Below are 49,116 nucleotides of genomic sequence, written 5' to 3'. Positions count from 1 at the left end.
AGCCGGGGACCACAGGGGTGGAAACGATGATGAACTCCTGAATGCGGGCAGCGCCCGTCACCGTGACAGTCATCAATGTCCTCACCTCCTGCTTCCTCAACGAACCAACGCCGTTCCCCGGCAACGGAACACGAACCGTGCCCGGGAACGAGGAGAACCGTAGCCCCACCCCAGGGCACGGCGCCACCGGTTAACCGTCGGGGCTCCCGGCCGCGGCCCGCCGTCACGGATCCGGCAAACGGCGATGATGTGCAGAGCCGAGTTGCCGCCGGGACCGCGGGGCCGCAACTGGGGTCCGGTCAGGCGGTGCTCACCGCGCACTTGCCTCGGTCGGCCTTCATCGGTCCGGCGGCGCTGGGACGGACCTCGAAGTCGAACATGGCGGTGGGTACGTACAACGAGCAGCAGGCGTTGGGGATGTCGACGATGCCGCTGATACGTCCCTCTATGGGGGAGGAGCCGAGCAGCAGGTAGGCCTGCTCTCCGCTGTAGCCGAACTTCTTGAAGTACTCGACGGCGTTGAGGCAGGCCCGGCGGTAGGCCAGCGTGGCGTCGAGGTAGTAGTTCGTGTCCGTGTCGTGGTCGACGGAGATCCCGATGAAGGTCATGAACTCCGTGTACCTCGGCTCGACGTTGCCCGGAATGAACACGGGGTTGGTGGAGATGCCGTACGTCTCCATGCCGCCCTTGATCAGGTCGACGTGGAAGTCGATGAAGCCGCCCATCTCGATGGCGCCGCAGAAGGTGATCTCTCCGTCGCCCTGGCTGAAGTGCAGGTCGCCCCCGGAGAGCTTGGCGTCCTTGACGTGTACGGGGTAGAAGACCCTCGAACCGCGCGTGAAGTTCTTGATGTCGTGGTTGCCTCCGTTCTCGCGGGCCGGCACCGTGCGTGCGCCTTCCGCGGCGATGCGCTTCGCGACGTCTCCGGTGGCCGTGCCGGCGAGGGCGTTGGTGGCGTCCGGCGGTACGGCGAGCGGGGGGACCCTGTTCGGGTCGGTGTCGATCAATGCCTTCTCGCGGGCGTTCCAGCGGCCGAGCATCTCGGCGGACGGGGCCGTTCCGAACAGACCGGGGTGGGTGATTCCGGTGAAACGCACCCCGGGAAGGTGGCGGGAGACGGCCTGCTGTCCGTGGAATTCCCATATCGCCTTGTAGGCGTCCGGGAAGTAGTCGGTCAGGAATCCGCCGCCGTTGGCCTTGGCGAAGATGCCGGTGTAGCCCCAGCCCTGGCCGGCGAAGTCGCCGGTCTGCTGCGGCACGGGACCGAGGTCGAGGATGTCGACGACGAGCAGGTCACCGGGCTCGGCGCCCTCCACGCCTATCGGGCCGCTGAGCATGTGGGGGATGGTCAGGTCGATGTCGCGTACGTCGTTGGCGGAGTCGTTGTTGCCGACCTGGCAGTCGGTCCAGTCGCGGCACTCCATGCGGAACTCCGCTCCCGGCTTCACCATGGCGACGGTGGGGACGTCCGGGTGCCACCTGTTGTGTCCGGGAACGTCCTGGTCACGCATCGACTTGCTGTGGTCCACATTGAAGATGATTTCGGGCATGACAGCTCCTCGTTTCTGATCCCGTCACGTTTGTGCGCCCACGCTTCCGGCCGCCGGGGCGGCTGGTGCCGGCTGCCGCGAATTCCGGGTGAACGGCCAGAGCGCCCCGAAGACCACCACACCGAACACCGCCAGCGCGATGGCGGTTTCGGTGGGACTCACCCAGTAACCGGAGAGCAGCAGCGCCGCGGGAATCGCGCCGGTGACCCAGCCCTGGATCGCCGTGACCCAGCCCGTATAGGTTCTGAGGCTGTCCATCTTGAGACCGAGCAGCAGGAAGAACAGGAACCACAGGAATGCCCAGTAGAGCCAGATGACCCCGAACGGGTAGTCCCTGAAGAGCCGGAAATTGACGAACGAGTACCCCAGGGCCGCAACCGCCACGAACAGCGAGTAGTAGCCGACGCCGGTGCTGTCGAGACCGGCGAGGAGGCCCACGCCTACATACAGGTAGGTGAAGCCGAACAGATAGATGCCGGATGCCGCCAGGATCCCTCTGGGGTCGCCGACGGCGACGAAGATGAGATAAGTCGGCGTCAGCACCTGGAGTGCGCCCACGAAAAGGTTGAACACCGCTGCCGCCTTGGCGTCGACCTTCCCGAGCAACAGCATTCCGTTGATGAAGAGCACCGCACCGACAAAGAGCAGTCCTACGTTTCCCACGGGGACACCTCCTAGGTCCGCGTGGACGCCCTCAGGGACGCGGCAACCGCGAGAGCGCGGGGTGCGGGTGCCGTGGCACCCTTCTGCGTGGCGGCACTTCGGAGACCACTGCCGGGGCCTCACGGGCCTGCTCCTCCTGGTCATGAAGGGCGGCGACCGCGTGCGAGGTCAGCGTGAGGCCGGGCGAGTTGTACACACGTCTCGCAGCGCCTGCGCAAACAGGGCAGCCATATGTCCGGGGCGCCGTCCCGATCGTCAACTTCACGTCGAAAGGCCCACATCGGCTGCATAGATATTCATAGGTTGCCATCAGCAGCCTCCGGATGCCGGTGGAAGCTGGCCACCGAAGCGCCTGCGGTGCGCCCCGAACGGCGCACGCACAGCGCATTTCCTACCTTCAAGGAGACGTCTCGTAAATCTGCGTGTCAAGTACCGGACGGCCGGGCCCGGACCTTCTCAGAACGACCCGACGGCGAGCGCCGCCGCTGCTGCCGCAAGACCCACCGCGAGACTCGAAGCCGCGTACAGCAGGGATTTGCCCACCTGCCCTTTCTCACAGAGGTGGACCAGCTCGTAACTGAATGTGGAGAACGTCGTATAGGCACCGCAGAAACCGACACCGGCAATGGTCACGACCTGCTCCGGCAGTGCGTGCCGTGCGCCGAGGCCCACCAGAAGCCCCAGCACGAACGAGCCGGTCACGTTGATCAGCCAGGTGCCGCGCGGGAACACGCCCGGGCTCCGGTACTGCACGTACTGGTCGAGTACGTAACGGGCAACTGCCCCGACCGCGGCCGCCGCGCCGACGGCGAGCAGGATGTTCACCGTACCCACCAGCCGTGTCGGCGGGCGCGCCCGCGCCGCGCGTCGAGCCGTATGCGCCGGGCCTGCGTCAGCCTGCCGATGGCCAGACCCAGAACGGTGGCGGCCAGGCCGGCGAAGAGGCTCCCGAAGATGTTCAACGCCGCTGTTGCGTAGTGGCCGTGGCCCAGCAGGTGATCGGTGTCGACCATCCAGGTCGAGAAGGTGGTGAAGGCGCCGAGGAAGCCGACGGCGGCGAACGGCCGCACGTACCGGGTCGGCGGCCAGACCTCGAGCACATGCACGAGCAGCAGCGCCAGCACGAAAGATCCGGACACGTTGACGGCGAAGGTCGTCCACGGGAACGTCGCCCCCGGCGTGGGGAAGGCCAGCCCCAGTGCGTAACGTGCCGTCCCGCCCAGCAGGCCGCCGAGCGCGACCGCCGCCAGGACGCCCCCGCGCAGACGCGCGCGGAACGGCTCCCGAACTCCCGTCACAGGCCTCATCGGAATAGCCGCATCCCTATCCACCGGAACACCTCCCCATTATCCCTGGGGATTGCCGCGCCGATGCACACTCGACTAAAATTCAAGATCATCGGTGTTCGACCGGTTTACCGGTGCCCTACCCGTTCACCGGAGCAGTGGCCCCACCGATGGAGGACGGCCATGGCAAAAATCCTTGCGGTGCTCTATCCGGACCCCGTGGGCGGATTTCCCCCCGACTACGCCCGCGACGAGATTCCCACCATCACCGGCTATCCGGGCGGCCAGACCGCGCCGACCCCGCAGGCCATCGATTTCACCCCGGGGCACCTCCTCGGCTGCGTCTCCGGAGAACTGGGACTGCGCCGGTTCCTGGAGGACCGGGGTCACACGTTCGTCGTCACGAGCGACAAGGAAGGGGCTGACTCCACCCTGGACCGCGAGCTTCCCGACACCGACGTGGTCATCTCGCAGCCGTTCTGGCCCGCCTATCTGACCTCCGAGCGCATCGCCGCGGCCCCCCGGCTCAGACTCGCGATCACCGCGGGAATCGGGTCGGACCACGTCGATCTGCCGAGCGCCATCTCCCATGGCATGACCGTGGCCGAGGTGACGTTCAGCAACAGCATCAGTGTGTCGGAGCACGCCGTGATGCAGATCCTCACCCTGGTGCACAACTACATGCCGGCTCACGAGTGGGTGACCACCAAGAAGGGCTGGAACATCGCCGACAGCGTGTCGCGCGCCTACGACCTCGAAGGCATGGACGTCGGCGTCCTCGGCTCCGGCCGTATCGGCCAGGCGGTACTGCGCCGCCTCAAGCCGTTCGACGTCACACTGCACTACTGCGACATGCACCGGCTGTCCACGGAGATCGAGGAGGAGCTGGACCTGACCTCGCATCCCGACGCCCGTTCGCTGGCCTCCTCCGTCGATGTGCTGTCGATCCACACTCCGCTGCATCCACAGACGATGAACCTCTTCGACGACGAGCTGATCGGGGCCATGAAGCGCGGTTCGTACATCGTCAACACCGCACGCGCGCTCATCGTCGACCGGGACGCCGTGGTGCGGGCCCTCAACAGCGGCCAACTGGCCGGTTACGCCGGTGACGTCTGGTACCCGCAGCCGCCACCGCCCGACCATCCGTGGCGCACCATGCCGTACGAGGCGATGACGCCGCATGTTTCCGGGTCGACCCTCTCGGCGCAGGCACGCTACGCGGCCGGTACGCGGGAGATCCTGGAGTGCTGGCTCGACGGGCGCCCCGTCCGCCCCGAGTACCTGATCGTCGACGGCGGTGGGCTGGCCGGGACGGGAGCGAGCTCCTACACGGTCGCCGGATGACCGACACGGGCGGGCGGGGGGACGTCCGGCGGACAGGAAATCAGCTGAAGATTCAATAGAAGATCCATCACCCGACTGTGAGCCGATTCACGCACAATTTACTGGACGGGCACGGTAGGGGCCTTTAGCGTCCGTAAACAGATTGTTTTTCATTATGCGGAGACACCGGCGCCGCGCGTAATCTCTCGTAAGAAAACCAGGCGAACGCCGGGAAGGTGGATCAGTGAGCATGGACGCAGTGTGGGTCCGGGGCGTGACCGGCATTCAGATGCACCACGTGACCGACCTGCAGGATGCCGGCCGGTTTCTGGGCAACGCAGCGATGGCACTGCGGGCCGCGCACGTAAGGACCGGCGCCGACCGGTACTCCGGCATCGCCGCCGAACTCAAGGCCCTGGTGGAGCGAGTGCGGGAGTTGGAGGACGAGGCGCGGTCGAACATGCACGACCTGCACTCCACCGACCCCGAGCGGTTCGTCCGCTGCCGGGACGGCCACGAGCCGTGGCCCGGCGAGATCCCGGCAGGATTCATCCCGCGCCACACGTGCAAGGACGAGTGTCTCTACCACGACCACGAGGTCCTCGACGCCATCATGCAGTGCACCTGCGGACGGCCGCCGTGCCAGGCCTGTGAGATCGGCGGGAAGCTCTGACGAGCGCCGGACCCGTGGCCGAGCCGGATCCGAACACCACCTGATCATCGACGGTCATGGCGCCCCACCTGCGGTGACCCGAACCGACTGTGACCACACCGACGCCTCTCGCCCCGAATCGCGTACGCCGAGGCGTGGGGCGTCATCCGCTGGTGGGGCCGCTCCAGTAGGCGTCCTTCCATCGCATCGCATCGCATCGCATCGCATCGCATCGCATCGCATCGCATCGGGACTGAACTCCACCTCGATCCCGCCGGCCGCGTCGGGCGGGAGGAATCGCCGCGCCCCGCACCGCTCCGGCACGAAGCCGGTCAGAGCCGGCCGTTCACCCGTTGGGCGCCCGCGGCGCGCAGCGGGGCGACAGGCGAACTATGTTGTCCGGGGAGCCGTTCGAGGGTTCTGTGGCCCGTTGCTCAGGACCGTCACGTGGCCCTCGGCACGGGCCGTCGGTCCACTCGGCCGAGCTCGGTCCAGCCCGATCGCCCTGATTCCCCACCGGAGGCCCGCCATGGGTGAAGTTCTCGGTGACGTGCTGGGTCTTGCGGCGGCTGTCGCGATCAGCCCGCTTCCGATCATCGCGATGATTCTCGTACTCGCCACACCTCGGGGACGGCTGAACGGGTCGTTGTTCGCCGGTGGCTGGATTCTGGGGCTCTCGGCCCTGGGCGCGGTGACGCTGGCGCTCGCCGGACCGGGTGGCGCTTCCTCCGGCGGTCATCCGGCCACCTGGGTAGGCGGCCTCAAACTTGCCCTGGGAGTGCTGCTCGTCCTCTTCGGTGCCCGGCTGTGGCACCGGCGTCCTGCGGATGCCTCCGAGGCGCAGCTGCCGAAGTGGATGGCCACGATCGACCGCCTCACGCCGGTGAAGGTCTTCGGACTCGCACTGGCGCTCGCCGCACTCAATGCGAAGAACGCACCGCTGACCATCGCCGCAGCCGCCTCGATCGCGTCCGCCGGGCTTCCTGTCGCGGAGCAGATCGCGTCGCTGGCGATCTTCGTACTGATCGGCTCTCTCGGACTCCTTGCCCCCCTGGGGGTCTTCCTCGTCGGGGGAGACCGGGCGAAGACCACGCTCGGCGGCTGGAAGGACTGGGCCGCGCAGCACAACGTCGCTGTGATGGCGGTCCTTTTCCTCGTCCTCGGGTTGAAGCTGCTCGGTGACGGCATCGCCATCCTCACCTCCTGACGGCGGCTGCGTCGATCATGCACAGCAGACGGCGGTACGCCCCCGCTCCCGGTGCCCCTCGGGCGACCGGCGACCTGTGGCGCGACAGGCCGTGTCCCCCGCCACGTACAGCCACCTGCTCCGGCGCGGTGACCGCGCCGCACCGGAAGTGGAAGATGTGTTGAACGAAGTGCGTGACAAGGGAAACCCTTCAAAGGGCGGCCCCGGCGACGCGCCGAGCGCGCATGAGCTGAATGAGCGTCAGCCGGAAACCACAGGGGTGGGAAAGATGACGAACTCCTGAATACGGGCAGCGCCCGTCGCCGTGACGGGTCACCAATGCGCACCTCCTGCTTCCTCAACGGCCCAACTCGGTTCCTTCGGGAGCGGCACACGGCCGCGTCACGGAACGGGGAACCGGAACCCGCTCCGTGACGCGACGTCACCTATTTATTCCGAGCCCGCCGCGACTCCGACAAGTCCCGCTAAAGCGCCGGACCGACGGTCCCGGACGCCCCCGGCACCCCTCGGACCGCACCGCAACCGGCAGTACGTTCCGTGAGATGCATGTCACACACAGGCCGCGCTGTTGATCATCCGTAACGCTGGGGAACCTGGCAATGTGGATGGGGACATGTGCCGATCGCCGCTCGTCCGCACCCTGGAGAGTCCGCCATGACTTGTCATTCCCCCCACAGCCTCAGCAACTCGGCTCAGCGATATCAGCCCAAGGTTTCGAGGTATCGATGACGGAGCACATCGACAGTCTTCGGCCGTTAGGCCGAAAGCGAGAGTGGGCACGTATAGCAGAATTTCTCGCCGTGGGTTCGAGCGGCTGCATCAACACCCTGATCCTCGAGGGCCCTGCCGGGACGGGCAAGACCCATCTCATGCAGGAGACGCAGCGCCTCGCGGCGGAACTGAGGTTCGCCACTTCGTCGTTCTCGATCTCCCCCCACGACGGTGCGCCGGGGAACCGCCGCATCGAATCGTTCCTGGCCGGGCCGGAGTCCGGGCCCCACGGGGGCCCGAGACCACGGCTTGTCCTCGTGGACAACTTCCACCACGCGACTTCCCAAGTGATGAATTCCGTGCTGTCGCCGTCCCTGACGGGCAGTCAAACTCCGTTGATCTGGATGCTCGGGTTACGAGCGCAGCATGACAGCCGATTAGCGAGGCGGTTGTCGGGCGAGAGCGTCCGGGTGGCCCGGGTCGAGCTGGGCCGGCTGTCCGACGACGAATCCATGGAACTGGCAGCCGAGTTACTGGGCGCGCAGCCGGATACGGACCTTGTTTCCATGGTCCAGGGCGCGGGCGGGAACCCGTTGCTCATTGTGGAGCTCATCAGGGGACTGCGCGAAGAGGGAAACGTTGCCGTCCTCGGCGAAGTCGCCCGCCTCAGTGGCATGCGGATTCCTCAGCGGATCCGTGAAATCGCCTCACGCTGGCTGAACGAGCTGTCGGAGAAAGCACAACAGCTGATCCAGGTGGCCGCAGCGATAGGCGGCTCCTTTATGATCGGCGAACTGGCCGCGATGCAGCGCGAGACCACTGCATCGTTACTGCCCGCCCTGAACGAGGCCATGGCCGCGGGGCTGCTCATCTGCCCCGGTGAGCAAGCGGTGCTCCAGCATGAATTGATCCGGCGGGCGATAGCGGAGGAATTACCTCCGGCAGTGCGGGTCGCCCTGACCAATGACATCGACACGCTGCGGAATCAGCGGCGCGCGAATGTGCCGCTCACACCCGAACTCCTTCTTTCGCAAGGGGTGACCATCGTCAAGGCACCGGCCGTCCCGGTTTCCGTGCCCGCTGTTGTGCAGGGCTCCGCCTCACAGGGGCTGGCCGGCCGTCTCGTACCGGCCCTGATGCTGGCCAGGAGTGTGCGTACGGAACCACTGACACTGGGGTCGGCAGAGGAACTGCGGACCGAACTGACGGCCGTCCTGGCCGACGCACACGCCGCCGCACCCGGGAAGGCCGACGCAGCGGCACGCAACATCGTCTCCCTGTTCGCCGACGACGAGCGCCGGGTGTGGGGCAACGCGCGGTCGGTCCTGGAGTCCCGCACAGGGGCGGGCGTGGGTGACGCGGACGCCGTGACGGCCACGGTGGTCATGTCCAATCTGGAGTGGTCCGCGGGCAACCTGACCGAAGGGTTGCGGTGGGGGCGACGCGCCGTGAGTCGCATCGGCGAGTCCACACCACGGATGTGGCGTCCGTACGTACGACTGGCGCTGGCCTCCAAACTGTCCGACCTGGGCCAGTTCGACGAAGCCGAACTGCTGGTAGGGGCGGCCCGGGAGGAGACCGGGCGGACCGGGCTCGAGGACCACACGGCCGCGGTCCTGATCACCCGTGCCCGGCTGCTCCTCCAGGCGAGCCGGCTCCAGGAAGCCCAGGACACTGCGCAGGCCGGGCTGGCCGCCGCCGTGGAGGCGGGCAGCGGCTGGGTCGTCCCCGTCGGGCAGGCGGTCCTCATCCTGGTGGCCCTGCGCCGGGGCGACCTGTCCTCGGCCGCGGACTATGTGTGGCGCACCCGGGCCGTGGTGGGCGCGGACAGCACGGTGTTCCCGTCGATCCACTTCTCCTGGGGCGAGTGCCTGGTGGCCACGGCGCAGCTCGGCCCGCGGCGGACCGCCGAGTTGCTCACCACTCAGTACGCGGATCTGCTGACTCAGCGGCAGCTGTTCGTCGAGGAACCGGGGGCCGCCCCCTGGTTCGTGCGACTGGCTCTCGCCGCCGACGACGCGCCGCTCGCGGCGACCGTGGTCGCGGCGGTGGAAGCGCTCGCGGCCGCCAATCCCGAGCACCACTCGGTGCGTGTCTCGGCGGCGCATGCCCGGGGGCTCCTGGAGAGGGACGCCGCCGCGTTGCGCCGGGCCTCGAGGGAGCATGTCAGCCCCTGCTCCGCAGCGTTGGCGGAAGAGGATCTCGGTGTGCTGTTCTCGGCGGACGAGAGCAGGAACGGAGCGCTGGCATCGGGGTGCCTGCAGAAGGCCCTGCACAGGTTCGAGCAGATCGGGGCGAAGGCGGACGCGGACCGGGTGCGGGCCCTGCTGAGCGAGAACAGTGCTCCGGCGGCTCCGGCTCCGGCCTCCGCACCGGTCCGTCAGCCCGCGGACGCGTCTCCCGGGTGGGATGCCCTCACCGAGGCCGAGCGGGGTATCGCCCAACTGGTCGGCGAAGGACTGACGAACCGTCAGATCGCCAGACGGGTGAGCCTCTCACCGCACACCGTGAACTATCACCTGCGGGTGATATTCCGGAAGCTCGGCATCAACTCACGGGTGGAAGTGGCCCGTTATCTCGCATAAGGCGCTGAAGGGCGCACTGATCGAAAGGATTGACATGGCAGACCTGTTCACCGTGCGGGTTACCGTCCGCGGCTACGAGACCGACGCGCAGGGACACCTCAACGGGAACGTGTATCTGCAGCATGCGGAGCACGCGCGCTGGGAGCTCCTGCGGGCGGCCGGGATCGAGCAGAACGCGCTGCTGGCGAAGGGCGTGGGCCCGATCAATCTGGAGAGCACGATCCGCTACCACCGCGAGGTGGTAGCGGGCGATGACGTCGACATCACCTGCGCGTTCATCTTCGGGGAGGGCAAGTCGTTCCGGGTGGAGCAGACGTTCCACCGTACGGACGACAACACTCTCGTGGCCGAGGTCTTCAACGTCGGAGGACTGCTCGACCTCAAGGCACGCAAGCTGGTCGCCGACCCGCGCGAGTACTTCCGCGCGGTGGCCTCCGACCCTGGCGTGTTCGGCCTCTGACACGGCTCCACCGGGCCGCTGTCGCGGCCCGGTGGATATCCGGGGGAAAGCGCGCGGTCAGGCCCGCGTCCGTGCTCGCCACTCCGGTGGAATCAGCTCACTGGACGGGCACACTCCGGAAACGGTGGAGAAGAAGCGCTCGACCATCACCGGATCGTCCGCGATGGCGCGCATCAGCGCCAGGCGGCGATTCGGCCGGAGTTCGGCCACGGACAGGGTGTCCCGGTAGCCGTCCATGACCAGGTCGTCCCGCTCGAGGGCGTACCGGCGCAGCGCGGCGTCCAGCAGGGGCCGGTCCTGCAGGCCGTCCGCGACACGGTCCGTCAGGAGCGTCGCCTGCCGGAAGGCGTCGGTGATGCCCTTGCCCGTGATCGAGTCCTTGTGGTGGCCCGCGTCGCCCACGAGCGCCCAGCCGGGGCCCGACGCCTGCCGGAAGAAGTTCCGCTGGTCACCGGTTCCGTAGAACCGGTCCTCCTGGGTGGCGGCTGCCAGCCGTTCGTCCAGGCCGGGCGCGGCGGCGGACACATTGCCGAGGAACGCGCGGCGGACGTCCGCACGTACGGTGTCGAACTCGGACTGCGGGAAGTACGTCCCCACGAGCGTCAGCCCGTCGTTGGTGGGCACGAAACCGGCCCACCGTCCGGTCGACTGGTACACCTCGAAGCCGGTGGGCAGGCCCGACCAGAAGCTGTAGTAGGCACATGTCATCAGGGGGTCCTCGGAGACCACGGGCGCCCCCGCCAGAGCCGCCACCCTGGACCTCATGCCGTCCGCACCGATCACCAGCCGGGCGCGCTCCTCCGACCGGCCGGCCGCGGTCCGCATGCCGACGCCGATCACCCGGTCCTCCTCGAAGAGGAGGTCGTCCACCGTGCACTGCTCCCGGAACTCGGCGCCGGCCGCGACAGCCGCGTCCGCGAGTATCCGGTCCAGCAGATAGCGGCGGGGCGCGTAGGCGGCCCTGATCCCCTCGACGGGCCACGAGCACCCTTCCAGCCGGACGTCCGCGACCTGGTGGCGGGCCTTGTCCATCGGCGGACAGCCGGTGGCCACGACCGCGTCGAGCACACCCCACCGCTGGAGCAGGGCCACACCCGGCTGGTGGATGTAGAGAGTGGACATGGTGTCGCGGGGCTGGCGGGCCTTGTCCACCATCAGGACCCGGTAGCCGGCCCTGGCGAAAAGCATGGCCGTCGGGGCCCCGGCGCACCGTGCGCCCACCACTATGACGTCGTACACGAGGGGAGTCCTTTCCCGGACGGTGCGTGGTGCGGAAGGCCGGGCGTCACTCGCCGGCCCCCGACTTCTCGAATGCCTCGGTGATCGCCCGAAGACTGCGCACCCCGTCGCTCGTGTTCTCGGGGAAGATCATGGCGGACAGCGTCGTCACGCCCGCTTCGGCATAGGCCCGCAGTCCGTCGGCGATCCGGTCGACGGGGCCCAGCAGGCAGGTGCGTTCGAGGAACTCCTGAGGCACGGCCGCCGCCGCCTCGCGCGGTCTGCCGGCCAGGTACAGCTCCTGTACCCGTCGTGCGGCATCCTCGTAACCGAGGCGGGCGGCAAGGCTGTTGTAGAAGTTCTGGGCGCGGGACCCCATGCCGCCGAGATAGTGCGTGGTGTACATCCGGACCCGGTCGGCGCACTCCGCGACGTCGTCGCCCACCACGACGGGCACCGCCGCGACGACGTCGAACCCGGTGAGGTCCTTGCCGCGCTTCTCGCGCCCGGCGCGCAGGTTCGCCAGGTGCAGACCGCCGGAGTCGGGCTGGAAGAACACCGAGAGCCAGCCGTCCGCGATCTCCCCGGCAAGGGTGATGTTCCGTGGCCCCACGGCCGCCAGATACACGGGGACGTCCTTGCGCAGGGGGCGGGTCCCGAGGCGCAGCGCCTTGCCGGGCCCGTCCGGCAGGGGTAGCCGGTGGTACTCACCGTCGTAGGCGACGTCCTCCCGGCGCAGTGCGAGGCGCACCACGTCGATGTACTCGCGCGTGCGCGCCAGCGGCCGGTCGAACCGGGCCCCGTGCCACCCTTCTGAGACCTGTGGCCCGGACACGCCGAGACCGAGCCGGAAGCGGCCTCCGGAGATGAGGTCCAGGGTCGCGGCGGTCATCGCCGTCATCGTGGGGGTGCGGGCCGGGATCTGCATCACCGCGGTGCCGAGGTCGATCCTGCTGGTGTGGGCCGCGAGCCAGCCGAGCAGGGACACCGCGTCGGAGCTGAACACCTCGGCCGTCCACACCACGGAGAACCCCAGGCGCTCGGCCTCCCGGACGTAGAGCGCAGAGGCCTCGGGGTCGGGCCCGGCGCCCAGGTTTCCCAGGTAGCGCAGGTTCAGGCCCAGTCGCATCAGTGCACCGCTTTCGTCGGGTCGAGGCAACGCTCGAGGAAGTCGAGGACGGTCGACGTGTACTGCTCCTTGTCGGTCCACATCGCACGCAGGTGCTTCGCGCCGGGAACGACCAGGGTCTGCGCCCGCGGATAGACCCGCGCCAGCCGCAGGATCTCCTCGGCGGGCACGACGGAGTCCGCGCCGCCGGCGATGAACAGCATCGGGGTGGTGGCGTAGACCGGCCGATCGGGCTTCGGCGGCCAGTCGCCGGAGGAGCCCATCGTGATGCGGTTGAACAGGCGGAACAGATGCTCCGTCACGGCCCGGGCCGGGGCCTCCCGCATGGCGGCGGGGACGGGCACCAGCCCCGAGCGCAGCAGGTTCGGGGCGATCGCGGGCGGATCGGAGGCCGGGCCGCTGTCGCACACCACGGCGTCGACCACGCCGTGCAGCGCGTCGAGCGAGCGCATCATCGCGAACGACGACAGCGAGAATCCGTACAGAGCCAGGCGGGCTTCGGCGAACTCCGGCATGGCCCTCAGGTGGGTGGCGGCCGCGACGGCGTCCTGGGCGAAGCGCCGGTCGTATCCGGCGAATCCGTGGTCCTGGGAGCTGTCACCGTGATTGCGGAAGTCGAAGAGCAGCACGGTGAACCCGTGCCGGTGAAGAAAGCGGGCGTACGGAAGACTGCGGGACTTCTCCAGCCCGAGGCCATGGCCGAGGAGCACCACCCGGCCCGGGTCGCCCCGGCACAGCCAGGCACTGAGCCGGGTGGGGCCGGGCGTGACGGCGATCGTGAACTCCTCGGCCTCGAGACCGAATTGATCCGGCCGGCGCCGCCCGGCAGGACGGGGCGGATGGAAGGCGGTGTACGCCGCACGGGCCGCTACCACGGGCGCGGCGCACACCGCCATCAGCTGCTTGCTCACGGTTTCTCCTAGACACGGTCCTGCGGGGCTCAGACGACCAGCCCGCCGTCCACGCCGAGCACTTGGCCGCTGATGTAGCCCGCACGCCGGGAGACCAGGAAGGACACCAGGTCGGCGACGTCGTCGGGGGAACCGAAGCGGGCCAGCGGGATCTGTCCCAGGATGCGTTCCCTGGCCTCGCCGGACAGTGCCGCGGTCATGTCCGTCTCGATGAGTCCGGGTGCGACCGAGTTGACGCGGATCCCGTACTTTCCGCACTCCTTCGCGAGCGCCCGGGTGAAGCCGATGATGCCCGCCTTGGACGCCGAGTAGTTGGACTGGGTGGCGTTGCCGTGGACCCCGGCGACCGAGGACAGGGTGGTGATCGACCCGGTGCGCCGCTTCATCAAGGAGAAGACCGCTGCCCGGCAGATGTTGTACGTACCGTCGAGGTTGGTGGCGATGACGTCCCGCCACTGGTCGTCCTGCATGAGGACCAGCGGGTTGTCGCGGGTGACGCCCGCCGAGGTGACGACGGCGTCCAGGGGCCCGAAGTCGGATTCCGTGAGCTCCACGAAGGCGCGTGCCGCCGCGGTGTCCGAGACGTCGACCCGGTGGGCGGCCACGCGTGCTCCGAGCGCGGTGGCCTCCTTCACGACCTGGTCGGCGGCCTCCTCGTCGGAGCGGTAGCAGAACGCCACGTCGTAGCCGTCCCGGGCGAGCCGGACCACCACGGCCCGCCCGATGCCCCGGGAGCCGCCGGAGACGAGGGCGACGGGACGGTGACTGTCTGACATGTCGGTGCCTTTCGGTTGGCTGAGGGAGGGCGGGGGCCGGGGCGGCGCCGGGACGGGTGGGCCCGGTCCGGTGAGGTGCCTGGCCCACCGCCCGGGACGAGGAACCGTCGATCAGGCGGCGCCGGCCCGCTCCTCGAGCTTGGACTCGACGAGTTCGGAGACCTGGAGCAGGTTGGAGAGCTCCTTGAAGTCGGACTCGGCGACCTTGATGCCGTAGCGCTTCTCCAGGTTCACGACGATCTCGAGGGCCATCAGGGAGTCCACCTGGAGGTCGTCCACGAAGTGCGCCTTGTCCGTGACTTCCTCCGTGGGGAGTTCAAGGGCGTCGGCGACGATCGTGCGCAGCTCGTCGAGGTCGGGGGACGTGGCGGACACGGTGTTCTCGGACATGGATGTGGTTCCCTTCGCGGAGGTGTGCGGGTGGATTGCCGCCCCGGCCGGGACGGGGGTCGTGGGGTGAGGGTTCGTGGGGTGGGTGGTCACGCCGTGAGAGGTCATGCGGTGAGCAGTTCGCCGCCGTCGACACCGATCACGTTGCCCGTGAGCCAGGAAGAATCGCTCATCGACAGCAGGACGATCGCCTCCGCGACGTCCTCCGGCTCCGTGAGCCGCCGGTGGGGGTTGCGGGCGCGGCACAGTTCGGCGTACTCGACGCTGTTGGGGATCTTCTCGAGGGCGGGCGTCAGGGTGGTGCCGGCCCGCAGCGCGTTGACGGCCACTCCGCGGGGGGCCAGTTCGGCGGAGAGCTGGCGCACGTGGGCCTCCAGCGTGGCCTTGGCGGCGGAGACCGCGCCGTAGCTGTCCAGGACCTTGGTGCTGCCCGCGCTGGTCAAACCGTAGATCTTCGCCCCGCGGGGCAGAAGCCCTGCCGCGACGAGGTCCTGGACCCAGTACACGAGGCTGTGGGCCATCACGTCGACGGTCATCGCCATCTGCCTGGACGTGGTCACCTCCGGCTTCTCCGAGGTGGGCACGAAGGGCAGCAGTGAGCCGAACGCGAGCGAGTGCAGGACGATCCGCACGCCTTGGGCGCCGGTCAGCCCGGCGGTTTCCGCGATCACTTCGGAACGGGTGGAGGCGCTGGCCGCGTTGAGGTTGAAGAAGCGGGCCGACACACCGAGGTCGCGCAGTTCGTCGGCGAACTTGGCCGCGGCCTCCGCTCCGTCGGAGGTGTCGAAGTGGACTCCGATGATGTTTCCGCCACGGGCGGCCAGCGCCCGTGCGGTCGCCCGTCCGAAGCCACTGGACACGCCGAGGACGAGGGACCAGGACCCTTGGATTTCAGTAATCATGACCGACTCCCGTGCGGCTGAAGGTGGTTGTCAGGGAAATTCGTCACTCGTAGGAAGGCCACGTTGCCCTCGGCCGCGGCGGTGACGACGAGGTGGTCCGGGCCTCCCCCGGCTCCGAGCAGCGCGGCCACATGGCGCATCGGCGACACACAGCCGGGGCCCGCCGGTGAGACGGACACCTCCGCCGCCTTGCCCTCCAGCCAGGCGGCGACGGCCCGGCCCGTGGGCGAGTCGTCGAGAACCGCGTGCACATGAGGCGGCCCGTCGGCGGTCAGCTTCGCCCAGGTCTCTTCGAGTGCGGCTGCAGGGGCGACGCCGGGGGCGAGGAAGGCGTTACGGACCTGGCACGTGCCGTAGGACGCGGGGTCGGGCGTGCCCGTGGCCGGCGCGCATACCAGGGCGACGGCGCCGGTGTCGCTCTTGTCGGCGCCCGGCTCGCTCTGCGGCAGTGTTTCCTCGGTCGCGCCGACGATGACGAGGTCCGCCCGGCCGCGCGCCAGTGCCCGGGCGCCGGCCTGGATCGCGTCGAGGCCTGCGGTCCGCGGCGAGTTCGTCGTGAGGGTGAACCCGTGGATCGTGTGCTCGACGGCGAGCCGGGACGCGAACACACTCATCGCGAAGTAGGGCGCGGTGATCGGACCGATCCCGTCCGCGTCCCCGTCGAGGATGATCCGGTCCTGCTCGTCCATCAGCGCCATACCGGCGTTGTTGGTGCCGACGACGACACCGAACCGTTCGGCCGGGACCGAGGCCGGTGCCGCGCCCGCGTCGTCCAGGGCGTTCCTGGCGGCGGCGAGCAAGTACTGGCAGGCGGCGGGCAGTCGCTTGTACCCGCGGCCCGGCAGGGCGGCCGTGACATCGAACCAGCCGGGTGCGGGCGTGGCGGGCACCGCCAGGGCGTCGGCCGGCTTGTCCGCACCGGGAAGTGCGACACCGACCCCGAGTACGTCGAGAACGGTCATGCGGCTCCCTCCGCCCCGGCGAGCACGACGGACACGTTGTTGCCTCCGAACGCGTAGGAGTTGACCAGGACCGCACGCTCCGACAGGGCTACCGGCTCCTTCTGCGGGAGCCACACGGGGCACTCGGGGTCCTGCTCGTCCAGGGGCGTGTTCGCCGGGACCCTGCGGTGGTGCAGCAGCAGCGCGGCGGTCAGACAGCCGAAGGCACCGGCGACGCCGGCGGTGTGCCCGATCATGGCTTTGAGGCTGAACAGCGGCAGGCGGGCGCTCCGGTCCCCGAACACGTCGTTCAGCACCCGGCTCTCGACGACGTCGTTCAGCGGCGTGCCGGTACCGTGCGGGACCACCGCGCCGATGTCCGCGCCCGTCAGGCCGGCTTCCGCGAGGGCCTGGCGAATGCTCCGCGACGCCTGTGTGCCACGGGGGTCGGGCGCGGTCGGGTGGTGTGCGTCGCAGCTCCAGGCGGCGCCGGCCAGTTCCGCGTACACGGTGGCTCCCCGGCGTGCGGCGCTCTCCGCGGATTCGAGCACCAGCATGGCGGCGCCCTCGCCGAAGACGGTGCCCTTGCGGTGCACGTCGAAGGGACGGCAGCGGTCGGGGTCCAGGGCGCCGAGACGGTTGAAGACGCCCATGCCCACCCGGGTAGGGCCTTCCCCGCCGCCGGTGAGGACGATGTCGGCCTCCCCGCCGCGGATCATGTCGGCGGCCAGCGCGACCGCGTAACCGCTGGCGGCGCACGCGTTGCCCACGCTGACATTGCCTCCCGTGGCGCCGAGCGCGGCGCCGACCGCCGCCGAGGTGACCGTCATCGGCGACCAGGCGGTGTCGCCGACGACCGCCGGGACGCCTCCCGGCCCGGCGGACCTGCGCTCTTCGTGCATCCACGCGTTGCCCATCTCCACGCCCATGACGACGGGCAGTCCGGCCTGCGCGCGGGCGTCGAGCCCGGCGTCGGCGACCGCCTCGCGGGCCGCGGCCACCGCCATCCGGGGCCCCGCTGCCAGGGGCACATGGGCCAGCCGGGCAGGCTCCGTGGGCACATCGCCCCGCGGCACCAGATACATCTGCCAACTGCGCATACGGGGGGCGGGGTCGGATATGGGTTCGGGACGGCCCCCGCCCGCCTCCAGCCCGCGCCAGAACGCCGGGACCCCGGCGCCCAGACAGGAGATGGCGCCCAGACCGGTGACGACGACCCGGCGCCCTGCGCCGTTTCCCGCGGTCATGACGCCGCACCGGTGGCGGTGAGCAGCAGCGCGGCGGCGGCATCGTCGTCGGGGCCGCCGCTGGTCGACAGGACCGAGCCGGTCCCGCCACCGGCGAGGTACGCGACACCCGCCGCGCACTGCAGCACGCCCAGGGCTCCCGAGCAGTGCCCGAGCCGGGCGGCGAGGTCCGCCGTCGGCACCGCGCCGATGTCCACGGCACCGGCCAGGGAGGGGACCGACGTGCCCTGGGCGGTGAGCCAGAGACCCACGGGCCCGGTGTGCGCCTTCAGGACCGTGTCCACCGCGGCCGGCAGACCGGGCTCCCGTACGACTTCTGTGAGCACGGCATGTGCGCGGGCGCCGCGTGCCCGGGCGTGCTCGGCCGACTCGACGACGAGTGCCGCCGCTCCGTCCAGCACGGGCCTGCCCGAGCCGTCCGCGAGAAGGCGGGAGGCCGGCTCGGTGTCCGGCTCCACGCCGATCACGACGACGACATCGGCGCGCCGTACCGCGATCAGGTTCCGCGCCCAGTACAGGGCGTCGGTCCCGCTCGTCCCGCCGTTGCAGACGGTGATGTTCGGTCCGCGCATCGCGTAGCGAATGGCGATCCAGCCGGCGATGACATTGCTGGACGTGTGCGGGAGTCCGAGCGGGCTCAGTCCGGTGACGGTGTGTTCGGCGATGGTGTCCGTGAAGTCGCAGACGCTGTCGAGGTTTCCGAGATTGGTGCTGACCACGACGGCCGTGGACGGCGCGGGTCCGTCGTACGCACCGTCGTCGGCCAGCAGACCGGCGTCGCGCAGCGCCGGCTCGGCCGACCGCAGCGCGAGCCGCGAGGCGCGGTCCTTGTGCCGCATCTCCCGGCCGGTCAGCCCGACGGCCGGATCGAAGCCGCTGCCGTGCGAAGGCGGCCGGAGCAGATCCTCGGCCCCGACGAGCCCCGGGACGGCGAGTCCCACGCCCGTGATCACGACGGTCGCAGGCGTCATGACGCCTCCTTCCCCAGGATGGCCACCGCGTTGATCCCGCCGAATCCGAAGGCGTTCACCTGCGCGGTCGTCAGTTCGGCGGTGGCCGCCCGGCCGCGTACCAGACGCAGCCCGGCCGCCTCCTCTATCGGGTCGTCGAGTCCGAGCACCGGCGGTACGAGGCCCCGGTGGAGCGAGAGCGCGGCCATGATCAGACTGAGCAGGCCGGAACCGCCGAGGGTGTGCCCGGTCATCGACTTGATGGCCGTCAGCAGCGGATCGGCGCCCGTGCCGGCGAACACGTCCGACAGCGCGGTCGCCTCGGCGGCGTCGTTGAGCCGGGTGCCGCTTCCGTGCAGCATCACCAGATCGATGTCGTCGGCCTTCACATCGGCCCGCCGGTACGCGTCGTGCACGGCCGTCGCGATGGTCCCGGGGTCGGGCGCGGTGGGATGACTCGCGTCGCAGTTCATGCTCACCCCGCGGAGCACGGCATGAACTCGCCCCGGCCGGGCTCCCGTTCGCTGGACGACCACCGCGACGGCTCCCTCGCCCATGAGCATCCCGTTGCGAGCCCGGTCGAACGGACGCAGCGCCTCGGGCGTCTCGTTCTGGACCCGGTCGAGCGTGCCGAAGGCGCTCTCGGTGATGGAGTCCGTGCCGGCGACCACGACGGCGTCGGCGAGGCCCAGTTCGATCATGTCCGTGGCCATGCCGAGCGCATACAGCGCGGCGGCACAGGCGTTGGCGAAGGTGTAGGTCCGTGACGAGCCGAAGCGCTCCCGCAGCGCGGTGCCGAAATGCAGGTCGGTCGGGTCGAGCGGCATCTCGTGCCGCCACCACAGCTCGACGGAGCGCTGTTCGCGCAAGGTGGTCCCGACGAGTACGGGGCAGGAGACCGCGTCTCCTTCGAGCCCGGCGTCGGCCAGGGCCTGGGCCACCGCGGTCTCCAGCCAGCGGGTGGCCCGCAGCGGCCGGTCGTGCCCTGGTCCGGTGCGGTCGTCGATCTCGTACGCGTGCCGCGCACGGTAGTTGTCGAGGTCGAACGCGCGCAGACCGGCCAGGCCGCTCCGTCCCGCGCACAGGGAGTCGAAGATCTCGTACGGGTCCTTGCCGATGCCCGCGACGGCGCCGATGCCCGTGATGTCCCAGCTCATCGGCGGCCCGCCGACTCGCGCAGCTCGTGCCGGGCCAGTTTGCCGGTGGAGGTGACGGGAAGGACGTCGATCACTTCGATCCGGGAGGGGCGTTTGAACGGGGCCAGGTGTTTGCGGATCGACAGCAGGACCGCCTTGCGCACAGCGGCGTGGTCCGACCCGGCCACGGGCACCACGTAGGCGACGGCCTGTTCGAGACCGTGCTCGTCCGTGCTCGCGACCACCGCGCACTCCGCGACCCGGTCGGTCGCGCGGACCACCGTCTCGATCTCCCCCGGCGCGACCTTGTACCCGCCCAGGTTCAGCACGTCGTCGGCGCGGCACAGATGCCAGATCTCGCCCTCCTCCGTACGCCGGACGATGTCGTTGGTGAAGGCACCTCCCCCGGCGAAGGTCCGGCGGGTCGCCTCGACCCGGTTGAGATAGCCGAGCGCCACCGAGGGGCCCGCGATGTGCAGCCGCCCCTCGGTCCCGTCGGCTACCGGGAGCCCGTCGTCGTCCCGCACCGTCACCTCGGTCCCCGGGACCGCACGGCCGGTCGCGCCCGGCGTGATCCGTGACGGCGGGGTGGCGACGACGATGTGCAGCGCTTCGGTGGCCCCCAGTCCGTTGACCAGCGGCACGCCGAAGGTGCTCCGGACCCGCTCGCCGAGCTGCGCGGGGCAGTGCTCGCCCGCCGTGACGGCGAGTCGTACGGAGGCGAATCCCTCGGGCCCGTGGCTGTCGGCGAGCGCCAGCAGCGCGGCGTACATCCGGGGCACCGAGAAGAGGACGGTCGGGCGGTGCCGGTGCAGGTTGCTGGAGACCACATGGGCGTCCACGGAGCCGCGCAGCAGTACGGTGCGGGCCCCGGCCGCCAGCGGAAGCAGCACCGAGTTCCCGAAGCCGTAGCCGAAGGACAGCTTGGCGGTGGACAGGACGACATCGTCGGGACGCAGCCCCAGCACGCTGCCGATTCCGGAGAGGACCGCCTCTATGCCCGTCGCGGCGTGCAGGACGCCCTTGGGTGACCCGGTGCTCCCGGAGGTGTACTGCACCAGGGCCGCTTGGTCACCGGGCCATTGCGCGGGTTCGGGCGACGGCTCCGTCAAGGACTCCGAGGACGCCTGCGGCCGGCGGGCGACCTCCGCGTCCGCGGCCGTGAACACGGCCCTGCCCTGCTCCCCCGTCGTGCGGGGCAGGGAGGCGAACTCCTCTTCCAGGGTGCGCTGTTTCGCCGTGGGGGCGTCGATGTGCGCGAACCCGGCCTCGCAGTCGGCGGCCATGAAACGGATCTCGGCGTCGGAGAGCACGGGGCTCACCGGTACGGGCACGCATCCGTGCCACCAGAGTCCGAGGACGGCGGCCACGGTGGCCACCGAATCGTCGGCCACCACCAGAGCGCGGGTTCCCGGCGCGACCCCCAGTTCGCGGAGCGTACCGGCGTAGTGTCGCGCCGCGTCGTGCAGTCGGGCGTAGGTGACCTCACCGACGTCGGGGTCCACGTAGCAGACCCGTTCTCCTCCACCGGCCTGGATGTGCCTGCCCAGCAGTCGTTCGACCAGATCCATTACCGACCTCCCGTTCGCGATGTCACTTCGATGGCGACGGCATTGCCCGCGCCGACGGCCAGCACGAGGATGTGCGGCCTCCCCTGTCCCCTTCGTTCCTCACCACGACGGGTCGTCATGGCGGCCGCGGCGGCCAGTGCGGCGAAGCCGCCGGCGGCGCCGAGATCCCCCCAGCGCGCCTCCACGTCCAGGCAGGGGGCGCCGCACAGTTCCGCCACCACTCCCGCGGGGATCCGGGATCCGGCGGACGCGGAGAGGACCACCCGCCGTGGCCGGCCGCCCATCCGTTCCAGGCAGCGTCCGATGAACGGGGCCGGACCGTCTTTCCGCCCCGCGGCGCCGGTTTCGACACGGGCCCGGTCCAGCAGCCGGACGGCCGCTCCGCCGCCGCCGGGCCCAGGACGCCTCTCCAGGAGGACGCAGGCGGCGCCTTCCGTCCGGGGCCGGGCCGAGCCGGGACGTACAGCCGGCCAGGCGGCCGATCCCCCGGCCAGCACCCGTTCGCACTGGCCCTGTTGGATCATGCGGGCGGCTTCGACGACGGCGTGCGCGCCTGCGTCCTGTGCCCCGGTGAGGTTCAGGTAGGGGCCGTCGAAACCGAAGCGCACGGACACCGCTGTCACCGGTCCGGTGTACGCCGAGCGCACCGCACGGCGCGGTGACACCCGGCCGGGCCCCAGCGCGGGGATGTCGGCGCAGGTCCGCGCGTACTCCTCGAGGCCCGCCGTGGAGCTCGCCCATACCGTGCCGGTACGCGATCCCACGGACGACGGGCCGAGGTCGCGAACCGCGGCGGTCGCGGCGGCGAGGGAGTGCCCGATCTCGTCCTCGTGGTCCCATGTGCCGCCGGAACCGGCCGAGTCGACCGGCCCGGCCGAGTTGGCGGACCCGGCCGTTGTCATCCGTATCCCGAGTCCCGTGACCATCACAGAGGCGCTATGCGGCATGGTCGGCCTCCGCGCTTCCCAGCATGAGCGCGGACACTCCGCCGCCGAGGCCGAAGGCCACGCTCGCCACCGTCGCGACGGGCGCCGTGCGTCCCCGCGGGGGGACGAGGTCGATGCCGGAGCACGCGGGGTCGGGCCGCCGCAGCGTGGCGTTGCCCGGAATCCTCCCGGCGCGCAGTGCCTTCACGGCCACGACCGCCTCCAGCGCGGCGGCCGCGCCCTGCGTGTGGCCGAGCGACCCTTTGAGGGACGACACGACGGGCCGGCGCGGAACGGTGCCCAGAGCGGTGGTGATCGCCCGTGCCTCGATGCCGTCGCTTGCGGGTGTTCCGGTCCCGTGCGCGCACACCCAGTCCACCTGACCGGCCGTGCGCCCGGACTGATCGAGGCACGTGGTCAGTGCCTCGACGACGGCGTCGCCGCCGGGCCGGGGCCGCGCCGGATGGTACGCGTCGGCGGCGGACGCATGGCCGAGCAGCCGTGCCCGGGCCCGGCCGCCGCGGGCGGCGCAGTGTTCCGCGCTTTCCAGAACCAGCACCCCGGCCCCTTCGGAGGGCAGCATTCCTCGACGGTCGGTGTCGAAGGGGCGGGCCACGTCCGGAGCGAGCGCGCGCAAGCTGGTGAACATGGCGAAGACCTCCCGTGAAAGCTCCTCCGCCCCGCCGCAGACAGCCACTTCGACCTCGCCGGCGGCTATCGCGGCGGCTGCGCGGGAGATCGCGTCCCCGCCCACGGAACAGCCGGAGGCGACCACGACCACGGGGCCGTCCACGTCGACTGCCTCCAGGACGAGGTCGAGAAGGCGCTCCGGCTCGGCCCACTCCGTTCCGGCGACGGTCAACGACGTCTCTGTGAGGCCGCGTTCGAGCACCGGGCGGGTTCCCATGACCGTGCCGGCGAAGACACCGGTACGGCCGGGGACCCTGCCGGGCACCAAGGCCGCGCTGCGGACCGCCTCCGCCGTGGCGAGAGCGAGGTAGCGGGCCGCGCGCGAGGGGTGTGCCGGCACGGCGGCATCGAGTTCGGCCATGCAGGACCGAGGGACCTCACCGGCGGTCGACGCCGCATAGCCGGCGGTGTCGAAGCGGGTCACCGGGCCGGTGGCGACACGGCCGTACGACACCGCGTCCCACAGGGCCGTACTTCCCGTACCTGCCGGTGAGACGGCGCCGATACCTGTTACCACGAGCCCCCCGTGGCCATGAGCGGCCCTCGGCATCAGCCCACCACGCCCTTGTCGCGCAGCAGGACCAGCGCGGCCGCGACGCTGCTCAGCTCCGCGGCCTCTTCGGCACCGAGAGAAACCCCGAATTCCCGCTCGATCCGCACGGAGATTTCCACCTTCTCCAAGGAGTCCGCCGCCAGCTCGTCGTAGAAATGCGAATCGGCGAGGACCTCGCTCACGTCGATCTCGAGAACCGATGCCACGATCTCCCGGAGCCGGTCGCAGGCAATCTGATTCTTCACAGCGGACATGGGACAGTTCCTTTCAGTGCCATGCTTCGGCGGCGGACAGGGCCTGCCACACGTTCAGCCGCGGGTCGCACAGTGTTGTATACGGTCCGTCGCAGCGGTCGATGTACGAGTCGTCCGGCAAGCATTCGACGACGGAATCCGGAGTGGTCTCCAGGTGCAGGCCGCCCGCATTCAGGCCGAGTTCGTCGAGCACGGTCCGGAATTCGCGTATCTCCTGGGTGATGGAGGACAGGAGACGGGTCTTGCGGCCGTTGGTGGCGCGGACGGTGTTGCCGTGCATCGGGTCGCAGAGCCAGACCACCGGATGCCCGGCGGACCGGACGCGGGCGGCCAGACGGGGAAGCTGCCCGGCCGCCGCGCCGACGCCCATGCGGGCGATGAGCGTGAGCCTGCCGGGCTGCCGGTCCGGGTCCAGCAGCTCGCACAGGCGCAGCAGTTCGTCCTCGCTCATGCTCGGCCCCACCTTGCAGGCCACCGGGTTGCTCACCGCCGCCAGCAGGCGTACGTGCGCGCCGTCCGGCCGGCGGGTCCGGTCGCCTATCCACGGCCAGTGCGTGGAGGTGAGGACCAGGCCGCCGTCCGGGTCGCGGCGCAGCTGCGGCAGTTCGTAGTCGAGGACGAGGGCTTCGTGGCTCGTCCACACCGGTGTACCGGAGGCGTCCTGCTGCCTGCGCAGATAGGCCGTCGCGGAGCCCGCCGCCTCGTGACAGGCCAGCATGCGCAGCGGGTCGGGCCTGCGGCCTTCCGCCGTCGCCCGGGGACTGTTGACGAGATGCCCGCGGTAGACGGGGAGCTCAGCTCCGTCCACGTACTCCGTGGGGCTGGACCGCGGTTTGGCGAACTGCCCCGCGATACGGCCGACCCGGATCACCGGCAGGCCGGTACCGACGCGCATGACGCCGGCAACGGCGTCGAGCAGGCCGACCTTGCGCGCGAGATGGCGTGGGGTGCACTCCGCCGGGTCCTCCGCGCAGTCCCCGGCCTGGATCACCTGGCGCCGCCCGTCGGCCACTTCGGCGAGAAGCCGGCGCAGCACCCGGGTCTCGTCCCCGTCGATGAGTTCCGGCAGGCCCGCGAGACTTCTGCCGACTTCGGCGACGAGCCAGTCGTCGCCCCAGTCGGGCTGCTGCAGGGCCGGCCAGGAACGCCAGGAACGGATTTCGTGCTCGGAAAGTGTGGCGTGCGATTCGGTGAGACCGGTCCAGCTAATGGCGACGTTCATGAGACACCTGGCCATGTCGACTGCCCGTGTTTCGCCTTCAACGTTTCTCCAAATGCTCGTAACCCAGCAGTCGAATCAACGACATTTCCACCCCCGGCTCTACGGGGCCGATGAACTCCGACTCTAGTCCGGATAGGCGGTGCGTGAGGCTACTCATGCGAGCAGTCAAGATCCGTTGACAATGCCGCTCATGGCGAACCTGCCTACTCGTGTGAGTAGTGGTCCACATCCCCTCGTGATGGAAAAATTGCCCCACGGATACGGGCCGTTGGTGGTAACCGGTCTGCCGAATTCCGGATTGGGAGCTTTAGTGAGCGATATGGACACTGCGCGTCTCGACGGCCTGCTCACCCCCGACGCACCCCCGTTCGCGCTGCTGCACCGCCCGTCCTCGACCGGGCGCGACCAGGTCGAGATCCTCGTCGGCGAGGTCTCCGAGGTGCCGGATCTCGCGGCCCTTCCGGTGGCGGCCGAACAGCAGGGCCGGCGGCCCGCCGGTCAGGCCCGGCACGAGATGGTCGTCCTCATCCCGTACCGGCAGATCGCCGAGCGCGGATTCGAGTACCAGGACGACCGGGCGCCACTGCTGGCCATGAGTGTCAGGGAACAGGGCACGATGGACTGCGCCGCACTGCTGGAGAGGATCCCGGAGCGGCCTATCGACCTGAGGGGCGAGGGGTTCGACATCGACGACGGGGCCTACGGGACCATCGTCCGCAAGATCCTCAGCGAAGAGATCGGCCGGGGCGAGGGCGCCAACTTCGTCATCAGGCGGTCGTTCGTGGCCACGGTGGAGGGGCCCCCGACCGACGCCGCGCTCACGGTGTTCCGCCGGCTCCTCGCCCACGAGGTGGGCGCCTACTGGACGTTCCTCATCCACACCGGCTCACGCACCCTGGTCGGCGCCACCCCGGAGCGGCACGTCAGCCTGACGGCCGGCACGGTGAGGATGAACCCGATCAGCGGGACCTACCGCCATCCTCCGGCCGGGCCGACGGTGCCCGACGTCCTGCGTTTCCTGGCCGACCCCAAGGAGACCGACGAGCTCTACATGGTGGTCGACGAGGAACTCAAGATGATGGCGCGGATCTGCGAACCCGGCGTACGGACCTCGGGACCGTACCTGAAGGAGATGACCCGGCTCGCGCACACCGAATACGTCCTGACCGGGCACAGCTCACGGGACGTCAGGGACATCCTTCGGGAGACCATGTTCGTCCCCACCGTCACCGGCAGCCCGCTGGAGAACGCCTGCCGCGTCATCAAGCGTTACGAGCCCGAGGGGCGTGGCTACTACAGCGGGGTGCTCGCGCTGATCGGCCGTGACGATTCCGGTGCCCGGCAGCTCGACTCTTCACTGCTCATCCGTACGGCGGACATCGGAGCGGAGGGGCGACTGCGGATCGGTGTCGGAGCGACGCTGGTCCGTCACTCCGATCCTGGCTCCGAGGTCGCCGAGACCCGCGCGAAGACGGCAGCGCTGCTGGACGCCGTGCGCGGCACGGGGACGCATCCCCCGCGCACGGCCCGCCCGTCACCCGGCATCGCCGAACACCCCCGGATCCGTGAGGCGTTGACCCGGCGCAACCGCACGCTCTCCAGGTTCTGGCTGGAGCCCCCGGGCAGTGCCGAGTACCACCGCGAAGCGCTGGCCGGGCACCATGTGCTCGTGGTGGACGGGGAGGACTCCTTCACCGAGATGCTCAGGCATCAACTGCGCGCGCTCGGACCGGCGGTCACCACCCGCAGGTTCGACGAACCCTACGAACCCACGGACTTCGACCTCGTCATCGTGGGCCCCGGCCCCGGCGATCCACGGGAGCGGAACGCCCCCAAGATCGCCGCGCTGCGCCGCACGGTCCGCCGGCTCATGGACGAACGACGGCCCTTCCTGGCGGTGTGCCTCGGACATCAGGTGGTGTGCGGGGTCCTGGGACTGGAACTGATCCGCAAGGACCCGCCCAACCAGGGGGTCCAGCGCGAGATCGACCTGTTCGGCCGCCGTGCCCGGGTCGGCTTCTACAACACCTTCGCCGCTCTGTCGGCCGAGGACCGGTTCGACGGCATCGAGGTCAGCCGGGACCCGGAGAGCGGTGAGGTCCATGCGCTGCGCGGCCCGTATCTGCGTTCTCTTCAGTTCCACCCGGAGTCCCTGCTGACGCAGGAGGGCGTGTCGATCCTCGGCGACGAGCTCGAGGCCCTGCTGACGACCTCCGGGACGGCCGCTGTGAGGGCCGGTGGATGACACGGTGAGGGAGGTGCGAGGGCATGGTTTTTCTGCGGCGTGAACGCGAGTGCCTGGAGGGTTTCCTGCCGGGACTGGACAAGGAACTGGCGGCGGTCCCGCTGCTCGATCTGGAGAGCACGGAAGGGACGGCGCTCAAGGCCTTCACCCTGGCCGGCGGCCCCGGGCTGCTCGTCCCCGCCGAACACGGAGGAGCGGGCGCCGATCTGCTGTCCGCGGTACGTGTACAACGCGCGCTGGGTTCCCGCTCGCCCGCGCTCGCCGTGGCCACCACGATGCATCACTTCTCCACGGCGACCCTGGCCGAGGCCGCGACCGACGGCGGCGGCATGGAGTGGCTGCTGCTCGCCGCCATCGCAGAGGACAATCTGCTGCTCGCCTCGGGCTTCGCCGAAGGCCGTACCGGACAGGGCATCCTCCGCCCGGCCCTGACCGCCAGGATCGACGGGGACAAGGTCCGGTTGAGCGGCTCGAAGAAGCCGTGCAGCCTCGCCAGGTCGATGAAGCTGCTCACCGTCTCCTTCATGCTGCCGGGCCCCGGCGATTCGCGGGAGCTGGCGATCGCCCTGGTGCCTGCGGAGGCCCCCGGAGTGAGCGTGCGTCCGTTCTGGCGCACTCCGGTCCTGGCGGCGGCCGAGAGCGAGGAGGTCGTCCTCGACGATGTGGAGGTCCCCGCCGAGCTGTTGGTGCGCACCGGTGTGAGCGACGGGGAGCAGGCGGACCGTCTGGGGACCGTCGGGTTCGTCTGGTTCGAACTGCTGATGACCGCGAGCTATCTGGGAGCCGCCTCCGCGATGGTGGAACGCACCCTGGCGGACACCCGGGTGGACGCCGCCGTGCGCGGCGAAGCCGTCATCGCGGTCGAGGCGGCCATGCTCTCGGTCGAGGGTGTCGCGTCCGCGATCGGCGGGCTCCCGCCCGGGGAGGAAGCCCTCGCCCGGTCGCTGATCTGCCGTTACGCCGCGCAGGACGCGATCAGCCGGACCCTGGCCCTGTGCATGGAGGCACTCGGGGGAATGGCTTTCATCGCATCAGGAGAGCTCGCGTATCTGCAGTCCGCCTGCCGCGCGCTGGCCTTCCACCCGCCGTCGAAGGCCCGCACGGCCGCGCCGCTGACGGACTACTTCGGTGGCCGGCCCCTGCTCATTCCCTGACCGGGCCCCGACCCGGTGAACGACATCCAGCTGTGAGGTGACCCGAACGTGCCGGCTGTCCCGACCGTCCTGCTTACCGGAGCCTCCGGAGTGCTCGGTACGGCGCTGCTTCCCGAACTCTCCGACCGGCATGTGACCGCGCTGGTCCACCGCACGCCGGTGCCCGGCGCCGACGAGCAGCTCACCGGAGACCTCACCAGGCCCCGGCTCGGGCTCGACAGGAGAGCGTACGCGGACCTGTGTGCGCGGGTGGACGCCGTCGTTCACTGCGCCGCGGTCACCGGCTTCGGCGAGGGGCCGGAGGCGACCCACGCCCTCAACGAGGCCGGCACCCGGCGGATCGTCCGGCTCGTCGCGGACGCCGATGCGTTGCTCTACCACGTCTCCTCGGCGTTCGTGGCCAGGACCGGCATCACCCGTTCCGGGCCCGGGCAGAACGCCGGCGGGCGCACCGCCCGGCCCGAGGACTACCTGGACTCCAAGCGCGCGGGCGAGGACGTCGTACGCACTTCGGGCGTACCGGCGGTGATCATCCGCCCGTCGGTGATCATCGGAGACTCCCGCACCGGGGAGATCTCGGCCTTCCAGGGACTGCACGCCATGCTGAAGGGCCTGTTGCGCGGGCGGCTGCCCCTGGTGCCGCTGTCGCCCGATTCGCTGATCGACTTCGTGCCGCAGGACGTGGTGGCCGCCACGGTCGCCGCCCTGGTCCGAGACGGCGCGCACGACGGCCCGGTGTGGGTGACCGCCGGCGATCAGGCTCTGCGCGCCGGCCGGATCCTGGAGCTGGCCGCCGACTTCGCCGCGGACACCGGCCTCGATCCGACGCTGCCGCGCATGGTCCCGCCGGAACTGGTGGACCGTCTGATCCGGCCCGTGTTCATGGCGGACCTGCCTATCGCGACCCGTCGTCGCCTAGACGATCTGCTGGCGATGACCGCGCTGTTCACCGCCGCCGAGCCGTTCCCCACCGACCTGGGGAGAGCTCCGGGCCTGCCCCCGGCCTTCGGGGCGGACCGGGCGGAACGCTCGCTGCGGGCCACGCTGTCGCAGCTCGTACGGGCGAAGGGCATCAACCGCCCGGCCCCCGCACTGGTCACGGCATGAGCGGCCCGACGGCGCCCGTCACGGCCGCCGAGGTGCTGGACGTGTACCGGCGCCATCTCAGCCGCGGCCGGGCCCGGTTGGCGTCCATGACGGGTGCGGCGATGGAGGTCGCCTCCCGGGGCGCGTACGTATGGGACGCCGACGGCAAGGAGTACCTGGACTGCGGCGGATACGGAGTCTTCCTGCTCGGGCACTGCCATCCACAGGTGGTCGAGGCGGTCACCGCGCAGATACGCCGTCACCCGATGGCCACCCGGCTGCTCCTGGAGCCGGTGGCCGCCACCGCCGCCGCGGAACTGGCCGCGGTCACCCCGCCCGGGCTGGACCGCGTGCACTTCGTCAACTCCGGGGCGGAGGCGGTCGAGACCGCGATCAAACTGGCCCGGGCGCAGGGGAGGACCCGGCTGGTCTCGGCCGTCGGCGGATACCACGGCAAGACCACGGGAGCGCTGGCCGTCACCTCCCGGCCGCTGTACCAGGACCCGTTCCGTCCCCTGCTGCCGGCCGAGCACGTGCCCTTCGGCGATCTCGACGAACTGGCGAAGGTCCTCGGCCACGGCGGCCCGGCCTGTCTCCTTCTCGAACCCGTGCAGGGCGAAGGCGGCGTCGTCCTCCCGGCTCCGGGCTACCTGGCAGGCGCCCAGCGGCTCTGTGCCGAGCACGGTGCCTTCTTCGTGCTGGACGAGATCCAGACGGGCCTGGGCCGACTGGGCACGTGGTGGGGCGCCGACCCCGAGGACGTCCGCCCGGATGTCCTGCTGGTCGGCAAGGGCCTCAGCGGCGGGATCGTACCGGTCGCCGCCGCGGTGGCCACCGACGCGGCCTACACCCCGTTCGACCGGGACCCGTTCCTGCACACCTCCACCTTCGCCGCGTCCCCCGTGGCGACCGCCGCCGCCGCGGCGGCGGTGCGCGCCACCGTCGACGAGGGTCTCGTCGAGCGCGCCGCAGTCCTCGGCCACGCCATCCTGGCCCGCGTCGAAGCCGCCCTGGCACCGCTGCGGGGGGACGTCGTGGCGGACGTCCGCGGTCGTGGCCTGCTGATCGGCATCGAGATGTGCGACGAGCGGACGGCCGGAGAGCTGGTGCTGCACCTGCTGGACGCCGGGCTGCTGACCAACCACTCCCTCAACGCCCACCGCGTGGTGCGGCTGACACCCCCGGCCGTGCTCCGCGACGCCGACCTGGAGCGGATCGGCACGGCCTTCACCACCGCCGCCGGAGCCCTGCTCCGCTCCGCCTCGTCACTTCCCGGAAGGGTATGAGCCGACATGCCCGAGGTCGTTGTCGATGCCCTCGTGACCGACACCTCCGCGGCGGCCGTTTTCGACCGGCTGCGGGACTTCGCCTCCTACCCCCGTCACACCGACGCGGTGCGGCAGGTGGTCGTCACCGGTGTGGACGAGGACACCGTGCACTCGCAGTGGTCGGTGAACTTCCGCAACGGTGTGCTGTGCTGGTCCGAGCGCGACCGGATCGACGCCGCTGCGCTCACCATCGAATTCGTCCAGTCCGAGGGGGACTTCGACCGTTTCGAGGGCAGCTGGCACGTCCGCCAGGACGCCGACTCCGTCACCGTACGCTTCACCGCCGCCTTCGACCTGGGGATTCCCAGCCTCGCCGCGATCATCGACCCGATCGCCACCCGGGCCCTGACCGAATCCATCACCTCGATCCTGCGCGGCCTGCTCGGCGAGCACATCACTCCATCCATCACGTCGTGAGGAGAACTCATGCCCGAAGCGATCAGGAACAAGGTCGTGGCCATCACCGGCGGCAGCCGCGGCATCGGACGCGCCACCGCCGAAGCGTTCGTTCGTGAGGGTGCCACGGTCGTGATCGGCGCCCGTGACCACGACTACGCCGCGTGCGTCGCCACCGGGATCGGCGCACGCGCCTACCCGCTGGACGTCACCGACCCCGCGAGCACCCGGCAGTTCTGCGACCGGGTGGAAGCCGAGGCCGGGGCGATGGACATCTTCGTCAACAACGCGGGGGAAATGATCGTCGGCAGCTTCGAGGAGGAGGCCGACGACGACACCGCGCACCAGGTGGGAGTCAATCTCCTCGGCACCGTCAACGGCATGAAGGCGGCACTCGGCCCCATGCGGGCCCGCGGCCGGGGCCACATCATCAACATGGTCTCCGCAGTCGGTATGGTCGGCCTGCCCGGTTGTGCCACGTACTCCGCGGCCAAGCACGGGGTGGTCGGTCTGTCCGAGGCCGTCCGCGGCGAACTCCGCGGCAGCGGTGTCGACCTGTCCGTCGTGCTGCCCGTCCCCGCCCGCACCGAGCTCACCTCGGGCGTCGGCAAGGGCCGCTTCGTCCCCCTGCTCACCCCGCAGGACATCGCGGAGGCGGTCCTTCGCACCGCCCGGCGCCCCCGCTACAACGTCTTCGTACCGGCCTGGACCAACCCGGTCACCCGCTCCTTGTTCCTGCTGCCCCAGCCCTGGCGTGATGCCATGGGCCGGCTGCTCAAGGCCGACCAGCTGCTGCGCACCACCGACTTCCGGGCCCGCACCGCCTATGAGGCACGGTTGAAGGTGTCCACCGCGGAAGGAAGCGACCGATGACCGCCGGTACACCCGCACGCACCGGAGGGGGCGCCGTGCACCGCGGCACCGCGCCCGCCGTCGTCGACGGGCCGGTGCTGGACCGCCTGTTGCACATAAGCCCGGTGACCAGCACGATCCTCTATCTGCCGGTGGCCGTCGTCGGTGTGCTGCTCTCCCTCGGCCGGTCCGGCCCGCCGGTACTGGCCGGCTGGGCGTTCGCCGGCTATCTGACCTGGACGCTGTCGGAGTACTGGGGCCATCGCATCCTGCTGCACTTCGAGCCCGAACACGGAATCGGCGCCCGGGTGCACTACATCCTCCACGGGGTGCACCACGACTACCCCCAGGACGCGCGCCGCTCCATCCTCAGCCCCGCCCTGAGCGTTCCCATGGTCGCGCTGGCCTTCTGGCTCTCCTCCGGAGTGCTCGGCCTCCCGCCGGTGTTCGGTGCCGGATACGTGGCCGGGTACCTGGCGTACGACCTGCTCCACTGCTACCTGCACCGAGGCAGGCCGAAGAACAGGATCCTGCGCAACCTGCGGATGTACCACATGCGCCATCACTTCCTCGACGACCGTCGTGGCTTCGGCATCAGCGCCCCCTACTGGGACCGCGTCTTCGGCACGTCCGTGGCCCGCACCCCGCAGTGACCGACCGTCGAAGGAGAGTGGCATGCCGGTGATGCCGACGCTGGAACGAGTCTTCTGCCGGAGCGCACCCTGGGGTGTGTTCGCCGGGCGCGTCGTGCTGCCCTGGGCCCTGGCCGGGGCCGCCCTCGAGGGGAGAGTCCTGGAAATCGGTTCCGGAGGCGGCACCATGGCCGCACAGCTTCTCACCACGCACCCCGGCATCACGCTGACGGCCGTGGACCCGGACCCGGCGATGGTCGTCGCGAGCGCGCGCCGGCTGGCGTCCTTCGGGGACCGGGTGTCCGTGCGGAAGGGGGACGCCACCGGGCTTCCCTTCGCCGACGGCACCTTCGACGCCGTCGTGTCCTTCCTCATGCTTCACCACGTCGTGGCCTGGGAGAAGGCATTGGCCGAGGCCGCGCGCGTACTGCGCCCCGACGGCCTTCTCATCGGGTACGACCTCCTCGACACGGGCCCGGCCCGCTCCTTCCACCGCGCCGAGGGCGCGCAGGTACGGCTGGCGACCGTGGACGGCCTGAGGCGCGTCGTCGGCGCACTGCCCTTTCGTACCCCCGAGGTCCGTCGCCGACTGGGCGGTTACGCCGTTACCTTCTCGGCGTACCGTGCCGGCCCGTGAGGGTGTGGCGAAACCCCTGGCACCGGCGGGACCGGGCAAGGGGGCACCGCGCCGTCCCCGGTGGCGACCGTCCTGATTCTGTTGAAAGGTGTGAAGGAGTGGCTTCCTGCGCAGGGACGGAAAGAATGAGGTGAGCGGCCTTGGCTGCCACAAGGCGTGGGGTTCAGGGCACGCCCTGCTGGGTGAGCCTGACGGCACGGGACATGAAGGCCGCCCAGGACTTCTACGGTGCCGTGTTCGGCTGGGAATTCAGGCCGGGTGAGCAGGGGCAGGGCTCATATGCCGTCGCGGTCTCCGACGGGGTTCCGGTCGCGGGGCTGATGGAGTCCACGCAGACCATCGGGGTGCAGCTGCCGGTCGTGTGGACGGCGTATTTCGCGGCCGACAGCGCCGATGTCGTGGCCTCGCGGATCCGGGAGCGGGGCGGCACGGTCGGGGTGGGCCCGATCGCGTTCGGCAACGGCCGGATGGCATGGGCCGCGGACCCCTGGGACGCGGTGTTCTGCATCTGGGAGGGGCCCGTAGAGGTCGGCTGGCACACGGGGCGCGGGACGAACGCCGCGGCCTGGCTGGAGCTTCATACGAGGGACCCGTTCGCCGCGGCCCTGTTCTACGGCGAGGTGTTCGAATGGGATGCCCAGGGGCCCGACCTCATCGATGTGCGATACGAACACGACCGTGTGGTGCTTCGGGTCGACGGCCGGACGGTGGCCGGGATGTACGGCGGGGGCGAGGCGCAGTCGTCCGATCCGGGCATCAGACCGCGGTGGCAGGTGCACTTCTGCCGGCGCGATGTGGACGCGGTGGTCGAGCGGGCCGCGGCGGCGGGCGGTACCGTCGTGTCGCATCCGCGGGACACCCCGCTGGGCCGGGTGGCCACGCTGCGCGACCCGGAGGGCGGCATGTTCCACCTCACGTCCGGAGAGGACTCCTCGGCGGACGCCTCCACGGACTCCTCGACGGATTTCTCCACGGGCTCCTCCGCGGCGGGCTCCGCCTCACCGGACTCGTAGCCCATCCCCCTCTCAGCGGCCGGTGACCGGTCCACCGGACCGCGCCTGCCCCAACAGGGCGACGAGCGTGGGCACATGGCTGCCGGTGATGCTCTTCACCGAGGTGACCAGCGCGACCGGCCCGCTCCGGGCGAGTTCGAGCAGCCGATCGAGTGCCTCCGCGGCCGCACCCTGCTCCAGCTCCCGTCGGTAGCGGGCGTCGAACTCGTCGTAGCGGGAGGCGTCCTTGTGGTACCAGTTGCGCAACTCGGTGGACGGGGCCACCTCCTTGAGCCATTCGTCGACGGCGGCACGCTCCTTGGACACGCCCCTGGGCCAGAGTCGGTCGACGAGAACACGGGTGCCGGCGTCCGGATCAGGGGCGTCGTAGACCCTGCACACGGTGATGCTGCTGTCCATCCCGCCAGCCTGGTGCGGACCGCCTTCTGACGCAAGCGCACGGAGCCCCCATCCCGTCACCTTGACGATAAGACCGGAAACCCAATATCGTCGTCGAGACGATAACTGGGGGTTCCTCATGGCCGACATCACCAGGCGCTTCGGATGGCGCCATCTCCGCTCCGCACCCACCGCCCATGTCCGCCATCACAGGCGCGGCAAGCTCCTGCACGACGGTCCCGGCCTCAGCTTCTGGTTCCGTGCGCTGACCGCGGCGCTCTCCGAAGTCCCGGTGGACGACCGGGAGCTCGCCATGACGTTCCACGCCAGGACGTCCGACTTCCAGGACATCTCGGTGCAGGCCACCGTCACGTACCGGGTCAGCGATCCGGCCACCGCCGCCACCCGGCTGGACTTCTCCCTCGACCCGGACACCGGCGCCTGGCGCGGCGCCCCGCTGGAGCAGATATCCACGCTGCTCACCGAGAACGCCCAGCAGCACGCGCTCGACGTGCTGGCCCGTACACCCCTGGCGGCGACCCTCTCCGACGGCGTCGCGGCCGTGCGTGAGCGGATATCCGGCGGTCTGGCCGCGGAGCCCCGGCTGGCCGCCACCGGCATCGAGGTGGTCGCCGTACGCGTCGTCGCGCTGCGTCCCGAGCCGGAGGTCGAGCGCGCCCTGCGCACCCCCGCGCGCGAGCAGATCCAGCAGGAGGCCGATCGCGCCACGTACGAACGGCGGGCCGTCGCCGTCGAGCGCGAGCGCGCCATCGCCGAGAACGAACTGGCCAGCAGGATCGAACTCGCCCGCAGAGAAGAGCAGTTGGTCGAGCAGAACGGCACCAACGCCCGGCGCGAGGCCGAGGAGAGCGCTGCCGCCGACGCCGTACGCGCCCAGGCAGAGGCGGCCCGCAAGGTCCGGCTGGCCAAGGCCGAGGCCACCGCGGCCCGCGAGATCGGCGAGGCGCGGGCCGCGGCCCAGGCGGCCTGGCTGCGTGTCCACGCCGAGACCGACCCCGCCACGCTGCGCGCGCTGGCCGTGACCCGCCTCGCAGAGAACCTTCCCCGCGTCGACAGCGTCACCCTCTCGCCGGATGTCCTCACCGGGCTGCTCGCCAGGCTCGGCGGCAATCCGGACCAGGAGCGGAGGTGAGCCTCGCCCCGCGCGCGGTGCTCGTGCACCGCACCACCGAGTACGAGGAGCTGCTCGCCCGGCACGGCACACACGGGCAGGCCGAGTTCTTTCTGTCCTCACGCGGCCGGAGCATCCAGGAGGTCGCCGAGCGGCACCACCACACGCGCCGGGTGCTCTCCGAGGTCGCGGCGGCCGTGCCGCTGCGGTGGCGGCAGACGCGGGTCGAGCGCGCCGATCTCGACAGATTCCTGTTCGGGCCCGAGGACGTGGTGGTCGTGGTGGGCCAGGACGGGCTGGTGGCCAACACCGCCAAGTACCTCACGGGCCAGCCGGTGGTGGGCATCGACAGCGACCCCGGACGCAACCCCGGTGTCCTCGTACGGCACCGGGCCCCGGACACCGGCCGGCTCCTGCAGGCCGCCGCCGGCCCCGGAGGCTGCACGGCCGACGAGCTGACGATGGTGGAGGCCGTCGCCGACGACACCCAGCGGCTCGTGGCGCTCAACGAGATCTACCTCGGCCGGCCGGGCCACCAGACCTCCCGCTACCGGCTCGGCACGGAGGCGGCCCCGGACCTCGCCGAGGCCCAGGCCTCGTCGGGTGTCCTGGTGGGCACCGGCACGGGGGCGACGGGGTGGCTGCGGTCGCTGTGGCGGGAGCGGGGCGGCGGGCCCCCACTGCCCGCGCCGGCCGAGCGGAGGCTGATCTGGTACGTACGCGAGGCCTGGCCCTCGCCGGCCACCGGAACCTCCCTGGTGGAGGGCACCCTGACGGACGCGCAACGGCTGCGGCTCACCGTGGAGTCCGACCGGCTGGTCGCCTTCGGGGACGGAATGGAGTCCGACGCCCTTGAGCTGACCTGGGGTCAGACCGTCCGCCTGGGGGTGTCGGACACCTGCCTGCGGCTCCTCGTCTGACGTCCCGGCGTGCGGCCCGGCCGCGGTGCCTCAGCGGCTCCCGGGGTCGAACCCCGTCACCGTCCGGTCCCGCACCCGCCAGGAGCCGCTGGGGTGCAGGAAGCCGCCCCACGCACGGTCCCATTGCGCTCTGCGGGACCGGCGTCCGCGCGCGGCGCCGGCCGCCTCACGGTTGCGGAGTACGACGGAGAGCACCGCCATCAGGGCCGCCAGTTCGATGTCGTCGGGGTCTCCGTGCACGATCCGTACGTCGCAGTTCATGGCGCGTCACCAGCTGACCGGCAGGGTCTCGGGCCCGCGGATCAGCCCGCCCTTCTGCCATGCGATGCGGTCGGGCGGTACGGCGAGGGCCAGCCGCGGGAAGCGGTCCAGCAGCGTGGCGATCATGATCTCGGACTCCATCCGGGCCAGCATCGAACCGACACAGTGGTGCGGCCCGTAGCCGAACGACAGATGGGCGATGGGCCCTCGGGCGAAGTCGAGCGTGTCCGGATCCCCGAACGCCGCCGGGTCGCGGTTCGCCGCGAGGTACGAGCAGTAGACCGCCTCACCCGCCCGGATGCGTACCCCCCCGATCTCCAGGTCCTCGGTCGCGATGCGCGGAAGACCGACGCCGTTGCGGTGCGGGATGTGGCGCAGCAGCTCGTCGACGGCCTGCGGCAGCAGCGCGGGCTCGGCACGCAGCCGCGCGAGATGGTCCGGATGGGTGAGAAGCGCGTACACCATGTTTGCGCTGTTGTTGCGGACCGCGTGGGCACCGCTCACAAGGATGGCGGTCGCCAGCGAGAGAGCCTCGTCGTCCGTGATCTCACCGGATCCGGCCGCGGCCGCGAGAACGCCGGCCAGGTCGTCGCGCGGCTCGGCGCGCCGCCTCCGGAGCAGGCGGAGCACCACGTCTCGGACCGTGCCCCGGGCCGTCGCACTGCGGGAGGGGGCCGGTCGCGGGGTCATGATCACGTTGGCCCACGAGGTCATCTCCGAGCGCTCGTCCTCCGGCAGCCCGAGCAGGTCGCAGACCACCGACAGAGGGAAGGGGCCGTGCAGATGTTCCATCAGGTCCGCGGGAGCACCCCGGCGTTCCATCGTGTCCAGCAGCCGGTCCGCGGTCCGCTGGGCTCTGGGACGCAGTCTCTGCATGCTCCTGCCGGTGAAGGCCCGCGCGACGACACCGCGCATCGTGCCGAGATGCGGGGGGTCCGCGTAGTTGAGGGCCGCGTGCCTGGCCGCGATGGCATGCGGTGAGCCGCTGGTCACCTCCCGCTCGGCCAGTGCCTTCCGGCTCAGCCGAGGGTCGGACGAGGCCAGTTTGACGTCCTCGTACCGTGTCACGAGCCAGGCGCTGCCCTCGCCGAACGGCAGTCGGATCCTGGCCACCGGCTCCTCGCGCAGAAGTGCGGTCAGAAAGGGGTCGAATTCCAGGGCCCGGAAGTCGTCCAGGGTCCAGTCGCGGACGGTCGCGTCCTCCCGGGGCGCGGCACCGCTCATGGGGCAGCCCCCGGCGCCGGTACCCCGCTCGGCCGCCGTCTCGGGTTCTGACGTCATCGAGTTTTCATCTCCCGGTTTGTGAACACGCGCGGTGCGCGGATCACATGCAGTGAGCTGACAGCGCCCCCGCCAGGACTCCATCCCTTCCCGATTGCACGGCCATCGGCCCGGACACGCCCGCGCATCACCCGATCGGCGCAACGCGGCGCGGAATCCCCGGCGCGCGGGACCGCGTGACGTCCCTGATCCTTTTGGAGGAGCGCTTGAATAAGGAGAAGGGCGGCATGACATGGCCACTCTGTGCAAACCCGCGGTGTCCGTGCCCGAGCACGTGATCACCATGGAGCAGACCCTTGATCTGGCGCGGTCCGTTCACGCGGACCACCCGGAACTGCAGCTGGCTCTGCGCCTGATCCAGAACACCGGGGTCGAGAAACGCCATCTGCTGCGGCCGATCGACGAGACGCTGCGGCACCCGGGCTTCGAGGAGCGCAACACGCTCTACGAGATAGAGGCCAAGGCGCGCGTTCCCGACGTCATACGGCAGGCACTCGAGGACGCCGAACTCCGTGCCGAGGACATCGACATGATCATCTTCGTGTCGTGCACGGGCTTCATGATGCCGTCGCTCACCGCGTGGCTGATCAACACGATGGAGTTCCGCACCGATGTGCGTCAGGTGCCCATCGCCCAGCTCGGGTGCGCGGCCGGCGGCGCCGCGATCAATCGCGCGCATGACTTCTGTACCGCCTACCCAGAGGCGAACGCACTGATCGTGGCCTGCGAGTTCTGCTCGCTGTGCTACCAGCCGTCCGACGTGAGCGTCGGCAATCTGCTCTCCAACGGCCTGTTCGGGGACGGCCTGGCGGCGGCGGTGGTCCGCGGAAGCGGCGGCCACGGCGTCGTGCTGGAGCGCAACGGTTCGTATCTGGTCCCGCACACCGAGGACTGGATCGCGTACGACGTCCGCGCCACCGGCTTCCACTTCAAACTGGACAAGCGCGTGCCGGGCACGATGGAACCTCTCGCTCCGGCACTCAAGGAGCTGGCGGGCCAGCACGGTTGGGACGCCACCGCCCTGGACTTCTACATCATCCATGCGGGCGGGCCACGGATCCTGGACGACCTGAGCATGTTCCTCGGAGTGGACGCCGAGGCATTCCGCTTCAGCCGGGCGACGCTCACCGAGTACGGCAACATCGCCAGTGCCGTCGTCCTGGACGCCCTGCGCCGGCTCTTCGAAGAGGGCTCGACCCAGGACGCGGCACGCGGCATCCTCGCCGGTTTCGGCCCCGGCATCACCGCCGAGATGTCGCTGGGCCGCTGGACCATCCCAGACGGCCACCGGCGCCCGCCCGCGTCCCCGCCCTCGTCCGCGGCTTCGACCTCGCCCTGGCAGAGGAGCTGAGGCATGCAGAAGGCGACGACCACGGACGTCTCCCGGCCCCCGGTCCGCATGTGGCCGGTCGGCGAACTGTCCGGCGTGGAATTCGATCCCGTGCTCGCCGAGCTGATGCGGGAGGGGCCGGTGACCCGCATCAAACTCCCCAACGGCGAGGGCTGGGCATGGCTGGTGTCGCGCTACGACGACGTGCGGATGGTGACGAACGATCCGCGCTTCAGCCGCAAGGCGGTCGTCGAGCACGATGTCACCCGCGTCGCCCCGCACTTCATACCCGTGCCCGGGGCGGTCGGCTTCGCGGATCCGCCCGACCACACGCGGCTGCGGCGGGCCGTCGCAGCCGCGTTCACGTCCCGGGGCGTGGAGCGGCTGCGCGAGCGGGCGCAGCGGATGCTCGACGACCTTGTCGACGCTGTGCTGCGCGACGGCCCGCCGGCCGACTTCACCGAGCGGATCCTCGCGCCGTTCCCGCTGGCCGTCGTCTGCGAACTCATGGGCGTGCCCGAGGCCGACCGCCCCAGGATGCACGAGTGGACCTCACTCATCCTGTCCGCGTCCGAGGGAGTGAAGCGCAGCGAGCAGGCGAAGACGAGGATGTGCGAGTACTTCGCCGGGCTGCTGCGCCGGCGGCGCGGAACGGGTGGCGAGGACGTGACCGGGCTGCTCGGGGACGCCATCGCGGACGGTGAGATCAGCGAGTCGGAGGCGGTCGGCCTCGCCCTGCTCGTCCAGATCGGCGGCGAAGCCGTCACCCACAACACGGGCAACATGGTCTACATCCTCCTCACCCATCCGGAGTACCAGGCCCGGTTGCGCGCCGAGCCCGCGCTGCGGCCGTCGGCCATCGACGAACTGCTGCGCTACATCCCGCACCGCAGCGCCGTCGGGCTCTCCAGGATCGCCATGGAGGACGTCACGATCGCTGGCCAGGCCATCAGGACGGGCGAGGCCGTCTATGTCTCGTACCTGGCCGCCAACCGCGACCCGGACGTCTTCGAGGACCCCGAGGAGATCATGCTCGAACGCGACCCGAACCCGCATGTGGCGTTCGGGTACGGTCCTCACTACTGCCTGGGTGGCATGCTCGCGCGGCTGGAGTGCGAACTGCTCGTCTCCACCCTCCTGGACCGCTTCCCCGACCTGCGTTTCGCGGTGCCGGTCGAGGAACTGGGGTGGCGTCCGGGCGCGGTCATACGCGGCCCCGAGCGATTGCCGGTGACCTGGTGACCGCGCATGCCAACGCGCCTGCGGGCGCCACGTTCGAGGAGTCGCCCGACGGGCTGCTGGTGCCGCGGGGCCATGGACGGACGCTGCGTACGGCGGCGCAGAAGGTGACGTTCAAGGTGACCGGCGAACACTCGCGGGTGGCTTCGAGCTTCGAGGTGGTCGTGCCACCGGGCTTCGACGTCGGCGCCCATGTGCACACGCGCAGCGAAGAACTCTTCTATGTCCTCGAAGGCGAGTTGGACGTTCTCGCCTTCGAGCCGCGGGTGCGCACGCGCGAGGACTGGCGCCACTGGGAGTCCAGGTCGGGCCGCCGCACGGTCCGCGCGGGCACCGGAACCGTCATCGTCGTCCCCCCGGGCTGCCCTCACGCGTTCGCCAACCGCACGGACGAACCCGCGAAGGTTTTCTTCCAGGCCTCACCGCCGCCGGATCACGAGCAGTACTTCGAAGAGCTGCTCGACATCCTCGACGCGGGCGGTCCGCCCGACCATGCGGCCATCGCCGCGCTGCGCGCACGCTACGACATCGAGCAGCTCACGCCCCTGCGCTACGACGCGTGACGCGCGCCGTGTGAAGGCCCGTCACCAGGTCGAAGAGCTCGGCCTCGTTGCCCGCGAGTCCAGCCTCCGCGAGAGCCTGGTCCGCCTCGGCCATGGGGGCGGTGAGCACAAGGGGCGGAGGCGGGGCCGCCGTGGGGGCGGGAGGGTCGCCCAGGGCGGCGCGCACGGCGCTGAGCAGACGCAGATAGGCCTGGGCGGCGGCTCGTTCACGGGATGTCATGACGGTGGCGACACTCATCGGTCGGCCTCTCCTCTCGGATGATTGCATCGGCGCACCGTCCACCCTGCCCCATGCCACTGACAACGCCGCCGGCACCGGGCGGGGCGTGCCTGCCTCCGGCCCGATGAACCCTGCCTCTCCCCGCCAGTCCGACCAGTCGGTTCGTTCTGGGGTCACGTCGAGCGCCACCGGGAGGGGCCATGAGCGAGCACGATTCGCGGACGGAGCCGCACACCCAGGCGCATCCCCCGCCGCGTACGGAGTCGCTGACGGATCCACGGATCGGGGGCCACTGCGACGAACGGTTCTCCACGGTGCGCGCCGCGTTCGAGGAGAACTTCCGCGAGCGGGGTGAACTGGGTGCCGCCGTCACCGTCCTGGCCGGCGGCGAGACCGTCGTCGATCTGTGGGCCGGCTGGGCGGACGCGGCGCGGACCCGGCCGTGGGAGCGGGACGCCCACAGAGGTACCGCAGGCCGTCGTCGACGACGCGGTCGCTTCCGGCAACCCGGTACCGCCGCCCTCGCCGAGCGCCAGGTAGGCGAGCACTGCCCGACGACCACGGCCGGGGCGCCGGCCCTGAACTGGCACACCAGAAGGTGTCCGCCGGGGTCCGGATCGGGTCCGCGCGGCGGGAGCAGGCCGCCGTCCTGGGCGCCGCTCGACCCACCGGCCGTCAGGGCCGCGCCCGCCCTGGGGCTGGTCGATCCACCGCGCGGCGAACCAGGCGGTGGATGACGGGCTGCTGCGCGAGATCGGACAGGTCCTTCACGGCGTGCTCGCCGGCCCGGCGGTCGCCGAGCAGAGGGCGAAGGGTCGGCTCGTGACGGTGCCCAAGGCCGCGGTCGACTTCACCCCGCAGAAGGGCGCCCTGCGGGACGCCCGCCGGGACGCCGATCAGGCGGGGGAGACCATCCAGCGCCTGAAGCAGCAAGGGGAGTAGCCGAACTCGCTCGCCATGCCCTGACCCGCGCCGCAGCGCTGACTACCCGTCGCTGATGTGTGGGCAGGCCGGGAAGGGGCAGCCGCCTTCCTCGGGAGGCGAAGGACGTCTGCGTGGACCGTGACCTGGACCCTCCACCAGGCATCCGCAGGGGTGGGGCGAACCCCCACGACTTCGCGATCCGCCTGGCCCTGGCCTCGACAGCGGATCGCGCCCGGCGGCATGGTCCGGATTCCGTCGCCTGCGTCATCAAGAGGTCCGACATGCACGTCGGGGGCAACCCCTATCCCGCCACATGTGGCGTTTTCCAGCCAACATATGGCGGAGAATCAATGCCTTCTGCACCTTTTCCTTACACTCTTCACACATGTAACGCGGGTTGTGAGCTTGGCATTTGCACACATTGCACGGCGAGAGCCGAAGCAAGTGCTTTTCCCGCCCGCGGTTCGACGCTCCCTCAGCCTTCCAGGCCTGCGGTTAAAGTTGATGGCATGCGCACGGAACATTTGCTGTTCGTGACGCGTACACGTCACTCGACGGTGGGGGCCATGCCGTCGACGGGGGAGGGACGCGTTGTCATGCCGCGATGCAGGCTCATTGTGAACGCCGCCTTGGGTGCCGCTGCCTTCCCTATGTCGTGACAACGGGCTGACCACCCGCGCTTTGTCACCGTTCTCCTCGGGCGGTTGCCCCCGCCTGCCCTCGTTCGCCATGAAGGATGCTTCCTTGCGCCTCAAACCGGGGTTGTTCACACCCAGAATTCGACTATCGGCCACGTTGACCACCACCGTGACCTCCGTCGCCGCGCTGGCGGTCCTCGGTGGCGTGGCCGTCCAGCCCGGAGCACTCAGCCAGGATGCCGGAGAGCGCATGGCTCCGGTGGCCGACTCCTACGACGGCTACGACACCAAGGCGGCCGAACGGCTCCGCGAGGACCAGTGTGTGGCCGCCGAGGCCCTACGCAAGGGCGGGCCGGAGGTGTTCGCCCTCGCGCAGAACGCCATGACGCTGCCGCCCGATCAGCTCCACCAGAAGCTCGAACGCAACATCTTCAGCGACCAGACGCCCCTGCACCTGGCCAACAAGACCGACAGTGCGAGCACGGACCAGTGGCTCGACAAGGTCAGCAAGCAGGGAACCGCGTGGTCCGGCGCCGTGAGCGGCCTGGAGTCCTACCCGGGCGCACCGCGGGACGCGAACAAGATCTACGACAAGACCGGGCTGCTGCCCTGGCTGTACCAGGCGTACTTCAACGCCATCGAGCTGTTCTCCCCGTTCTTCGACCCGTCGCCCACCGCGGACGACAAGACGAAGGCCGCCGCGCTCGCGATCGGCGACCCGCAGTACACCACGGCAGGAACGCCGAAGGAGCGCGAGGCCTGGACGCTGTGGAAGAAGAACTCCGGGAAGATCGAACCGAACCAGATGTTCGTTCCCCGGGTGTTCGCCGATGACGCCCGGATCTTCCTCGGCTCCGGCGGTTTTCCCCGCACGGCCCCCGCGGCGGACACACCGGAGTTCCGCATCGCGGTCGAGGACCTGAAGTCGCGCTTCGCGTCCTGTGCGTGGCACGATCCGATCGACCCGAACCGGGTGCTGGGCAAGGAGGTCGCGCAGGCCTCCGCGGAGTGGCAGCAGGAGATCGCCTCCCAGGCCACGCAGCGGCAGCAGATCCTGGGCGCCAGTGCCACCGCCACGAAGGCGCTGCAGGACGGCACGTTCACCCTGGGGCAGATCGTCGGCCAGTCATGGCTCGCGGACTACTCCACCCGCTGGCAGGACTATTGGGCCGCCGGTGGTATCGGCTGGATCGGTGACAGCTACGTCACCATCGAGGTGCCGGGTGCGGCGGGCAACTGCCTGGACGTGCAGGGTGGTGGCAAGACCAACGGCACGCCGGTGCAGATCTACACCTGCAACAGCGGTGCCGCTCAGCAGTGGACGCTCGAAGGCGGCGAGGACGACCTCCACCTTCGCAACGTCGGCTCGCAGAAGTGCCTGGACGTGGCCGGCAACGCGTCGGCGAACGGCACGAAGATCGTGATCTCGGACTGCTACAAGTCCAAGGGTCAGTCGTGGAAGGGCGATGTCCGGGCGTCGTCGGCGCTGAAGAGCGTGTCGACGGGCAAGTGCCTGGATCTGAGCGCGTTCACGAAGAGCACGGACGCGCGGCTGTTCGACTGCAAGAACGTCAGTGCGCAGAAGTTCCTGATCAAGCCGTCCGGTCACAAGGGCACCGACGGCCCGTCGTACCCGGAGAAGGCGCAGTTCGACAAGGCGAAGAAGGGTGTCACCGACGCCCAGGCGGCGGCGAAGAAGCTCGTCACCACCCTCAAGGCCCAGTTGGAGAATGCGAAGAAGGCTGCTGCGACGTCGGACGCTGCTGAGCAGGCGGCGTACGGGATCGCGGATGCGGCGGGTGCGCCGCGGGGTCGTGGTCTGCTGGTGGGTCAGCAGAAGGCGCAGGTCACCAAGGGTGCTGTGGCGGCGCTGACGGCGATGGTGAAGGCGGCGGAGACCGCCGAGGCCGCGACGCGTGCGGCCGCTGGTGACAGTGACACGATCGCGCAGCGTGCTTTGGCGCAGGCGGCGCAGGTGAACGCGGAGTTCCGCAAGGAGGCCGCGCGTATCGCCGAGTTGCAGGCGAAGGCGGCGGCTGATGCGGCGAAGGTGCACCGGGACAACGCGAAGAAGGACAAGGAGACGGCTGAGGCCAAGCTCTCCGAGGCGCTGAAGGCCGAGGGCGACGCGAAGGCCGCTGCCGCGGATGCGAAGGCGAAGCGGCTGGCGGCGGAGGCCGAGGAGAAGACGGCCAAGGCGGAGAAGGAGACCGCCGCGGTCAAGCAGGCCGAGGCCAACCAGCACAAGCAGACCGCGCAGGCCGAGGCGGCGAACGCGAAGGACGCCAAGGAGAAGGCGGAAGCGGCCGAGGCGACGGCGGTCGCGCGGAAGAACGACGCGGTCAAGGCCCGCGACAACGCGCGCGATCTGAATGACGACGCGTGGGACGCGGCGCAGAAGGCGGACGCGGCCCGTGCCAAGGCGGATGCCAAGGAGGCGTTCGCGCAGGCGCATGAGTCCGATGGCAGTGCCCAGGAGTCGCGGGCGGCGGCGGACGCGGCCGACACGTACGCGACCAACGCCGAAGCTGCGGCGGGCCGTGCCCGCTCCGCGGCGGATGCGGCCGGCGAGGCGGCGGCCGAGGCGGATGCCGCGGCCACTCGTGCCGAGGCGGCTGCCAAGCGGTCGCGTGCGCACGCGGACGCGGCCCAGGCCGCGAAGCTGAAGGCCGACGCCGCCGTGCGGACCGCCACCAGCGCCGCCGCCGACGCCATCAAGGCGTCCGAGCACGCCATGGCCGAGGCCAAGACGGCCGTGAAGCTCGCCGAAGAGGCCGAGAAGCTGGCCAAGACGGCGATGGCGCATGCCGATGCGGCGAACAAGGAAGCCGGCAAGGCCCTGGCGGCTTCCGCGAAGGCCGCGGGCTTCGCGCACGTCACCGCCCTGGCCGCGGTCGACGCGGGCAAGGCGGCCGTGCAGGTCGCCAAGCCCGCCAACGACGCGATCCAGCTCGGCTCGCCGTACGTCACCACCGACTCGGCCGCGAGCCTGGTCGTGCTGACCGGGCAGGCGTCCAAGACGATCGGCGACCAGCAGAAGGCCGTCGCCGACGCCCATGCCAAGAACGCGCAGGACGAGGCAGCCGCGGCGAAGAACATCGCCGACCAAGCGGCGGGCGACACGAAGGTCGCCTACCAGTACGCGGCGAACGCCGCCGGCCATGCCGCGACGGCCCGCGGCTACTCGAAGGAGGCTCTCGGCTACGCGGCCGAGGCTGCCGCAGCCGCGTCGAAGGCCTCGGCGTCCCTGGCCCGCACCGTCGAGTACGACCGGCAGGCCACCGTGGACGCGGAGGCCGCCGACAAGGCGGCCGGGCGCGCCGAAGGCTACGCCAAGGAGGCCCGGGAGTCCGCCGACCAGGCCGCTCTCGACGCCGCCGCCGCACGCGAGGCCGCAGCCGCGGCCGAGCAGGCGGCCAAGGACGCCCGAGCCGCCGCCACCCGCGCCGACGCCGCGGCCACCGAGGCGGAGGAAGCGGCGAAGGACGCGCTCAAGTACGCCCAGCAGGCGCAGAAGGCAGCCGAGGAAGCGGCCCGCAACTCCGCGAACAAGCAGGTCTCGGTCGGTGCGGGCACCGGTGTCGGCGGCACGTGGTACGTCGTCGACGAGGACAGCATCGAGATCACCGACACCAAGCAGCACAACGACTGCGTCATCAAGCCAGGCTTCGAAGGCTGCGAGGTCACGTTTACGGTTACCTTCAGCGCGGTGGTGGACTTCTTCCTCTGCACCAACCCGGACATCCCGGAAGGCATCGCCTGTCCGTCCGAGGACACGCTGCTCGTCGAGAGCAAGCGCATCCCGGGTCTGAAGAAGGACGTCACCCGGTACTTCTCCAAGCTGGAGCTCATCAAGGAGACCGTCACCTACAAGCTGATCAAGGCGGTCCTGGTCCAGGACTTCGTCGACTGCTGGCACGGCAGCGTGAGCGGCTGCGCCTGGGCGGCGAGCAACTTCATCCCGGGCAAGGCGTTCAGCAAGGTCTTCGAGGGCATCCGTGCCCTGGACGCCGCGATGAAGACCGGTGTCGGTGTCGCCGACGCGTTCAAGGCCCTCAAGGCCCTGGACCTGGCCCCCGCGACCCTCGCCAAGGTCGCGCAGCAGGTCAACATCTACGAGGACGCGTTCACCGCCTGCAGGGTGAACAGCTTCCCCGCCGCGACCCAGGTGCTGATGGCGGACGGCTCACACCGGCCCATCAGCCAGGTGGACGTGGGCGACGTCGTCACGGCGACGGACCCGGATTCCGGCAAGCTGGGTGCCCGAAGGGTCACCGACACCTTCCAGCACGACACCCGGCGCCTGGTCGACCTCACCGTCACCGGCGGCGGCACGCTGACCAGCACCGCAGGCCACAAGTTCTATGTGGTCGACCGCGGCTGGACCCTCGTGTCCGACCTGCGCGCCGGTGACCGCCTGCGCACCCCGGACGGCTCCGTCCGGGCGCTGACGGCCCTCCGTGACCGCTCGGGCCTGGCGCCGCGCACGGTCTACGACCTCACGGTCGACGACCTGCGCACGTTCTTCGTGCGCACGACGGGCCAGCGTCCCGACGACCTGCTCGTCCACAACTGCCTGAACCTCGTGGCCGACGAAGGCAGAGAAGGCGCACACACCATCACGCAACATGTGGACATCCGTGGACAGAGGTTGCTGGACAAGATCGACAAGGACGGCATCGCGACGGTCTGGAACGATCAGGCCACTGCGATGCGTGCCACCAACGAAGCCTTCCAGCAGTGGCTGAAGCGCAGCCCGAAGAACGGCGAGAAGCTCGCGAAGTGGATCACAGCACAGCGGAAGAAGCCAAGCAACGTGGGGTTCGACCCTGATCGCGACCTCTTCCCCATCGACTGGGAACTGCGTGGCGAGGGATCCCTCGGCAAGATCTGGCGAAAGGGCGCCACAGCTCCTGCAGACGCCGGCAGCAAGGTGCATATCCGGATCAAGGCGGTACGGGGCAAGGGCAATACACACCCTGGAGACGAGACTGCGGGCGTTCCGAAGAACTTCGTGATCTACACCGCCTTCCCAGAGTAGAAGAGAGAAGACATGGCGCAGGCGCATCGGCACCTCGGTGTCGACATCGGGCTCAGCGGGGTCATCAAGTGGATCCGCATTGGCGGGGCAAACAGCGAAGCTGCCGGTATGAGGGTCATCACGAGCAGTCCCGATCAGTTCGACGGAGCATACGCCCACCAGTTGCTGCGGGACTGCCTCGCTCTTCTGGGCTCTCCCATGTCCAGTCGGGACATTGAAATCCTGTGGCTGGCGGGGACGTTCCGGGCCGTAGATCTGGAAGAGCTCGGGATCGATGGCCGGATGTGGCTGCGCCGGATTGTGGACAGCTGTGTCGAGAGAATCCGGCACGACGATGCCTCCTTCACCCCCACCGCCGCCACACCCGTGGTGGACGAGGGAGTGAAGGAGGCGGTCCGCAGCGAGATCAGATCGGTCGGGCCCGCCCTCGAACAGGCCACGGCGCATCACTCCTACAACCCGCTCGCCGGTGTCGTCCCGGCGCTGGAGCAGGTCGTCGACGTCGATCCGGACCTCGCCTTCCGCCTGTTGCTTCGCGCGCTGAAGGGGTACTTCGTACGGATCAGCGAAGCGCGATACGAGCGCTATCT

At 70.2% G+C, this 49,116-nt stretch carries 46 protein-coding genes and 1 pseudogene; 23 read left to right on the top strand and 24 right to left on the bottom strand.

What is annotated here, in order from left to right; all coding sequences use genetic code 11:
• Positions 1-299: 299 nt before the first annotated feature.
• From fmdA to ACFU5O_RS35220, 5 genes are all read right to left on the bottom strand, one after another.
• Complete coding sequence (gene fmdA / locus ACFU5O_RS35240) at positions 300-1,550, bottom strand: formamidase (protein ID WP_384246655.1); 1,251 nt, start codon at positions 1,548-1,550, stop codon at positions 300-302.
• Between the two features lie 24 nt (positions 1,551-1,574).
• On the bottom strand, positions 1,575-2,213 hold the full coding sequence (locus ACFU5O_RS35235) for an AmiS/UreI family transporter (RefSeq protein WP_384246654.1): 639 nt from the start codon (positions 2,211-2,213) through the stop codon (positions 1,575-1,577).
• A gap of 31 nt (positions 2,214-2,244) precedes the next feature.
• Positions 2,245-2,523, bottom strand: a complete 279-nt coding sequence (locus tag ACFU5O_RS35230; RefSeq protein WP_384246652.1) for an FmdB family zinc ribbon protein — start codon at positions 2,521-2,523, stop codon at positions 2,245-2,247.
• A gap of 146 nt (positions 2,524-2,669) precedes the next feature.
• A complete protein-coding gene (crcB, locus tag ACFU5O_RS35225) occupies positions 2,670-3,038 on the bottom strand; it encodes a fluoride efflux transporter CrcB (protein ID WP_384246651.1) in 369 nt (122 codons plus the stop codon).
• Positions 3,035-3,511, bottom strand: coding sequence for a fluoride efflux transporter FluC (locus ACFU5O_RS35220; protein ID WP_384246649.1), 477 nt, complete (start codon positions 3,509-3,511; stop codon positions 3,035-3,037). The genes crcB and ACFU5O_RS35220 overlap by 4 nt, the downstream gene beginning before the upstream one ends.
• A 171-nt stretch (positions 3,512-3,682) precedes the next feature.
• Between ACFU5O_RS35220 and ACFU5O_RS35215 the strand changes: the two genes are divergently transcribed.
• From ACFU5O_RS35215 to ACFU5O_RS35195, 5 genes are all read left to right on the top strand, one after another.
• A complete protein-coding gene (locus tag ACFU5O_RS35215) occupies positions 3,683-4,846 on the top strand; it encodes an NAD-dependent formate dehydrogenase (RefSeq protein ID WP_384246647.1) in 1,164 nt (387 codons plus the stop codon).
• 229 nt (positions 4,847-5,075) lie between these two features.
• Positions 5,076-5,498, top strand: coding sequence for a hypothetical protein (locus ACFU5O_RS35210; RefSeq protein ID WP_384246656.1), 423 nt, complete (start codon positions 5,076-5,078; stop codon positions 5,496-5,498).
• A 508-nt stretch (positions 5,499-6,006) separates the two neighbouring features.
• A complete protein-coding gene (locus ACFU5O_RS35205; RefSeq protein WP_384246646.1) occupies positions 6,007-6,684 on the top strand; it encodes a GAP family protein in 678 nt (225 codons plus the stop codon).
• 800 nt (positions 6,685-7,484) lie between these two features.
• A complete protein-coding gene (locus tag ACFU5O_RS35200; protein ID WP_384246645.1) occupies positions 7,485-9,980 on the top strand; it encodes a LuxR C-terminal-related transcriptional regulator in 2,496 nt (831 codons plus the stop codon).
• A gap of 34 nt (positions 9,981-10,014) precedes the next feature.
• A complete protein-coding gene (locus ACFU5O_RS35195; RefSeq protein ID WP_326653425.1) occupies positions 10,015-10,440 on the top strand; it encodes a thioesterase family protein in 426 nt (141 codons plus the stop codon).
• A gap of 57 nt (positions 10,441-10,497) precedes the next feature.
• Here ACFU5O_RS35195 and ACFU5O_RS35190 read toward each other — a convergent pair whose 3' ends face one another.
• From ACFU5O_RS35190 to ACFU5O_RS35120, 15 genes are all read right to left on the bottom strand, one after another.
• Positions 10,498-11,679, bottom strand: coding sequence for an FAD-dependent oxidoreductase (locus tag ACFU5O_RS35190; RefSeq protein ID WP_384246643.1), 1,182 nt, complete (start codon positions 11,677-11,679; stop codon positions 10,498-10,500).
• A gap of 46 nt (positions 11,680-11,725) precedes the next feature.
• A complete protein-coding gene (locus ACFU5O_RS35185; protein ID WP_384246641.1) occupies positions 11,726-12,787 on the bottom strand; it encodes an LLM class F420-dependent oxidoreductase in 1,062 nt (353 codons plus the stop codon).
• Complete coding sequence (locus ACFU5O_RS35180; protein WP_384246640.1) at positions 12,787-13,698, bottom strand: alpha/beta hydrolase; 912 nt, start codon at positions 13,696-13,698, stop codon at positions 12,787-12,789. Before ACFU5O_RS35180 ends, ACFU5O_RS35185 begins: the two co-directional genes overlap by 1 nt.
• A 29-nt stretch (positions 13,699-13,727) precedes the next feature.
• Entirely contained in the window at positions 13,728-14,474 is a 747-nt protein-coding gene (locus tag ACFU5O_RS35175; protein WP_384246639.1) for a beta-ketoacyl-ACP reductase, read from the bottom strand.
• A 111-nt stretch (positions 14,475-14,585) separates the two neighbouring features.
• The gene (locus tag ACFU5O_RS35170; RefSeq protein WP_384246637.1) at positions 14,586-14,864 is read right to left on the bottom strand and encodes an acyl carrier protein; all 279 of its coding nucleotides are present in this window, start codon (positions 14,862-14,864) and stop codon (positions 14,586-14,588) included.
• Positions 14,865-14,968: 104 nt separating this feature from the next.
• Positions 14,969-15,766, bottom strand: a complete 798-nt coding sequence (locus ACFU5O_RS35165) for an SDR family oxidoreductase (RefSeq protein ID WP_384246636.1) — start codon at positions 15,764-15,766, stop codon at positions 14,969-14,971.
• Entirely contained in the window at positions 15,763-16,728 is a 966-nt protein-coding gene (locus tag ACFU5O_RS35160; protein ID WP_384246635.1) for a beta-ketoacyl synthase N-terminal-like domain-containing protein, read from the bottom strand. Before ACFU5O_RS35160 ends, ACFU5O_RS35165 begins: the two co-directional genes overlap by 4 nt.
• Positions 16,725-17,954: a beta-ketoacyl-[acyl-carrier-protein] synthase family protein gene (locus tag ACFU5O_RS35155; protein WP_384246634.1), complete on the bottom strand. Its 1,230-nt coding sequence runs from the start codon at positions 17,952-17,954 to the stop codon at positions 16,725-16,727. The genes ACFU5O_RS35160 and ACFU5O_RS35155 overlap by 4 nt, the downstream gene beginning before the upstream one ends.
• A complete protein-coding gene (locus ACFU5O_RS35150; protein WP_384246633.1) occupies positions 17,951-18,925 on the bottom strand; it encodes a beta-ketoacyl synthase N-terminal-like domain-containing protein in 975 nt (324 codons plus the stop codon). Before ACFU5O_RS35150 ends, ACFU5O_RS35155 begins: the two co-directional genes overlap by 4 nt.
• The gene (locus ACFU5O_RS35145; RefSeq protein WP_384246632.1) at positions 18,922-20,061 is read right to left on the bottom strand and encodes a beta-ketoacyl-[acyl-carrier-protein] synthase family protein; all 1,140 of its coding nucleotides are present in this window, start codon (positions 20,059-20,061) and stop codon (positions 18,922-18,924) included. The genes ACFU5O_RS35150 and ACFU5O_RS35145 overlap by 4 nt, the downstream gene beginning before the upstream one ends.
• Positions 20,058-21,611: an AMP-binding protein gene (locus ACFU5O_RS35140; protein WP_384246630.1), complete on the bottom strand. Its 1,554-nt coding sequence runs from the start codon at positions 21,609-21,611 to the stop codon at positions 20,058-20,060. Before ACFU5O_RS35140 ends, ACFU5O_RS35145 begins: the two co-directional genes overlap by 4 nt.
• Positions 21,611-22,558: a beta-ketoacyl synthase N-terminal-like domain-containing protein gene (locus ACFU5O_RS35135; protein ID WP_384246629.1), complete on the bottom strand. Its 948-nt coding sequence runs from the start codon at positions 22,556-22,558 to the stop codon at positions 21,611-21,613. Before ACFU5O_RS35135 ends, ACFU5O_RS35140 begins: the two co-directional genes overlap by 1 nt.
• On the bottom strand, positions 22,548-23,744 hold the full coding sequence (locus ACFU5O_RS35130) for a beta-ketoacyl synthase N-terminal-like domain-containing protein (protein WP_384246628.1): 1,197 nt from the start codon (positions 23,742-23,744) through the stop codon (positions 22,548-22,550). The genes ACFU5O_RS35135 and ACFU5O_RS35130 overlap by 11 nt, the downstream gene beginning before the upstream one ends.
• Positions 23,745-23,776: 32 nt before the next feature.
• On the bottom strand, positions 23,777-24,034 hold the full coding sequence (locus tag ACFU5O_RS35125) for an acyl carrier protein (protein ID WP_384246626.1): 258 nt from the start codon (positions 24,032-24,034) through the stop codon (positions 23,777-23,779).
• 13 nt (positions 24,035-24,047) lie between these two features.
• A complete protein-coding gene (locus tag ACFU5O_RS35120; RefSeq protein ID WP_384246625.1) occupies positions 24,048-25,256 on the bottom strand; it encodes a 3-deoxy-7-phosphoheptulonate synthase in 1,209 nt (402 codons plus the stop codon).
• Between the two features lie 319 nt (positions 25,257-25,575).
• Between ACFU5O_RS35120 and ACFU5O_RS35115 the strand changes: the two genes are divergently transcribed.
• The 9 genes from ACFU5O_RS35115 (at position 25,576) to ACFU5O_RS35075 (ending at position 34,599) form a co-directional block, all read left to right on the top strand.
• Positions 25,576-27,501: an anthranilate synthase family protein gene (locus tag ACFU5O_RS35115; RefSeq protein ID WP_384246623.1), complete on the top strand. Its 1,926-nt coding sequence runs from the start codon at positions 25,576-25,578 to the stop codon at positions 27,499-27,501.
• Positions 27,502-27,524: 23 nt separating this feature from the next.
• A complete protein-coding gene (locus ACFU5O_RS35110) occupies positions 27,525-28,655 on the top strand; it encodes an acyl-CoA dehydrogenase (RefSeq protein ID WP_384246622.1) in 1,131 nt (376 codons plus the stop codon).
• A gap of 48 nt (positions 28,656-28,703) precedes the next feature.
• Positions 28,704-29,762: an SDR family oxidoreductase gene (locus ACFU5O_RS35105; RefSeq protein ID WP_384246621.1), complete on the top strand. Its 1,059-nt coding sequence runs from the start codon at positions 28,704-28,706 to the stop codon at positions 29,760-29,762.
• Entirely contained in the window at positions 29,759-31,027 is a 1,269-nt protein-coding gene (locus ACFU5O_RS35100) for an aspartate aminotransferase family protein (protein ID WP_384246619.1), read from the top strand. Before ACFU5O_RS35105 ends, ACFU5O_RS35100 begins: the two co-directional genes overlap by 4 nt.
• A 6-nt stretch (positions 31,028-31,033) precedes the next feature.
• A complete protein-coding gene (locus tag ACFU5O_RS35095; protein ID WP_384246617.1) occupies positions 31,034-31,486 on the top strand; it encodes a type II toxin-antitoxin system RatA family toxin in 453 nt (150 codons plus the stop codon).
• A 9-nt stretch (positions 31,487-31,495) separates the two neighbouring features.
• Positions 31,496-32,338, top strand: a complete 843-nt coding sequence (locus tag ACFU5O_RS35090) for an SDR family oxidoreductase (RefSeq protein ID WP_384246616.1) — start codon at positions 31,496-31,498, stop codon at positions 32,336-32,338.
• Positions 32,335-32,970 carry a sterol desaturase family protein gene (locus ACFU5O_RS35085; protein WP_384246614.1) on the top strand — a complete coding sequence of 212 codons (636 nt, stop codon included), beginning with the start codon at positions 32,335-32,337 and terminating at the stop codon, positions 32,968-32,970. Before ACFU5O_RS35090 ends, ACFU5O_RS35085 begins: the two co-directional genes overlap by 4 nt.
• A gap of 22 nt (positions 32,971-32,992) precedes the next feature.
• Positions 32,993-33,586 (top strand): class I SAM-dependent methyltransferase, encoded by a 594-nt coding sequence (locus ACFU5O_RS35080; RefSeq protein ID WP_384246613.1) that lies wholly within the window; start codon positions 32,993-32,995, stop codon positions 33,584-33,586.
• A 182-nt stretch (positions 33,587-33,768) separates the two neighbouring features.
• A complete protein-coding gene (locus tag ACFU5O_RS35075) occupies positions 33,769-34,599 on the top strand; it encodes a VOC family protein (RefSeq protein ID WP_384246611.1) in 831 nt (276 codons plus the stop codon).
• Between the two features lie 12 nt (positions 34,600-34,611).
• Here ACFU5O_RS35075 and ACFU5O_RS35070 read toward each other — a convergent pair whose 3' ends face one another.
• The gene (locus tag ACFU5O_RS35070; RefSeq protein ID WP_384246610.1) at positions 34,612-34,998 is read right to left on the bottom strand and encodes a DUF488 domain-containing protein; all 387 of its coding nucleotides are present in this window, start codon (positions 34,996-34,998) and stop codon (positions 34,612-34,614) included.
• A 118-nt stretch (positions 34,999-35,116) separates the two neighbouring features.
• Between ACFU5O_RS35070 and ACFU5O_RS35065 the strand changes: the two genes are divergently transcribed.
• Both ACFU5O_RS35065 and ACFU5O_RS35060 read left to right on the top strand, forming a co-directional pair.
• Positions 35,117-36,130, top strand: coding sequence for an SPFH domain-containing protein (locus ACFU5O_RS35065; protein WP_384246608.1), 1,014 nt, complete (start codon positions 35,117-35,119; stop codon positions 36,128-36,130).
• A complete protein-coding gene (locus ACFU5O_RS35060) occupies positions 36,127-37,029 on the top strand; it encodes a hypothetical protein (protein ID WP_384246607.1) in 903 nt (300 codons plus the stop codon). The genes ACFU5O_RS35065 and ACFU5O_RS35060 overlap by 4 nt, the downstream gene beginning before the upstream one ends.
• A 30-nt stretch (positions 37,030-37,059) precedes the next feature.
• On the opposite strand, the gene ACFU5O_RS35055 is transcribed toward ACFU5O_RS35060, so the two are convergent.
• Both ACFU5O_RS35055 and ACFU5O_RS35050 read right to left on the bottom strand, forming a co-directional pair.
• Positions 37,060-37,290: an acyl-CoA carboxylase subunit epsilon gene (locus ACFU5O_RS35055; protein ID WP_384246605.1), complete on the bottom strand. Its 231-nt coding sequence runs from the start codon at positions 37,288-37,290 to the stop codon at positions 37,060-37,062.
• Positions 37,291-37,296: 6 nt separating this feature from the next.
• Entirely contained in the window at positions 37,297-38,571 is a 1,275-nt protein-coding gene (locus ACFU5O_RS35050) for a cytochrome P450 (protein ID WP_384246604.1), read from the bottom strand.
• 232 nt (positions 38,572-38,803) lie between these two features.
• On the opposite strand from ACFU5O_RS35050, the gene ACFU5O_RS35045 reads away from it, so the two are divergent.
• From ACFU5O_RS35045 to ACFU5O_RS35035, 3 genes are read left to right on the top strand one after another with little or no spacing between them, the layout of a single operon-like run.
• A complete protein-coding gene (locus ACFU5O_RS35045; RefSeq protein WP_384246602.1) occupies positions 38,804-39,922 on the top strand; it encodes a type III polyketide synthase in 1,119 nt (372 codons plus the stop codon).
• 3 nt (positions 39,923-39,925) lie between these two features.
• Positions 39,926-41,143 (top strand): cytochrome P450, encoded by a 1,218-nt coding sequence (locus tag ACFU5O_RS35040; RefSeq protein WP_384246601.1) that lies wholly within the window; start codon positions 39,926-39,928, stop codon positions 41,141-41,143.
• Complete coding sequence (locus tag ACFU5O_RS35035) at positions 41,140-41,703, top strand: cupin domain-containing protein (protein WP_384246599.1); 564 nt, start codon at positions 41,140-41,142, stop codon at positions 41,701-41,703. Before ACFU5O_RS35040 ends, ACFU5O_RS35035 begins: the two co-directional genes overlap by 4 nt.
• Here ACFU5O_RS35035 and ACFU5O_RS35030 read toward each other — a convergent pair.
• Entirely contained in the window at positions 41,678-41,941 is a 264-nt protein-coding gene (locus tag ACFU5O_RS35030) for a hypothetical protein (RefSeq protein WP_384246598.1), read from the bottom strand. The genes ACFU5O_RS35035 and ACFU5O_RS35030 overlap by 26 nt on opposite strands.
• Positions 41,942-42,189: 248 nt before the next feature.
• Between ACFU5O_RS35030 and ACFU5O_RS35025 the strand changes: the two are divergent.
• The 4 genes and pseudogenes from ACFU5O_RS35025 to ACFU5O_RS35010 form a co-directional block, all read left to right on the top strand.
• Positions 42,190-42,378 (top strand): annotated as a pseudogene (locus tag ACFU5O_RS35025) (serine hydrolase); the annotation flags it as partial.
• A gap of 274 nt (positions 42,379-42,652) precedes the next feature.
• Positions 42,653-42,865: a hypothetical protein gene (locus tag ACFU5O_RS35020; RefSeq protein ID WP_384246596.1), complete on the top strand. Its 213-nt coding sequence runs from the start codon at positions 42,653-42,655 to the stop codon at positions 42,863-42,865.
• Between the two features lie 711 nt (positions 42,866-43,576).
• Complete coding sequence (locus ACFU5O_RS35015; RefSeq protein WP_384246595.1) at positions 43,577-48,526, top strand: ricin-type beta-trefoil lectin domain protein; 4,950 nt, start codon at positions 43,577-43,579, stop codon at positions 48,524-48,526.
• A 12-nt stretch (positions 48,527-48,538) separates the two neighbouring features.
• A partial coding sequence (locus ACFU5O_RS35010) for a hypothetical protein (protein WP_384246594.1) occupies positions 48,539-49,116 on the top strand: 578 nt, incomplete at its 3' end.

Origin of the sequence: Streptomyces sp. NPDC057445 (assembly GCF_042802855.1) — a bacterium.
Lineage (GTDB): Bacteria > Actinomycetota > Actinomycetes > Streptomycetales > Streptomycetaceae > Streptomyces.
Note: the sequence above shows the minus strand (reverse complement) of the source record. Positions and strands in the feature narration are given on the sequence as shown.

Excerpts from the sequence above, each read along its gene's own strand:
- ACFU5O_RS35165 (WP_384246636.1), bottom strand. The coding sequence starts at position 15,766 with ATGATTACTGAAATCCAAGGGTCCTGGTCCCTCGTCCTCGGCGTGTCC.
- ACFU5O_RS35120 (WP_384246625.1), bottom strand. The coding sequence starts at position 25,256 with ATGAACGTCGCCATTAGCTGGACCGGTCTCACCGAATCGCACGCCACA.
- ACFU5O_RS35170 (WP_384246637.1), bottom strand. The coding sequence starts at position 14,864 with ATGTCCGAGAACACCGTGTCCGCCACGTCCCCCGACCTCGACGAGCTG.
- ACFU5O_RS35145 (WP_384246632.1), bottom strand. The coding sequence starts at position 20,061 with ATGAGCTGGGACATCACGGGCATCGGCGCCGTCGCGGGCATCGGCAAG.
- ACFU5O_RS35230 (WP_384246652.1), bottom strand. The coding sequence starts at position 2,523 with ATGGCAACCTATGAATATCTATGCAGCCGATGTGGGCCTTTCGACGTG.
- ACFU5O_RS35095 (WP_384246617.1), top strand. The coding sequence starts at position 31,034 with ATGCCCGAGGTCGTTGTCGATGCCCTCGTGACCGACACCTCCGCGGCG.
- fmdA (WP_384246655.1), bottom strand. The coding sequence starts at position 1,550 with ATGCCCGAAATCATCTTCAATGTGGACCACAGCAAGTCGATGCGTGAC.
- ACFU5O_RS35140 (WP_384246630.1), bottom strand. The coding sequence starts at position 21,611 with ATGGATCTGGTCGAACGACTGCTGGGCAGGCACATCCAGGCCGGTGGA.
- ACFU5O_RS35080 (WP_384246613.1), top strand. The coding sequence starts at position 32,993 with ATGCCGGTGATGCCGACGCTGGAACGAGTCTTCTGCCGGAGCGCACCC.
- ACFU5O_RS35150 (WP_384246633.1), bottom strand. The coding sequence starts at position 18,925 with ATGACGCCTGCGACCGTCGTGATCACGGGCGTGGGACTCGCCGTCCCG.
- ACFU5O_RS35160 (WP_384246635.1), bottom strand. The coding sequence starts at position 16,728 with ATGACCGTTCTCGACGTACTCGGGGTCGGTGTCGCACTTCCCGGTGCG.
- ACFU5O_RS35125 (WP_384246626.1), bottom strand. The coding sequence starts at position 24,034 with ATGTCCGCTGTGAAGAATCAGATTGCCTGCGACCGGCTCCGGGAGATC.
- ACFU5O_RS35115 (WP_384246623.1), top strand. The coding sequence starts at position 25,576 with ATGGACACTGCGCGTCTCGACGGCCTGCTCACCCCCGACGCACCCCCG.
- ACFU5O_RS35065 (WP_384246608.1), top strand. The coding sequence starts at position 35,117 with ATGGCCGACATCACCAGGCGCTTCGGATGGCGCCATCTCCGCTCCGCA.
- ACFU5O_RS35195 (WP_326653425.1), top strand. The coding sequence starts at position 10,015 with ATGGCAGACCTGTTCACCGTGCGGGTTACCGTCCGCGGCTACGAGACC.
- ACFU5O_RS35030 (WP_384246598.1), bottom strand. The coding sequence starts at position 41,941 with ATGAGTGTCGCCACCGTCATGACATCCCGTGAACGAGCCGCCGCCCAG.
- ACFU5O_RS35085 (WP_384246614.1), top strand. The coding sequence starts at position 32,335 with ATGACCGCCGGTACACCCGCACGCACCGGAGGGGGCGCCGTGCACCGC.
- ACFU5O_RS35050 (WP_384246604.1), bottom strand. The coding sequence starts at position 38,571 with ATGACGTCAGAACCCGAGACGGCGGCCGAGCGGGGTACCGGCGCCGGG.
- ACFU5O_RS35175 (WP_384246639.1), bottom strand. The coding sequence starts at position 14,474 with ATGTCAGACAGTCACCGTCCCGTCGCCCTCGTCTCCGGCGGCTCCCGG.
- ACFU5O_RS35210 (WP_384246656.1), top strand. The coding sequence starts at position 5,076 with ATGGACGCAGTGTGGGTCCGGGGCGTGACCGGCATTCAGATGCACCAC.
- ACFU5O_RS35040 (WP_384246601.1), top strand. The coding sequence starts at position 39,926 with ATGCAGAAGGCGACGACCACGGACGTCTCCCGGCCCCCGGTCCGCATG.
- ACFU5O_RS35205 (WP_384246646.1), top strand. The coding sequence starts at position 6,007 with ATGGGTGAAGTTCTCGGTGACGTGCTGGGTCTTGCGGCGGCTGTCGCG.
- ACFU5O_RS35155 (WP_384246634.1), bottom strand. The coding sequence starts at position 17,954 with ATGACCGCGGGAAACGGCGCAGGGCGCCGGGTCGTCGTCACCGGTCTG.
- ACFU5O_RS35135 (WP_384246629.1), bottom strand. The coding sequence starts at position 22,558 with ATGCCGCATAGCGCCTCTGTGATGGTCACGGGACTCGGGATACGGATG.
- ACFU5O_RS35045 (WP_384246602.1), top strand. The coding sequence starts at position 38,804 with ATGGCCACTCTGTGCAAACCCGCGGTGTCCGTGCCCGAGCACGTGATC.
- ACFU5O_RS35100 (WP_384246619.1), top strand. The coding sequence starts at position 29,759 with ATGAGCGGCCCGACGGCGCCCGTCACGGCCGCCGAGGTGCTGGACGTG.
- ACFU5O_RS35090 (WP_384246616.1), top strand. The coding sequence starts at position 31,496 with ATGCCCGAAGCGATCAGGAACAAGGTCGTGGCCATCACCGGCGGCAGC.
- ACFU5O_RS35015 (WP_384246595.1), top strand. The coding sequence starts at position 43,577 with ATGAAGGATGCTTCCTTGCGCCTCAAACCGGGGTTGTTCACACCCAGA.
- ACFU5O_RS35055 (WP_384246605.1), bottom strand. The coding sequence starts at position 37,290 with ATGAACTGCGACGTACGGATCGTGCACGGAGACCCCGACGACATCGAA.
- ACFU5O_RS35215 (WP_384246647.1), top strand. The coding sequence starts at position 3,683 with ATGGCAAAAATCCTTGCGGTGCTCTATCCGGACCCCGTGGGCGGATTT.
- ACFU5O_RS35070 (WP_384246610.1), bottom strand. The coding sequence starts at position 34,998 with ATGGACAGCAGCATCACCGTGTGCAGGGTCTACGACGCCCCTGATCCG.
- ACFU5O_RS35185 (WP_384246641.1), bottom strand. The coding sequence starts at position 12,787 with ATGCGACTGGGCCTGAACCTGCGCTACCTGGGAAACCTGGGCGCCGGG.
- ACFU5O_RS35110 (WP_384246622.1), top strand. The coding sequence starts at position 27,525 with ATGGTTTTTCTGCGGCGTGAACGCGAGTGCCTGGAGGGTTTCCTGCCG.